This is a genomic window from Taishania pollutisoli (assembly GCF_014518315.1).
Classification (GTDB): domain Bacteria; phylum Bacteroidota; class Bacteroidia; order Flavobacteriales_D; family Crocinitomicaceae; genus Taishania; species Taishania pollutisoli.
In genome coordinates, this window is the sequence record NZ_JACVEL010000002.1 from 288,358 (window position 1) to 344,742 (window position 56,385).

At 41.6% G+C, this 56,385-nt stretch carries 57 protein-coding genes (2 of these 57 cut by a window edge); 27 read left to right on the top strand and 30 right to left on the bottom strand.

What is annotated here, in order from left to right:
• Nucleotides 1–1,430, bottom strand: the 5' portion of a protein-coding gene (locus H9Y05_RS04445; RefSeq protein WP_216713606.1) for a DNA topoisomerase IV subunit B. Its footprint begins 439 nt before the window's first position; 1,430 of the gene's 1,869 nt are visible here — the first part of the coding sequence; the start codon lies at nucleotides 1,428–1,430; its stop codon lies beyond the left edge, outside the window.
• 162 nt (nucleotides 1,431–1,592) lie between these two features.
• Here H9Y05_RS04445 and H9Y05_RS04450 point away from each other — a divergent pair, with 162 nt between their 5' ends.
• The 5 genes from H9Y05_RS04450 to H9Y05_RS04470 all read left to right on the top strand — a co-directional run bounded on the left by H9Y05_RS04450 (nucleotide 1,593) and on the right by H9Y05_RS04470 (nucleotide 8,066).
• On the top strand, nucleotides 1,593–1,829 hold the full coding sequence (locus H9Y05_RS04450) for a hypothetical protein (RefSeq protein WP_216713607.1): 237 nt from the start codon (nucleotides 1,593–1,595) through the stop codon (nucleotides 1,827–1,829).
• Nucleotides 1,830–2,247: 418 nt separating this feature from the next.
• Nucleotides 2,248–5,064 (top strand): carbamoyl-phosphate synthase large subunit, encoded by a 2,817-nt coding sequence (carB, locus tag H9Y05_RS04455; RefSeq protein ID WP_163490840.1) that lies wholly within the window; start codon nucleotides 2,248–2,250, stop codon nucleotides 5,062–5,064.
• Nucleotides 5,065–5,216: 152 nt separating this feature from the next.
• Nucleotides 5,217–5,903, top strand: coding sequence for a TIGR02117 family protein (locus tag H9Y05_RS04460; protein ID WP_163490839.1), 687 nt, complete (start codon nucleotides 5,217–5,219; stop codon nucleotides 5,901–5,903).
• Between the two features lie 133 nt (nucleotides 5,904–6,036).
• On the top strand, nucleotides 6,037–7,143 hold the full coding sequence (locus tag H9Y05_RS04465; RefSeq protein WP_163490838.1) for a hypothetical protein: 1,107 nt from the start codon (nucleotides 6,037–6,039) through the stop codon (nucleotides 7,141–7,143).
• Entirely contained in the window at nucleotides 7,143–8,066 is a 924-nt protein-coding gene (locus H9Y05_RS04470) for a M28 family peptidase (protein ID WP_205729550.1), read from the top strand. Before H9Y05_RS04465 ends, H9Y05_RS04470 begins: the two co-directional genes overlap by 1 nt.
• A gap of 4 nt (nucleotides 8,067–8,070) precedes the next feature.
• Here H9Y05_RS04470 and H9Y05_RS04475 read toward each other — a convergent pair whose 3' ends face one another.
• The 4 genes from H9Y05_RS04475 to H9Y05_RS04490 all read right to left on the bottom strand — a co-directional run bounded on the left by H9Y05_RS04475 (nucleotide 8,071) and on the right by H9Y05_RS04490 (nucleotide 12,181).
• Nucleotides 8,071–9,147 carry a T9SS type A sorting domain-containing protein gene (locus tag H9Y05_RS04475; protein ID WP_163490837.1) on the bottom strand — a complete coding sequence of 359 codons (1,077 nt, stop codon included), beginning with the start codon at nucleotides 9,145–9,147 and terminating at the stop codon, nucleotides 8,071–8,073.
• A gap of 75 nt (nucleotides 9,148–9,222) precedes the next feature.
• Nucleotides 9,223–10,284 carry a PA0069 family radical SAM protein gene (locus tag H9Y05_RS04480; RefSeq protein WP_216713608.1) on the bottom strand — a complete coding sequence of 354 codons (1,062 nt, stop codon included), beginning with the start codon at nucleotides 10,282–10,284 and terminating at the stop codon, nucleotides 9,223–9,225.
• Between the two features lie 62 nt (nucleotides 10,285–10,346).
• Entirely contained in the window at nucleotides 10,347–11,090 is a 744-nt protein-coding gene (locus H9Y05_RS04485) for a GIN domain-containing protein (protein ID WP_216713609.1), read from the bottom strand.
• A complete protein-coding gene (locus H9Y05_RS04490; RefSeq protein ID WP_216713610.1) occupies nucleotides 11,087–12,181 on the bottom strand; it encodes an acyloxyacyl hydrolase in 1,095 nt (364 codons plus the stop codon). Before H9Y05_RS04490 ends, H9Y05_RS04485 begins: the two co-directional genes overlap by 4 nt.
• Nucleotides 12,182–12,324: 143 nt before the next feature.
• Here H9Y05_RS04490 and mazG point away from each other — a divergent pair, with 143 nt between their 5' ends.
• Nucleotides 12,325–13,098, top strand: coding sequence for a nucleoside triphosphate pyrophosphohydrolase (gene mazG, locus H9Y05_RS04495; protein WP_163490833.1), 774 nt, complete (start codon nucleotides 12,325–12,327; stop codon nucleotides 13,096–13,098).
• An 18-nt stretch (nucleotides 13,099–13,116) separates the two neighbouring features.
• Here the strand turns inward: mazG and H9Y05_RS04500 are convergent, their stop codons facing one another.
• The 4 genes from H9Y05_RS04500 to H9Y05_RS04515 all read right to left on the bottom strand — a co-directional run bounded on the left by H9Y05_RS04500 (nucleotide 13,117) and on the right by H9Y05_RS04515 (nucleotide 15,867).
• A complete protein-coding gene (locus H9Y05_RS04500) occupies nucleotides 13,117–14,352 on the bottom strand; it encodes a DUF1015 domain-containing protein (protein WP_216713611.1) in 1,236 nt (411 codons plus the stop codon).
• Nucleotides 14,353–14,488: 136 nt separating this feature from the next.
• The gene (locus H9Y05_RS04505) at nucleotides 14,489–14,770 is read right to left on the bottom strand and encodes a hypothetical protein (RefSeq protein ID WP_163490831.1); all 282 of its coding nucleotides are present in this window, start codon (nucleotides 14,768–14,770) and stop codon (nucleotides 14,489–14,491) included.
• Nucleotides 14,771–14,814: 44 nt separating this feature from the next.
• Nucleotides 14,815–15,612: a DUF3667 domain-containing protein gene (locus H9Y05_RS04510; RefSeq protein WP_163490829.1), complete on the bottom strand. Its 798-nt coding sequence runs from the start codon at nucleotides 15,610–15,612 to the stop codon at nucleotides 14,815–14,817.
• A 3-nt stretch (nucleotides 15,613–15,615) separates the two neighbouring features.
• Nucleotides 15,616–15,867, bottom strand: a complete 252-nt coding sequence (locus H9Y05_RS04515) for an FUSC family protein (RefSeq protein WP_216713612.1) — start codon at nucleotides 15,865–15,867, stop codon at nucleotides 15,616–15,618.
• A 73-nt stretch (nucleotides 15,868–15,940) separates the two neighbouring features.
• Here H9Y05_RS04515 and H9Y05_RS04520 point away from each other — a divergent pair, with 73 nt between their 5' ends.
• From H9Y05_RS04520 to H9Y05_RS04530, 3 genes are read left to right on the top strand one after another with little or no spacing between them, the layout of a single operon-like run.
• The gene (locus tag H9Y05_RS04520) at nucleotides 15,941–16,123 is read left to right on the top strand and encodes a hypothetical protein (RefSeq protein ID WP_216713613.1); all 183 of its coding nucleotides are present in this window, start codon (nucleotides 15,941–15,943) and stop codon (nucleotides 16,121–16,123) included.
• Between the two features lie 9 nt (nucleotides 16,124–16,132).
• A complete protein-coding gene (locus H9Y05_RS04525; protein ID WP_216713614.1) occupies nucleotides 16,133–17,038 on the top strand; it encodes a polymorphic toxin type 23 domain-containing protein in 906 nt (301 codons plus the stop codon).
• A 13-nt stretch (nucleotides 17,039–17,051) separates the two neighbouring features.
• Nucleotides 17,052–18,344, top strand: a complete 1,293-nt coding sequence (locus tag H9Y05_RS04530; protein ID WP_216713615.1) for a cryptochrome/photolyase family protein — start codon at nucleotides 17,052–17,054, stop codon at nucleotides 18,342–18,344.
• Between the two features lie 175 nt (nucleotides 18,345–18,519).
• Here the strand turns inward: H9Y05_RS04530 and lpdA are convergent, their stop codons facing one another.
• The gene (gene lpdA, locus H9Y05_RS04535; RefSeq protein ID WP_216713616.1) at nucleotides 18,520–19,911 is read right to left on the bottom strand and encodes a dihydrolipoyl dehydrogenase; all 1,392 of its coding nucleotides are present in this window, start codon (nucleotides 19,909–19,911) and stop codon (nucleotides 18,520–18,522) included.
• A 95-nt stretch (nucleotides 19,912–20,006) separates the two neighbouring features.
• Nucleotides 20,007–20,396: an START-like domain-containing protein gene (locus tag H9Y05_RS04540; protein ID WP_163490824.1), complete on the bottom strand. Its 390-nt coding sequence runs from the start codon at nucleotides 20,394–20,396 to the stop codon at nucleotides 20,007–20,009.
• Between the two features lie 61 nt (nucleotides 20,397–20,457).
• Between H9Y05_RS04540 and H9Y05_RS04545 the strand changes: the two genes are divergently transcribed.
• The gene (locus H9Y05_RS04545; protein WP_163490823.1) at nucleotides 20,458–21,210 is read left to right on the top strand and encodes a methyltransferase family protein; all 753 of its coding nucleotides are present in this window, start codon (nucleotides 20,458–20,460) and stop codon (nucleotides 21,208–21,210) included.
• Between the two features lie 6 nt (nucleotides 21,211–21,216).
• On the opposite strand, the gene H9Y05_RS04550 is transcribed toward H9Y05_RS04545, so the two are convergent.
• The 5 genes from H9Y05_RS04550 to H9Y05_RS04570 all read right to left on the bottom strand — a co-directional run bounded on the left by H9Y05_RS04550 (nucleotide 21,217) and on the right by H9Y05_RS04570 (nucleotide 24,473).
• Nucleotides 21,217–21,600 carry a mobile mystery protein B gene (locus tag H9Y05_RS04550; protein WP_235992111.1) on the bottom strand — a complete coding sequence of 128 codons (384 nt, stop codon included), beginning with the start codon at nucleotides 21,598–21,600 and terminating at the stop codon, nucleotides 21,217–21,219.
• A 144-nt stretch (nucleotides 21,601–21,744) separates the two neighbouring features.
• Complete coding sequence (locus tag H9Y05_RS04555; protein WP_163490822.1) at nucleotides 21,745–22,140, bottom strand: mobile mystery protein A; 396 nt, start codon at nucleotides 22,138–22,140, stop codon at nucleotides 21,745–21,747.
• A gap of 169 nt (nucleotides 22,141–22,309) precedes the next feature.
• Nucleotides 22,310–22,852 carry a DUF7935 family protein gene (locus H9Y05_RS04560; protein ID WP_163490821.1) on the bottom strand — a complete coding sequence of 181 codons (543 nt, stop codon included), beginning with the start codon at nucleotides 22,850–22,852 and terminating at the stop codon, nucleotides 22,310–22,312.
• 124 nt (nucleotides 22,853–22,976) lie between these two features.
• Complete coding sequence (locus tag H9Y05_RS04565; RefSeq protein WP_163490820.1) at nucleotides 22,977–23,741, bottom strand: LuxR C-terminal-related transcriptional regulator; 765 nt, start codon at nucleotides 23,739–23,741, stop codon at nucleotides 22,977–22,979.
• Between the two features lie 54 nt (nucleotides 23,742–23,795).
• Nucleotides 23,796–24,473, bottom strand: a complete 678-nt coding sequence (locus tag H9Y05_RS04570; protein WP_163490819.1) for a metal-dependent hydrolase — start codon at nucleotides 24,471–24,473, stop codon at nucleotides 23,796–23,798.
• Nucleotides 24,474–24,637: 164 nt separating this feature from the next.
• On the opposite strand from H9Y05_RS04570, the gene H9Y05_RS04575 reads away from it, so the two are divergent.
• The 3 genes from H9Y05_RS04575 to H9Y05_RS04585 all read left to right on the top strand — a co-directional run bounded on the left by H9Y05_RS04575 (nucleotide 24,638) and on the right by H9Y05_RS04585 (nucleotide 28,605).
• The gene (locus tag H9Y05_RS04575; protein ID WP_216713617.1) at nucleotides 24,638–25,843 is read left to right on the top strand and encodes a thioredoxin family protein; all 1,206 of its coding nucleotides are present in this window, start codon (nucleotides 24,638–24,640) and stop codon (nucleotides 25,841–25,843) included.
• A 108-nt stretch (nucleotides 25,844–25,951) separates the two neighbouring features.
• Complete coding sequence (locus H9Y05_RS04580) at nucleotides 25,952–27,463, top strand: sodium:solute symporter (protein WP_216713618.1); 1,512 nt, start codon at nucleotides 25,952–25,954, stop codon at nucleotides 27,461–27,463.
• Nucleotides 27,460–28,605: a putative sugar nucleotidyl transferase gene (locus H9Y05_RS04585; protein ID WP_216713619.1), complete on the top strand. Its 1,146-nt coding sequence runs from the start codon at nucleotides 27,460–27,462 to the stop codon at nucleotides 28,603–28,605. The genes H9Y05_RS04580 and H9Y05_RS04585 overlap by 4 nt, the downstream gene beginning before the upstream one ends.
• On the opposite strand, the gene H9Y05_RS04590 is transcribed toward H9Y05_RS04585, so the two are convergent.
• Nucleotides 28,575–29,351, bottom strand: coding sequence for a hypothetical protein (locus H9Y05_RS04590; protein ID WP_216713620.1), 777 nt, complete (start codon nucleotides 29,349–29,351; stop codon nucleotides 28,575–28,577). The two genes, H9Y05_RS04585 and H9Y05_RS04590, sit on opposite strands and share 31 nt — an antisense overlap.
• Nucleotides 29,352–29,402: 51 nt before the next feature.
• Nucleotides 29,403–30,278 carry a serine/threonine protein kinase gene (locus tag H9Y05_RS04595; protein WP_216713621.1) on the bottom strand — a complete coding sequence of 292 codons (876 nt, stop codon included), beginning with the start codon at nucleotides 30,276–30,278 and terminating at the stop codon, nucleotides 29,403–29,405.
• 94 nt (nucleotides 30,279–30,372) lie between these two features.
• Between H9Y05_RS04595 and H9Y05_RS04600 the strand changes: the two genes are divergently transcribed.
• The 4 genes from H9Y05_RS04600 to H9Y05_RS04615 all read left to right on the top strand — a co-directional run bounded on the left by H9Y05_RS04600 (nucleotide 30,373) and on the right by H9Y05_RS04615 (nucleotide 32,901).
• Nucleotides 30,373–30,822, top strand: a complete 450-nt coding sequence (locus H9Y05_RS04600; RefSeq protein ID WP_163490813.1) for a hypothetical protein — start codon at nucleotides 30,373–30,375, stop codon at nucleotides 30,820–30,822.
• 14 nt (nucleotides 30,823–30,836) lie between these two features.
• Complete coding sequence (locus H9Y05_RS04605; protein WP_216713622.1) at nucleotides 30,837–31,658, top strand: hypothetical protein; 822 nt, start codon at nucleotides 30,837–30,839, stop codon at nucleotides 31,656–31,658.
• A 103-nt stretch (nucleotides 31,659–31,761) separates the two neighbouring features.
• Complete coding sequence (locus H9Y05_RS04610) at nucleotides 31,762–32,154, top strand: DUF1987 domain-containing protein (protein ID WP_163490811.1); 393 nt, start codon at nucleotides 31,762–31,764, stop codon at nucleotides 32,152–32,154.
• Nucleotides 32,155–32,166: 12 nt separating this feature from the next.
• On the top strand, nucleotides 32,167–32,901 hold the full coding sequence (locus H9Y05_RS04615) for a lysophospholipid acyltransferase family protein (protein WP_163490810.1): 735 nt from the start codon (nucleotides 32,167–32,169) through the stop codon (nucleotides 32,899–32,901).
• 13 nt (nucleotides 32,902–32,914) lie between these two features.
• On the opposite strand, the gene H9Y05_RS04620 is transcribed toward H9Y05_RS04615, so the two are convergent.
• Complete coding sequence (locus tag H9Y05_RS04620; protein WP_163490809.1) at nucleotides 32,915–33,460, bottom strand: YcxB family protein; 546 nt, start codon at nucleotides 33,458–33,460, stop codon at nucleotides 32,915–32,917.
• A 195-nt stretch (nucleotides 33,461–33,655) separates the two neighbouring features.
• Here H9Y05_RS04620 and H9Y05_RS04625 point away from each other — a divergent pair, with 195 nt between their 5' ends.
• The 6 genes from H9Y05_RS04625 to H9Y05_RS04650 all read left to right on the top strand — a co-directional run bounded on the left by H9Y05_RS04625 (nucleotide 33,656) and on the right by H9Y05_RS04650 (nucleotide 38,254).
• Nucleotides 33,656–35,251 (top strand): acyl-CoA carboxylase subunit beta, encoded by a 1,596-nt coding sequence (locus H9Y05_RS04625; RefSeq protein WP_394366340.1) that lies wholly within the window; start codon nucleotides 33,656–33,658, stop codon nucleotides 35,249–35,251.
• A 298-nt stretch (nucleotides 35,252–35,549) separates the two neighbouring features.
• On the top strand, nucleotides 35,550–35,801 hold the full coding sequence (locus H9Y05_RS04630) for a hypothetical protein (protein WP_163490807.1): 252 nt from the start codon (nucleotides 35,550–35,552) through the stop codon (nucleotides 35,799–35,801).
• Entirely contained in the window at nucleotides 35,798–36,388 is a 591-nt protein-coding gene (locus H9Y05_RS04635) for an OmpH family outer membrane protein (protein WP_216713624.1), read from the top strand. Before H9Y05_RS04630 ends, H9Y05_RS04635 begins: the two co-directional genes overlap by 4 nt.
• Before the next feature lie 9 nt (nucleotides 36,389–36,397).
• On the top strand, nucleotides 36,398–36,949 hold the full coding sequence (locus tag H9Y05_RS04640; protein ID WP_163490805.1) for a DUF4924 family protein: 552 nt from the start codon (nucleotides 36,398–36,400) through the stop codon (nucleotides 36,947–36,949).
• A 42-nt stretch (nucleotides 36,950–36,991) separates the two neighbouring features.
• Complete coding sequence (gene cdd / locus H9Y05_RS04645) at nucleotides 36,992–37,468, top strand: cytidine deaminase (RefSeq protein ID WP_216713625.1); 477 nt, start codon at nucleotides 36,992–36,994, stop codon at nucleotides 37,466–37,468.
• A 9-nt stretch (nucleotides 37,469–37,477) separates the two neighbouring features.
• Nucleotides 37,478–38,254 carry an RsiV family protein gene (locus tag H9Y05_RS04650; protein ID WP_216713626.1) on the top strand — a complete coding sequence of 259 codons (777 nt, stop codon included), beginning with the start codon at nucleotides 37,478–37,480 and terminating at the stop codon, nucleotides 38,252–38,254.
• A gap of 9 nt (nucleotides 38,255–38,263) precedes the next feature.
• Here H9Y05_RS04650 and H9Y05_RS04655 read toward each other — a convergent pair whose 3' ends face one another.
• Nucleotides 38,264–38,575 (bottom strand): hypothetical protein, encoded by a 312-nt coding sequence (locus H9Y05_RS04655; protein WP_163490802.1) that lies wholly within the window; start codon nucleotides 38,573–38,575, stop codon nucleotides 38,264–38,266.
• 176 nt (nucleotides 38,576–38,751) lie between these two features.
• On the opposite strand from H9Y05_RS04655, the gene H9Y05_RS04660 reads away from it, so the two are divergent.
• Complete coding sequence (locus H9Y05_RS04660) at nucleotides 38,752–39,459, top strand: DUF4294 domain-containing protein (RefSeq protein ID WP_163490801.1); 708 nt, start codon at nucleotides 38,752–38,754, stop codon at nucleotides 39,457–39,459.
• A 1-nt stretch (nucleotide 39,460) separates the two neighbouring features.
• On the opposite strand, the gene H9Y05_RS04665 is transcribed toward H9Y05_RS04660, so the two are convergent.
• The 3 genes from H9Y05_RS04665 to H9Y05_RS04675 are packed head-to-tail and all read right to left on the bottom strand — an operon-like array spanning nucleotide 39,461 to nucleotide 42,960.
• Nucleotides 39,461–40,069 (bottom strand): Crp/Fnr family transcriptional regulator, encoded by a 609-nt coding sequence (locus H9Y05_RS04665; RefSeq protein WP_216713627.1) that lies wholly within the window; start codon nucleotides 40,067–40,069, stop codon nucleotides 39,461–39,463.
• A 19-nt stretch (nucleotides 40,070–40,088) separates the two neighbouring features.
• Nucleotides 40,089–40,865, bottom strand: a complete 777-nt coding sequence (locus tag H9Y05_RS04670; RefSeq protein ID WP_216713628.1) for an energy transducer TonB — start codon at nucleotides 40,863–40,865, stop codon at nucleotides 40,089–40,091.
• On the bottom strand, nucleotides 40,858–42,960 hold the full coding sequence (locus H9Y05_RS04675) for a WG repeat-containing protein (protein WP_216713629.1): 2,103 nt from the start codon (nucleotides 42,958–42,960) through the stop codon (nucleotides 40,858–40,860). Before H9Y05_RS04675 ends, H9Y05_RS04670 begins: the two co-directional genes overlap by 8 nt.
• A 99-nt stretch (nucleotides 42,961–43,059) precedes the next feature.
• Here H9Y05_RS04675 and H9Y05_RS04680 point away from each other — a divergent pair, with 99 nt between their 5' ends.
• The gene (locus H9Y05_RS04680; RefSeq protein WP_163490797.1) at nucleotides 43,060–44,352 is read left to right on the top strand and encodes a sensor histidine kinase; all 1,293 of its coding nucleotides are present in this window, start codon (nucleotides 43,060–43,062) and stop codon (nucleotides 44,350–44,352) included.
• Nucleotides 44,353–44,362: 10 nt separating this feature from the next.
• On the opposite strand, the gene H9Y05_RS04685 is transcribed toward H9Y05_RS04680, so the two are convergent.
• A complete protein-coding gene (locus H9Y05_RS04685) occupies nucleotides 44,363–45,289 on the bottom strand; it encodes a PorP/SprF family type IX secretion system membrane protein (protein WP_216713630.1) in 927 nt (308 codons plus the stop codon).
• 3 nt (nucleotides 45,290–45,292) lie between these two features.
• On the bottom strand, nucleotides 45,293–46,582 hold the full coding sequence (locus H9Y05_RS04690) for a gliding motility-associated C-terminal domain-containing protein (RefSeq protein WP_216713631.1): 1,290 nt from the start codon (nucleotides 46,580–46,582) through the stop codon (nucleotides 45,293–45,295).
• A 133-nt stretch (nucleotides 46,583–46,715) separates the two neighbouring features.
• Between H9Y05_RS04690 and murI the strand changes: the two genes are divergently transcribed.
• A complete protein-coding gene (murI, locus tag H9Y05_RS04695) occupies nucleotides 46,716–47,543 on the top strand; it encodes a glutamate racemase (protein ID WP_163490794.1) in 828 nt (275 codons plus the stop codon).
• Nucleotides 47,544–47,581: 38 nt separating this feature from the next.
• Here the strand turns inward: murI and H9Y05_RS04700 are convergent, their stop codons facing one another.
• Together H9Y05_RS04700 and H9Y05_RS04705 are read right to left on the bottom strand one after the other, a co-directional pair.
• A complete protein-coding gene (locus tag H9Y05_RS04700) occupies nucleotides 47,582–48,934 on the bottom strand; it encodes a saccharopine dehydrogenase C-terminal domain-containing protein (protein WP_216713632.1) in 1,353 nt (450 codons plus the stop codon).
• Nucleotides 48,935–49,005: 71 nt separating this feature from the next.
• The gene (locus tag H9Y05_RS04705; RefSeq protein WP_216713633.1) at nucleotides 49,006–50,124 is read right to left on the bottom strand and encodes a DNA polymerase III subunit; all 1,119 of its coding nucleotides are present in this window, start codon (nucleotides 50,122–50,124) and stop codon (nucleotides 49,006–49,008) included.
• A gap of 96 nt (nucleotides 50,125–50,220) precedes the next feature.
• Here H9Y05_RS04705 and H9Y05_RS04710 point away from each other — a divergent pair, with 96 nt between their 5' ends.
• Complete coding sequence (locus tag H9Y05_RS04710) at nucleotides 50,221–51,405, top strand: hypothetical protein (protein ID WP_216713634.1); 1,185 nt, start codon at nucleotides 50,221–50,223, stop codon at nucleotides 51,403–51,405.
• A 69-nt stretch (nucleotides 51,406–51,474) separates the two neighbouring features.
• Here the strand turns inward: H9Y05_RS04710 and H9Y05_RS04715 are convergent, their stop codons facing one another.
• The 3 genes from H9Y05_RS04715 to H9Y05_RS04725 form a co-directional block, all read right to left on the bottom strand.
• Entirely contained in the window at nucleotides 51,475–51,879 is a 405-nt protein-coding gene (locus tag H9Y05_RS04715) for a 6-pyruvoyl trahydropterin synthase family protein (protein ID WP_163490790.1), read from the bottom strand.
• A gap of 167 nt (nucleotides 51,880–52,046) precedes the next feature.
• Nucleotides 52,047–56,321 carry a SpoIIE family protein phosphatase gene (locus H9Y05_RS04720; RefSeq protein WP_216713635.1) on the bottom strand — a complete coding sequence of 1,425 codons (4,275 nt, stop codon included), beginning with the start codon at nucleotides 56,319–56,321 and terminating at the stop codon, nucleotides 52,047–52,049.
• Between the two features lie 47 nt (nucleotides 56,322–56,368).
• Nucleotides 56,369–56,385: the end of a 5-(carboxyamino)imidazole ribonucleotide synthase gene (locus H9Y05_RS04725; protein ID WP_216713636.1), read on the bottom strand. It continues 1,150 nt past the right edge of the window; the window shows 17 of its 1,167 coding nt (coding positions 1,151–1,167); its start codon lies beyond the right edge, outside the window; it ends in the stop codon at nucleotides 56,369–56,371.

Consider the following 56,385-nt stretch of genomic DNA (forward strand, 5'->3'; position numbering starts at 1 on the left):
ATGACAATTTTATTGAAACGCAGGTTTTCCATTTCTTCTTCAATATCCAACGCAGCCTGAAGCAGGTTGAATTCTTCGTTTTCGTACACAATCTTTTTGGTTAGTCCGTAGCTGTTCAATGGTTTTCCGCGAAGAGAAAAGACTGCTTGTGTGTTGACATCGCGTGATTTTGTGATGGATCCGCTCGCCGAATCTCCCTCGGTGATGAATAGGGTTGTTTCTTCGTGACGGTCATTTTTCGTATCGGTAAAATGCACCCGGCAATCGCGGAGTTTTTTGTTGTGTAATGACGCTTTTTTAGCTCTGTCTCGGGCTATTTTTCGAATGCCGGACAATTCTTTTCGCTCACGTTCCGATTGCTTGATTTTTCGTTCCAGTGATTCTGCAATTTCCGGATTTCTGTGCAGGAAATTATCCAGTTTTTCTTTCAGGAAATCGTTGACAAATGCCCGCATGGACTTTCCCTCCGGTTCAATTTCCTGAGAGCCCAGTTTTGTTTTTGTTTGTGATTCGAATACCGGTTCGATGACTTTGACAGCGATGGATGCTACAATAGATTGACGGATGTCAGATGCTTCGTAGTTTTTTCCGTAGAAGTCGCGAATAACCTTTGCTACTGATTCCCGGAAAGCTCCCTGGTGTGTTCCTCCTTGTGTGGTGTGTTGCCCGTTAACGAATGAATAATAGTCTTCTCCGTATGTGCGACCATGTGTAAATGCGACTTCAATGTCTTCTCCTTCCAGGTGAATAATCGGGTAGAGTGGATCACCGTCCATGTTGTCTTCCAGGAGGTCTTTCAAGCCGTACTTGGATTGCAGGCGCTCACCATTGAAGTGAATTACTAAATCCCGGTTGAGGTAACAGTAGTTCCACATCATTTTGGTTAGATAGGCCGTTTTGAAATTGAACTTTTTGAAGATGGTTTCATCCGGAATAAATTCAACATACGTTCCGTTTTGTTCGGTTGTTGCCTCCAGTTCGTGTTCTGCAGTCAGATTTCCGCGTTCAAATTCCGCTTTTTTCTTTTGACCGTCACGAACAGAATAGACCATAAAATAGCTGGACAAAGCATTGACAGCTTTGGTACCGACTCCGTTCAGCCCGACTGATTTTTTAAATGCCTTTGAGTCGTATTTACCTCCGGTATTCATTTTGGAGACAACATCCACGACTTTCCCGAGCGGAATTCCACGTCCGTAATCGCGGACAGAAACTTTTCCGTCCTTGATTTTTATCTCAATCCGTTTCCCGTTCCCCATTACAAATTCATCTATACAGTTGTCCATTACCTCTTTTACAAGGATGTAAATACCGTCGTCAGCCGAACTTCCGTCGCCTAATTTACCGATATACATCCCCGGACGAAGGCGAATGTGTTCTTTCCAGTCGAGCGACCGGATGTTGTCTTCTGTATATTGATTTTCTGCCATTTTTGAAGTGAAATTATCTGCGATTAACAAAGTTAGCAAACAAATATTGGATTCGCACACGGAGGAAAGATCATTTATTCACCAATTAATGTGAATTAAAAGTTTGGTGGTTTAGAAATTTTTAGTATCTTTCGTTTGGATTCTACTTAATAAAAAAAACAAATGAGACAAGTACTACTGCTGTTAATTGCCTTTGGTGGCATGGCGTTTGCCAATTCCCGGAACATATTTTTTGTTACATGTGAAAATCAGTCAGATGTAAATGTGCTTGTGGCTGGTTGTGAAAATCAGGTTAAACAACACCGGGTTGGTGGATTGACTGCGTATTTTGAAAGTCAGACTGATTCAGGACTCTCTTATTTTGTGAGAAACAGGGGGTGCGGGTTTGGAACTGCTTGATTTTTTTAATGTTAACAGGGGGGGGTATAAAAAGCGAAAGGGACAAAACTTACGTCTTCTCCCTTTCAAACCTAACCTAACCTACCTTTTACAACTAAACCTATTGCAAATATAATGTCATTTTTTTGATCCCTCCAAATAAAAAGTACATTTAGTTGAAAAATTAACAAATATTTACCTGGGTGTTTAAAAAATAGATTAAATTACTGTTAAGAAATTGTTTCCAATTTTTTAATACTTGTTTTTTGGTAATCCGTCAAAATAAATAAATCACAGAAGTTATCCGGTTTATAAACAATCTCGTGAAATTGTTAAAAACAACCTGAAAAATGCTTTTCTGCTTCCCGATTTTTAATTACATTTGCGCTCAATTTGATGAAATAGTTGTATTCAAAATTGAAACCCAAAAGAGCAGCAAATGCCCAAAAATAATTCCATTAAGTCCATTTTAATTATAGGTAGTGGACCCATCGTTATCGGTCAGGCTTGTGAGTTTGACTATTCAGGTTCCCAGGCATCACGATCATTAAGAGAAGAAGGTATAGAAGTTACCTTAATCAATTCCAATCCGGCAACAATCATGACGGATAAAGTGGTGGCTGACAATGTTTATCTGAAACCATTAGAACCGGAAAGCATCGTCGAAATTCTTCAAAACCATAAAATTGATGCGGTTCTTCCGACTATGGGAGGGCAAACAGCATTGAATCTGGCCATCAAATGTGATGAGATGGGGATTTGGGAAGAACATGGTGTGGAAATCATCGGTGTGGATATCAAAGCGATTGAAATTACTGAAAACCGGGAAGAGTTCCGGTTACTGATGAACAAAATTGGCATTCCGATGGCTCCTCAGGCAACGGCGACTTCTTTTCTGGAAGGAAAAAAGATCGCACAGGAATTTGGTTTCCCGTTGTGTATCCGCGCATCGTATACACTTGGTGGGGCAGGAGCTTCGATTGTACACGATCCGCAGGATTTTGATAACTTGCTGGAACGAGGATTACAATTGTCTCCGATCCATGAGGTAATGATCGATAAAGCATTGCTTGGATGGAAAGAGTTTGAGTTGGAATTACTACGCGATTCAAATGACAACGTAGTCATCATTTGCTCCATTGAGAATTTTGACCCGATGGGAATCCATACAGGGGATTCGATCACGGTTGCACCGGCAATGACTTTGTCGGATACGACATTCCAGAAGATGCGTGATATGGCCATTAAAATGATGCGTTCCATCGGTAACTTTGCCGGGGGATGTAATGTGCAGTTTGCCGTTTCACCGGACGATCAGGAAGAAATCATTGCCATTGAAATTAACCCGCGTGTATCGCGCTCTTCAGCACTGGCTTCAAAAGCGACAGGATACCCGATTGCAAAGATCGCTTCCAAACTGGCGATCGGTTACCACCTGGATGAATTGCAAAACCAGATTACGAAAACAACTTCAGCGTTGTTTGAACCGACGTTGGATTATGTAATCGTAAAAATTCCGCGCTGGAACTTTAATAAATTTCCGGGAGCAAACCGTGAATTGGGACTGCAGATGAAATCTGTCGGAGAAGTGATGGGAATCGGACGTTCGTTCCAGGAAGCATTGCAAAAAGCATGTCAGTCGTTGGAAATCAATCGCAACGGATTGGGTGCTGACGGAAAAGAACTGACCAATCAATCGGAGATTCTTCATAGTTTGGAGCGTCCGTCATGGAATCGGTTGTTCCATATTTATGATGCGATTAAACTGGGAATTCCGTTCAAAACGATTATTGAAAAAACAAAAATTGACTTCTGGTTCCTTAAGCAGATTGAAGACCTGATCAAATTGGAACAGAAAATTGAAAAATACCACCTGGAAAATTTGCCGAAAGAATTGATGTTTGAGGCGAAACAAAAAGGATATGCAGATCGTCAAATTGCACATTTGCTACGTTGTCTGGAATCGGAAGTAAGTGTAAAACGTCATGAAATGGGAATCAAACGGGTGTATAAACTCGTAGATACCTGCGCGGCAGAATTTGAAGCACAAACACCTTATTATTATTCGACATTCGAAGAGGAAAACGAAAGTACGGTTTCGGACAAGAAAAAAGTGGTGGTACTTGGTTCGGGGCCAAACCGGATCGGTCAGGGGATCGAATTTGACTACAGTTGTGTACATGGAGTGCTTGCCGCAAAAGAATGTGGGTATGAAACCATCATGATCAACTGTAATCCTGAAACCGTTTCAACAGACTTTGACACGGCTGATAAATTATACTTTGAACCTGTTTTCTGGGAACATATTTACGACATCATCCAGCACGAAAAACCGGAAGGTGTGATTGTACAATTGGGAGGTCAGACGGCATTGAAGCTGGCGGAAAAACTGGAACGTTACGGGATCAAAATTATAGGGACAAGCTTCAAAGCCCTGGATCTGGCAGAAGACAGAGGACGTTTTTCCCAGGCATTACAGAAATTAAACATTCCATTCCCGAAATACGGTGTTGTTGAAAGTGCGGAACAGGCGTTGGAATTGTCCGATGAATTAGGGTTTCCGTTGCTGGTACGCCCTTCGTATGTATTGGGAGGACAAAAGATGAAGATTGTCATCAATAAAGAAGAGCTGGAAACACACGTAGTGGATATCATCGGTGAGATGGGAAGCAACCAGATTTTGCTGGACCATTTCCTGGGAGGAGCTATCGAAGCGGAAGCAGATGCGATTTGTGACGGCAAAGATGTCTATATCATCGGGATTATGCAGCACATTGAACCTGCGGGAATTCACTCGGGAGATTCATACGCGGTGCTTCCTCCGTACAACCTGGGAGATTTTGTAATGCAACAGATTGAAGACATCACAAAGAAAATTGCGGTTGAACTGCAAACAGTCGGGTTGATCAACATTCAGTTTGCTATTAAAGACGATCAGGTGTATGTAATTGAAGCCAACCCGCGTGCATCCAGAACCGTACCGTTTATTGCGAAAGCATACGATGAGCCGTATGTCAACTACGCAACGAAGGTAATGTTGGGAGAGAAGAAAGTGAAAGATTTCAATTTCAATCCGAAAAAAGAAGGATATGCAATCAAAATACCGGTATTTTCCTATGAGAAATTTCCGGAAGTGAAAAAAGAATTAGGTCCGGAGATGAAATCAACAGGAGAGGCCATCCGATTCATCAAAAACCTGAAAGATCCTTACTTTACAAAAATCTACGCGGAGCGTAACATGCATTTGTCGAAGTAAGACACGACATAATTGGAAAACGCCTTTTCGAAAGAGAAGGCGTTTTTTTGTGAAATATGGGATGAATAATACATCCTAAAAAATGTTATTCCTCTTTCATTTTTGGTTGTACTCCACAGAATTTTGTATTATTGATTCATTCAATCTATCACATGAACACTAAGAAATTCGTAAAAACAACAGGAAAAGCAGCATTCGGGATCGTCGAATTTTTGCTGTTATATGCTATTGCAGGAACATTTATGTCTTTTGTTCCGGTGAATCAGCATGCATCCCAAAAAGATGATGTTTCTATTTATATTTTGTCCAATGGTGTTCATACCGATATAGTCGTTCCAATTAAAAATGAACAAATCGACTGGAATCAGTTTGTCCGCTTTGATTATACAGCAGGAAAGGATTCACTGGCTCATTTTGTTGCATTTGGTTGGGGAGATAAAGGATTTTACCTGGATACACCGACGTGGAGCGAATTAAAAGTAAGTACAGCATTCAAAGCAGCTTTTGCACTGAGTGAAGCAGCCATTCATACTACTTTTTACAGAGAAATGACAGAAGGTGAGAAATGTGTGAAAATCAATGTCAGCAGAGAGCAGTACCGTTTGCTGATCGATTACATAAAAGATAGTTTTGATACAGATGAACAGAACCGGTTCATTCACATCCAAACAACAGCTAATTATGGCGAAAACGATACGTTTTACGAAGCAAAGGGAACCTATAATTTGTTTTATACCTGCAATACATGGGCGAATAACGGACTGAAATCCTGTCAGCAAAAAGCAAGTTTGTGGACCTTGCTGGACAAAGGAATTTTTTATCAGTACGAAGAGATTTAATAAGGGGAATAAAGGGAGAGGATAGACGTGATGATCAAAAATCATACATTCACGTAAATGAAAAAACAGATGCTGTTACTTTTTCAGAATGCTGCTTTTCCTTAGAAAGTGGTATCATCAAAACCGTATGATTATGAAAAAGAACACCTTCCTTCCGTTTATTATTGTGTTCGTTGCCGGGTGCAGCGGTGAACCGACAACTCCAATTGCTGAAAAAACTGTAAATGATCAATTTGCAGAACAGTTGCCGGATTCGACTAATGTTATTCCATATTCCGTACATACAGATATAGCAGCTGTTAAAAAGATTACTCCTTCTCATTTATCCATCGGTCAGCTCAAAAAGCGGTTGAAACCCGGTACGCAGGTATTTACCTGGTCGGCAGAGACAGATACGCTGATTACATGTAAAAAAGGAACAGTTGTGTATTTACCCAAAGGATGTTTACAACTGAATGGAAATCTTTCATCCGTTCAGATCGAGGTGCAGGAATATTACAGTTTTTCCGATTTTCTTTCAGAAGAATTGTCAACCATATCGGGGAACCGACTGCTGGAGACTGGAGGAATGGTGTACGTGAGTGTACAGCAGGACGGGCAGAGTGTAGGGCTGAAGAAAGGAGGGCAGTATGCACTTTATTTTCCGAAGAAAGCAGAAAATGTGTCCGACTCGATGCAGACATTTTATGGTTCCCGGAATGAAGCGGGAATCGTTACCTGGCGATTGAAAACAAAAGCGTGGGGAGCGAAAGAACCAGGGATTGCAGTGCAGGGAACCTACACCCAACAAAAAGGTGCTACGGTTAATTTCAATCAAAACAAACTAGAGGAAATGCGTATTGCTTTTAACGAAAAAGCAATGGATCAGATCGAAGAAGCGGAATTGAATTATTATGTGCTGAACGTATCAAGTTTCGGATGGGTCAACTGTGACCGGTTTTGGAATGTAAAAGAACAACTGATTGATTATGTTGTATCAGTGGACGGGACCTCTGATATGAACATCAACATTATTTTTAAAGACATCCGATCCATTCTGCCGGCAGTAAAACAAAACGGAAAATACGTTTTTAAGAATGTACCTGTCAACAGCAGGGTAAAACTCGTGGGTATTTCGTACGACGGAAAACAACCAGCGTTGTCAGTTGCTCACACGACGATAACACAACAAGGATATCAATTGGATGGTTTCAGAAGTTTTACATTGCAGGAATTGAAAAAAGCGTTAAATTCACTCTGATGATGAAATACCTCTTTCTTTTTATTGTTCTTTCGTTGTTTCAGCACGGACGCACACAACAAGCATCTGATACGTCACTTATCAGGAATCACTTGGTGAAATTGACGAAAAGCGGTGCGTTCAGACACCACAAAAATGTACAGCAATTGAACAAAACAGCCGGTTATATCCGTGCTGAATTTCTGAAGTATGCAGACAGTGTTTTTTACCAGGAATATGAAGTAAAAGGAACGATTTACAGGAATGTTATTGCCGCTTTTGGTACGGAAAACAGGCAGCGAATTATTGTCGGAGCACATTATGATGTCTGCGGAGATCAGGAAGGAGCGGACGACAATGCCAGTGGGGTAGTGGGATTGCTTGAACTGGCAAGATTACTGCATCTGCAACCGTTGAGTTACCGGGTCGACCTTGTCGCATATACATTGGAAGAGCCACCGTATTTCAGAACCGAATACATGGGAAGTTATATGCATGCACAGTCATTGTATGAAGACAAAGCAGACGTGTATGGAATGGTGTGCCTGGAAATGATCGGGTATTTCAGTGATGCGAAAAAATCACAGGACTACCCCCTGAAAATTTTGTCACTTTTTTATGGAAATAAAGGGGATTATATTACGCTGGTGAAGAAAAACGGAGCCGGAAAGTTTGCCAAACAATTCAGCAAACAATATAAAACAACAAAAGCAATCAAAACAAAGAAGTTTACCGGTTCTGAGACCTTGTCAGGAATTGATTATTCCGATCATCTGAACTACTGGAAATTCGGTTACAGTGCACTCATGGTAACCAATACGGCGTTTTACCGAAACAAAAATTATCATCAACCTACGGATACAATGGAAACATTGGATGTTTACCGAATGAGCAAAGTAATCAATGGGGTGTATCAATCCCTGGTCGGATTGGCCGGGAAATAGACCGTTATTGCTTTACAATTTTATAGATTGTTCCTTTTGTATCGCGAATAAAATAGATTCCGGGGAACAAGTGTGCTGTTGACAATTCATTTTTTCCTTCCGAAACAGCTATTTTTTCTTGTGTTCCAAGTAAATTAATTAGCATAATTTCCCCTTTATCGGTGTGTTCAAGAATGAGTTGATCAGAAAACGGATTCGGTGTGATGATGAGGCCAGGGACATTACCCGGAGTATCGATTGAAAGCCCGATACATCCTGCCTCAATTTCCGGTTGCGTATTGCACCCGGTTGTATTACCACTGATCGTAATTACAGCATCTGCGGGAGGATTTCCAAGGTATTTACAGATGGATGGCACTGAGCAGACGGACAAACCACCGTTCAGCAACAAGTCCAGGTTGCCCCCGATTTCCGTGTACTCATTCCCCAGCCCGGATAAAGAAGTTAGTAAATCATTGGCTTCAATGAACACTCCTCCTTCTACTCCTCCGATAATGGTATCAACATTACTCAACGCGCTGATGTCCGTTAGCGTTGCATTTTCTACAATTTCCAACGTTTCCCCGATGAATTTCAGGGAATTGATACCTTGAAGAGTGGTAAGTAAAGCATTGTCCCTGATAATGACAGAACCATTGCTGCGAATCAATGCACCTAACCCGTTGAGATTGACCAATTGATTGCACGTCCGGATGGTAAATTCTCCGGTGATGGAGTCCAGGTTACTCAAAGCTGTTATGTCTGTAAGCGAAGCCAGGTCTCTTAAAATAAATCCGTCCAGCGGATCATTTCCAACCGTTACCAGGTTCTCAAGCCCTTCCAGGTTCACTAAATCCGGGCATTCCCTGATTTCAAAAGCACCGAGTACCATTGTGATTTGTTGCAGGGGGCCCAGGTCATTGATATCATCCCCCATAATCTTGATGTCAATTCCATCCGGAATAACGGCACATCCGGGATAGTTGTCCGGAAAATTGTTTACATCCGATTGAGTAGCCAGGGTAAGTGGAGTAGTGGGGCATTGTGCATTAGATCTGCTGATCAGAAAAAGTATGAAAAAAGTAAAGAGAATCAGTTTCATATTTTAAATTTTGAACAAAAGTAACTAAAAAAAATCATTCATTTTCGGTGTGTTAAAGTTTTCAGCACGATTGTGTCAAAACAGTCTGAGCTGATTGTTTGGAACCTCAAACAGGTCTGTTCTCAACTTCGGAAATGATTCATTGAGTGAAAAACGTTTTCTGGCCAGCTCAAACTGTCGCCGGATGTTTGTTCCCAATACACCTCCACCGGTCATCCTCTCCTTAAACCGGGAACTGGAAACACTTCCTCCGTACATTTCTTTCAATTGGTTCAGTACTTTATCCGCCCGGTCCGGGAAATTTTGCTGAACCCAGTCGGTGAAAATCGCTTCATTGGGTCCGTTGAGACGTACAATCTGATAGTGCATTGTTCGGGCGCCGTGTTCGGATACCTGTTTGGCAACGGAAAAGATTTCATCGTCGTTTAAGGCGGGAATGACTGGTGCAAGCATAACGTTGATAGGAATCCCGGCTTGTGAAAGTTGCTCAATAATCTGCAGTTTGCGTTTGGAAGTAGCTGTACGGGGTTCCAATACGCGCCGGAGTTCTTCTTTTAAGGTTGTCAGGCTGATGCTTACGGCAGTTAAGTTCAGACTGGCTAACTCCTGCAACAGATCAATGTCTCGCGCAATTAATGCATTTTTTGTGATAATGGAAACCGGTTGGCGGAATTCCAGGCATACTTCCAGTAATTTGCGGGTGATTCCGTATTTGCGTTCAATGGGTTGGTAGCAGTCCGTATTCCCGGATAAACCGATTGTATGGACGTCCCATTTTTTCTTTGAAAGTGTTGCACGCAGCAGTTCCGGTGCGTTCTTTTTGACCAGGACAACGCGCTCAAAGTCAATTCCGGCACTATATCCCCAATATTCGTGCGTGGGACGTGCATAGCAATAGATGCAGCCATGTTCGCAACCCTGATAGGGATTCATTGAATAGTACATCGGTATATCCGGACTTCCGACTTTGTTGACAATTGATTTGGGAAAGACTTCGATAAATTTTGTTTCTCCCACCTCTTCTTCAGCAGGATCCAGGTCATCAAAATCAGCACCTTTGGATGTTTTGGAAAAATGATTGTCCGGGTTGATCTGGGCCCCGCGGCCTTTGATGTACTTATTCTGATGGGCTGACATAATTTTTGATTTATGCCAAAGATAATTAATTAATCAATTTATTGATTAAAATATAATCAAAATTAATTTCCGTTGATCAATTCTCCCGATCCGTATTGAATGTAATTCAATATCAGTGGATTACCAACGTATATGACATTGCCGGAACCATTGATTTCAACTGTTGTATTTGCTCCTTCCGCATTGATTGAGGACACAACAGGTGTACTGGAAACAACAACCAGGTTATCGGTAACCGTCAGACCTTTGGTGTCTCCAAACCCGTTGCTGGTAATTTTTATATTGGCATTTTCACAGGTACCGCTCAGTACAAAATCACCGTAGCCATGTCCCTGCGTTGCGTCGATGTTCTGGCAGTCGAGGTTGAGGTAAACAGTCGCACCGCCATCTTGTATGGTTAGTTTAAAATCCGATGAGGTAATTGTCCCTGTTGTTGTCAGGTTTTTTGTTCCTTCAAAAAATAATTCATCCAGGTGGGTGAAATGCACTTCTACACTGATTTTATTTTTGTCATACGAACGCAGAAAATCACATTTGTTGGTATTTTTCAGATTCAGAAAACCTTTGTCGTCTATGGCATAGGTGACGAGGTTGATCAGGTTGTCTCTTCCGTGTATGACAAGTTTATTTTCGGAATCCTGTACCAGCACAACTTCCAGTTTAGCGCCCACATTTAATTTATGAAACGCTTCAAGCGGAATTTCCAGTGATGTTTGTTTCCCGGCAACCTTAAAGCAATTGCGGTCTTCTGCTTTTTTACAGGCAGCCAGTACAATCAACGGAATGAAGAGTAGCCACTGTTTCATTTTTTACCGTTAAATAAATTGAAAAAACTATAACCGACACCCCATTCAATGTAGTCGGCTTTCCCCCAATGCGATTTCAGTACAAAATTGAAATGTACCCCGTTTTTCAGGTAATAACGCATTCCTACACGGTGATATAATCGTCCGTCCGGGTTGTATTTGTCCTTTGCATATGCTCCCATTCCAAGCACAAAATGAAATTGATTCAGCGGAAGCAGGTAACCGGCATAGATTCCGAATTGAGTAATGTCCCACTGTGACTTTTTTATTTCCGGACGGTATCCCAGAATGGCCTGTTTGGAAATGGCGTCAAAGGCAACTTCCCATCCGACTTTCGGCTTCATAAACATGCGTGCGTGGATGTTCAGTGCGAAAACCGGGTACGCACGTCCGTTGGTCGGGAATACTTCTTTTACGGATCCGATTGCTGTTGTCCCTAAAATGAGTACGCGTTGTGGAATAGCAGTCGGGCGTTCGAGTGTGGAATGTTCCGGATTTCGTGAAATAAATCGTCCGTATCCCAGGGAAACCTGTGGAATATTCAGCCCCAGATTGGGAACTTTAAATCCTCCGTTGGAAAAATGTGTCAGGTCAACGCCAACGGTAATCCAGTTGTTCCGGAAATATGTTTTGGCATCCAGTCCGATGTTGATCAACGCGTTCAGGTGTGTGGAAACAGCCACATTTTTTTTATTCAATGCCTCGTCGTATACTTTTCCCGTGTAACCGATGCCGCATCCCAGTTTTCCATTCAGACGGAATTTTTCTTGTGCAACAAACGGAATAGCAATGGAACCATAGGCACCAAAGAAATTTCCGAGAATTTCTGTATTTCCGACGCTTCCATAGTACAGGTTGACCGATAATTCCGGGTATTTATAGTGTTTGTGCCAGGATTTTTCTCCGTTGGTGCGAAAGACATAACTTAATTCTGCTGCATATGTATGATCATTGGCCAGGTGTCCCATCACAACGCGGTGCCCGATCAGGAAACCGGATCGCATGCGCGCTTCAAATCCCCAATTGGTGCGGTTTTGAGTTATCCCCTCAAATCCGGTCAACAGCAGACATAGCAACAGAATCGAACGCATTGTTTTTCTAAGTAATTTTTAAAGCCCGAAAATTACGAAAATTTTCATCAGAAGAACTGTTTTTAGAAGACTTGATGGATTAGATTTAACAAATTGGGAATTATACTACTCATAATCGCTAATTTTGTCCAAAAGATGCAATTATGGACGAACGATTAGTGGCGTTTAAGCGCCTGTTGGATATCATGGATGATCTGCGCGAAAAATGCCCGTGGGATAAAAAACAAACGTTTGAAAGCCTGCGTCATTTGACGATTGAAGAAACCTATGAACTGGCAGATGCGATTCTCGATCAGGATTTGGACGAGCTGGAAGGTGAAATCGGTGATTTATTCCTGCACATGGTATTTTACAGTAAGCTGGGGAGTGAAGCCGGGGCGTTTGATGTTGCATCGGTACTGAACCGGATTTGTGATAAACTGGTGCACCGACATCCGCATATTTATGGAGATACACAGGCTGAAACGGAAGAAGAAGTAAAAGCCAACTGGGAAAAACTCAAGTTGAAAGAAGGGAAAAAATCCGTGTTGGAAGGTGTTCCCCGGTCACTTCCTGCCATGGTAAAAGCGTCCCGGATCCAGGAAAAAGTCCGGGGAGTCGGATTTGATTGGGAGAATGCGGAACAGGTGCGTGAAAAAGTGGAGGAAGAATTGCAGGAATTGCAGGTAGAGGTTGATGCGGCAAGCGATCAGGTGGAAGAAGAATTCGGAGATGTATTGTTCTCAATGATTAATTATGCCCGTTTTTTGGATGTCAACCCGGAGAATGCGCTCGAGAAAACCAATAAAAAGTTCATTGCCCGTTTCCAGAAAATGGAGGAAATGGCCATTCAAAACAAGCAGTCGATCAGTGATCTGAGTTTTGAAGAATTAGACCATTACTGGAATCAGGCAAAACAGGAGCTACGCGGTAAATAAATGCAACGGGAATACCGTTTACTCGTTAATCGCGTAAATGGTCATCCCGCTTCTCAATTTCGGTTCCACCCATGTAGATTTCGGCGGCATGATCAGTTGATTGTCGGCTACTTTTTTGACTTCTTCAATGGTCACAGGATAAAGAAATACGGCCAGTTCGTATTTTCCTTCCGCCATCCATTCCACAATTTTTTCTACAGGAGTTGTCCCACCGATAAATTCAATGTTTTTATCCGTTTTCAGATCGTGAATATGAAGAATCGGGCGCAGGATGTATTGTGTTAGAATTTCGGCATCCAGTGAATTGACCGGATGATCCTCGTCAATGATGTGTGGTTTACACGTGAGTTTGTACCAGTTTCCTTTGATACAGATGGTTAGATCGTGTTCCTGCTCCGGACGTTGTAACGCGGCACATTTTTCTACGTCGAACGATGCTGAAACAGCTTGTATAAATGCGTCTTCTGAAAGCCCGTTCAGTGAATGAATTACCCGGTTAAATTCTAAGATTTGCAATGCACATTCATCAATCATATAGGCCAGAAAGGAAGATTCATTGGGATATTGACTGCGATTTTCCCGGATTCGTCTGTCTTCCAGTCCGACCGAGGAAGCAGACCGGTGATGTCCGTCTGCAATGTAAAGTGCGTCCACCGATTCGAACAGTTGTTGCATTTCCGTTGTTTCGGCTTCACTGAGAACCCACAGATCGTGTTTGATGCGGTCGGTGGTGGTGAACTCGTATTCGGCACGATGAGAAGTTATTTCGTTGATTTTTTGTTCCAATGCGGGATTGTGTGGGTAGGAGAGGAGCACGGGTTCGGCATTAAATCCAACAATGTCCAGGTAGTCGATAAACATTTCCTCCCGGCTTGTGAGTGTTGCTTCGTGCTTTTTGATCTTATCCTGACGGTATTCTTCGTTACTTGCTCCGGCAACAACTCCCGTAAATGCATGCCCGTTTTTGGTTTGCCGGTAAATGTAAATTCTCGGGCTTTCCTCCTGGAATAAAATCCCCTCTTTTAAAAACGACTGGTATTCGCGTTTTACCAATTCAAAACGTTCCGGGGTATTGGGTTGCGTGGTACGTTCCCCTCCGAATTCAGGATTGATGATGTGTAAAAACGTAAACGGATTGTCTTCCAGCTTGGATTCCAATACGTTCTTTTTGTACGAATAAATCGGACGTGTAGCTACCAGGTGCACTTTGTCGCGCACAGGACGTACAGCTCTAAACGGGGTAATTTTAGCCATTGTTTAAATTCGAATTTTCGATGTACCGCAATTGGGCTTCAAAACTACTATTTTTCTTGAATTGATCAAGCAAAAAGTGAAAATGCCGCCAATCTCTTTTTATTCGGTAGTTGGAACAGATTGTTTTCTGATTTCTCTAACCGTGCTGTTTGATTTGATATTTCTCAATTTTCAGATCAAGCGGGTCAACGGGTGCGATTTCTTCAACAAGCACAATCATTTTCAAATCAACCAATCGTTTTAAATCACTTTCTGAAATGTCGTTTGCAGTAAATTGTAACGATGCATCATTGGCGTATATGAACCAGGGTGTCCATAAGATGCCCCAGGATTCAATTTTGAACAAAAATTCAAACGTGTTGCGTTGCTCGCATTGTGTGATTAATTCGTCCCAAAACAGTTGTAACCGTTTATCCATTTCAGAATCAGTGTAATTACTAAATATTTCATTTCCTCAAATGTTTATGTCGGTTGTATGACTTTCAATGCTTCAGGTCCGTTTATCATCACATAAACCATGACAGTAATACCTACTAATAGGATGAAGATCAGGTATCCTAACAAGGTTAATCCCACAATGATCAATACCCTCAAAATAATGGTCATCCAGGATTTTTCGGCGTAGAATCCTTTGAAAAACCAGACCAACAGAAGTGGTATAATCCATACACTTGCCTGCATCAGGTAGTAAGTAATGTCAGATGAGCTATGCCGGAAAATGAACATCAACGGATAGACCAGAATCATACTGATCAACGTATAATAGGAAAGAATGTAAGCATTCATCACCACATGTTCATAATAATTGTGTCCCGATTTCCGGAACGCAATTTTCGTTGCAATGGCAAACAGCGGAATGAGTACCATCATGAACAGTGACATGTAACTGGAGATCGTCGTCATTACTTTCTGCATGAAAACGGAATTCATGTGCATCACGGAATAATAATCACGCATCATGGCTTCCATTCCGATGACTTTGTAGGATATAAAAGCTGAAATACCGCTCAAAACAAACGTCAGCAAAATCGGTTTGTAATGCCGTACCCGGTTGCCGTCGATAAACTCACGTGCTGTTTTCCCCGGGTTCTTAAGAATCGTTTTCGCGGAATACAAAAATCCCTTATTCGTGTGCAGAAATGTGTACTGTACCTCTTCCATCACATATTTGCGGTCAATTCGCTTGTACTTTTTCTGCCCGCAGTTAATGCAGAAGTTTCCGGTGATCAGTTCGTTGCAATTTTTACACTGTTCGGCCATGGTTTATTTTAGGTTGCGTTCGTTTAACAGGTTGTTCAATTCCTTCTGTTTGTCCTTGGGTTTATTTACCAGTTTATAGATCAAAAACAACGGGATCAGTGTCAGAAATCCCCAACTGTTCGCAAAAACGCTGAAACATACAATTCCAGCCAGAAAACCAATGAATACAGCATCAATGATGGTGTTTGTTTTCATTTTTTTTGCTTCCTGCAACAATTCCTGGTCGGTTAATTCTGATAGTTCTTTTTGTTTCATGTATCTGTTTCTGTATACCTTATCCGGGTAAGAAGAAAGGTGTTTGTGCAAATCTACTATAAATCATGAAAAAATGAGTACATGGTTTGTATTCTGTCAGTGTAGAAATACATTTGAAATTACAATTCAGGAGAATGTGTCAACAGGATTGTTGCATGCAGAGAGGGAGTTGAACGGATTTGTTTTGTTACGTTGCAGACAATCTGGTCAGAAAGAATTTGACGTACGACGATTATTTGGAACATTTTTTGACTAATTTGTCCATGTGAAAAATCTGGCGGTATTCTTTTTTCTGACACTTTTTGCTCGTTGTTACGGGCAAGGAGTTCGCTATGAAAAGCCGAATGCCGGGATTCAAACAGGATTGGTACTCAATATCGGAACACATGAACTAGCTGTCGGCTGGCAGTTGAAAGGATACATCGGGTTTGATTATGCGCAACTCAACCTGGGAAATACCTTTTCCTGGAAAGTATACAGTTTGGGAAACAGGAAACGGTTCTTTGAAAACAGAGCTTATGCCGGTGCTGCGTTGATGGTTGGTAAAAATAATTCCATTGTTGACTTTGAACTGGACGGATTGAGCCATCAAACCCGAAAAGATGTTGGTGTCGCTTTCAATTACCTGGTGTATACGGATAACGCGGGGACCTCTCAACTTTCCGGGGGATTTGCCCTGCACATTAAAAATGTATCGGTTCGCTTTGAAAATGATGTGTTCGGCGGACAGGCGCGGGATCGTTTCCGAACAGGTATTTTGGCCGTTTCCTATCGGCAGGAATGGTACAAAATCAATGCGGGGTTGTATATCTGGACAGGGGAGACGCGGGGTTCGTTTTGGGATAAATCGATTCGAACCAACGAAATGCCGGGCGGTTTCCGTTCCCTGGAAGATCTTCCCTATGGAAAAACATCCCATGGCATCTATTACGGAGGAGTCCAGTTTTTATTACCGTACGGGAACATTGTGCATCTGAAAATCGGGGCGGATAGTGAACATTTTCGTCATTTTTTCCAAAACCGGTTGATTCACGATTTGTATTTTTTACCCCGGACATTTGAACGAAACACGCCTCATTATCCACGATTGGATGAAAACGGTTGCCCTGTTTTTGAGAAAGAATTGGTCCGAAAAACAAGGTACTATCTTCAATTCGGCATAAATGAATAATTTTACTCCCGGTATGGAAAATAAGGTAGTGATTTTTTGGTTCCGGAGAGACCTGCGGCTGGATGATAATGTCGGGCTGACACATGCGCTGAAGAGCGGCTTCCGGGTACTTCCTGTGTTTATTTTTGACACAACAATTCTGAATTTACTGGAAAATAAGTACGATCGACGTGTGGATTACATTCACCAGGTACTGACCCTGATGAATGAACAGCTGCATCAGCACGGATCGGGAATCAAAACATTTCACGGTACTCCTTCCGAAGTATTTGATACAATTGCGACGACGTATGCGGTTGAAGCAGTCTATTGCAATCATGATTATGAACCGGATGCGATCAGACGCGACTTGTCGGTAAAAAAGCAACTGTCTGAAAAAGGAATCGCGTTTCATTCATTTAAAGACCAGGTTGTTTTTGAAAAAGGGGAGGTTGCCAAAAGCGATGGAAGCCCGTATACAGTTTTTACACCGTATGCGAAAAAATGGAAAGAAACACTGCAGATCAATGAGTACAGCGTTTCAATTGCCGATAACGGGAAGTTTGTACCAATGCCTCCTGAACAAATTCACTCATTGAGTGCGATCGGGTTTCAAAAAACGGACATGAAATTCAGTAAGCCTTCCCCGGATGAATCAATCGTTAAAAACTATCACCTGTACCGGGACTTTCCCGCCATGAACCTGACGACATACCTGGGAATTGCCCTGCGCTTCGGAACGATTTCCGTTCGTCAATGTGTCGATTTCGCCCGGAAACACAATGAAACATGGTTGAATGAACTCATCTGGCGTGAATTTTTTATGCAGATTCTGTACCATTATCCCCAGGTGGTAAATACCAGCTTTAAACCGCAGTACGATTTTATACAATGGCGTAATAACGAAGAGGAATTTGCCCGTTGGTGTGAAGGAACGACGGGGTACCCGATTGTAGATGCGGGAATGCGTCAACTCAATGAAACCGGGTTTATGCACAACCGTGTGCGGATGATTGTTGCCAGCTTTTTGTGTAAACATTTATTAATTGACTGGCGGTGGGGAGAAGCGTATTTTGCGGAAAAATTGAACGATTATGATCTTTCTGCCAACAACGGGAACTGGCAATGGGCTGCGGGTTGTGGCTGCGATGCGGCACCGTATTTTCGCATTTTCAACCCGACGGCACAAACACAAAAATTTGATAAAAACTTAGAATACACACGAACCTGGAATCCGGACTTCGAATTAGCTGTTCCGATCGTTGACCACCAGGCAGCGCGTGAGCGGGCACTCAAAACCTATGGTGCAGCGTTGAAAAAAGAATGAGATAAAAAAACACAGATGGGTATTCAATAGATAATCTGTGAATGGTGGTTATGAAACAATAGTGATGTCATACGAAACATCTTTCTACTATTGAATTGAATCGGATACAGGTAAACATTTAGAACTAAAAAAGCGGCCCTAAAGCCGCTTTCTGTATTTTTATCGTAGTCACTTCTTACAAGTGAATCACTTCTCCGTATGCTGCTGCTGCTGCTTCCATGATTGCTTCTGACATCGTCGGGTGCGGGTGAACTGTTTTGATTAGTTCTTCACCTGTTGTTTCCAGTTTGCGGATTGCGACCAATTCGGCAACCATTTCCGTTACATTCGCTCCAATCATGTGACCTCCCAGCAATTCACCGTATTTCGCATCAAAAATCAATTTCACAAAACCGTCTTTTGCTCCTGCTGCACTTGCTTTTCCTGAAGCGGAGAACGGGAATTTCCCTACCTTGATTTCATATCCTGCTTCTTTTGCCGCTTTTTCTGTCATTCCAACAGAAGCAACTTCAGGCGAGCAGTAGGTACATCCCGGGATATTTCCGTAGTTCAACGGTTCCGGGTGATGTCCTGCAATTTTCTCCACACAGATGATTCCTTCTGCAGAAGCTACGTGTGCCAACGCCGCAGTCGGGATTACATCTCCGATCGCAAAGTATCCCGGAATATTTGTTTCGTAGAAGTCGTTTACAAGGATACGCCCTCTGTCGGTAACGATACCCACTTCTTCCAATCCGATGTTTTCAATGTTTGCTTCAATTCCTACTGCTGAAAGCACAACATCCGCTTCTAATTTTTCTTCTCCTTTTTCTGTTTTTACAAACACGGTACATCCTTTTGCAGATGTTTCCACTTTCTCAACAGCTGAACCTGTCATTACTTTGATTCCTGCTTTTTTGAAAGACTTCTCCAGTTGTTTTGATACCTCTTCGTCTTCAATCGGAACGATGTTCGGTAAGTATTCAACAACAGTAACTTCCGTACCGATTGCATTGTAGAAATACGCAAATTCAACACCGATTGCTCCGGATCCTACAACAACCATCTTTTTAGGTTGTGTTTTCAAGGTCATCGCCTCACGGTATCCGATGATCTTTTCTCCGTCCTGCGGAAGATTCGGTAACTGACGTGAGCGTGCTCCTGTTGCAATGATGATTCCTTTTCCTGCTGTATATTCCGTTTCTTTTCCGTCTTCTCCGGTTACAACCATTTTTTTCCCTGGCTTCACAACACCTGTTCCTTTGATGACATCAATTTTGTTTTTCTTCATCAAAAACTGAATTCCCGCGCTCATTCCGTTTGCAACGCCACGGCTTCTTTCAACCATTGCACCGAAATCCGCTTTTGCATCCTTCACCTGGATTCCGTAATCGGAAGCATGTGTCAGGTATTCAAAAACGTTGGCACTTTTCAACAATGCTTTTGTCGGAATACATCCCCAGTTCAAGCAAATTCCTCCCAGGCTGTCGCGTTCAACAATTGCTGTTTTCAATCCCAATTGGGAAGCTCTGATTGCTGTGACATATCCACCGGGACCTGAACCTATAACAATAATATCGTAGCTCATAACTATTCTTGATTTTTGTAAAAATAAAAATTATCGCAGGGCGAATTTAGTGATTTATTTGCCGATAGCAACGGTGGATAGGAATAAAATTTGGGTCATGCTCCGATCAGCCTTCTTAAATCGCTGACGTGTTGCTCCCATAAGGCTTTCGCCTCTTTTATATCTTCTTCCGCTGCGGAACCGGAAATGGTCAGAATCACTGCATTGGTTAAAGGATCAATGTGATACCTGAATCCGAAATAGGTGTCGATTCCTTCTTCTTCGTCTTCGATCCATTGCCATTTAATCGCTTGTCCTTTTTTTAAACTGAGCAGCCGCGCCTGTTCGATATACCCGTCCCATTCAAATGAATAAATATCGTCCTTTATATTGACATCATCACAAAACCAGTCAGCGAGTCCGCTTTGGGTAAAAAGAACGTTGTCGAGTACTTTTGGAGAGGTTTTTAAAACGTATTCTAACTCAAAAATTTTCTTATCTTTCACAGTTGTTGTTATTTGTTTTAACTTCGCAGCTAATTTTTTGCAATATACATAATTCTTTTCAATGGCATTAGTACATTCATTCGAAACAAGTGGAAATAAGCTGTTTAAATACAGAGGGCAAATTCCCGTAGTGTTATTTTTAATGGCAATCCCGGTTGTTTATTTCACTGATTATAAATGTGTTGATGAAAACCCGATGTTGGATTGGGGGCTGTTGATAACTTGTGCATTAATTTCATTTAGTGGTCAGGTTATCAGGTCGATAGCGATCGGAACGGCCAATAAGCACACGTCGGGAAGAAATACAAAAGAAGGACAGGTGGCAGAGGCGCTGAATACAAAAGGAATTTACTCAACGGTGCGACACCCGCTCTACCTGGGAAATTACCTGATGTGGATCGGAATTGTGGCGTATACATATAACATTTACTTTGTGATCATCGTATCTTTGTTGTTTTGGATTTATTACGAGCGTATCATGTTTGCGGAAGAGCGTTTTCTGGAACGCAAATTCGGTGATGATTATGTGAACTGGTCACTAAAAGTTCCGGCATTTATCCCAAGTTTTAAGAATAAGGTGAAATCAGAAATTCCGTTTTCGTTCAAAACAACATTGAGAAGGGAGTACTCCGGAATCACTGCAACAATTCTGGGATTCGTTTTTGTTGATTTTCTACGTGTCTGGTTTACAAGCGGAGAGCCTCAGTGGCGAAAAGAACACCTGATCGTATTGATTGTCGCATTTGGAATAACGCTTTTGCTACGCTCATTAAAGCATTACACAAAAGTATTGCACGAAGCTGACAGATCATAAGCAGGATCAGGCGAATTTCATCAGCGGGTAATAATCTCCCTTATCTGCTGTTTTTGAGTGACTGGATATACCTGTCCCGGATGGAATTCTTCTCGGATAAATTACATCCGGCTCCCATGAGAAAAAAGTATTTCCAAATATCTTTTCTGAAATAATATCTGCCATTAAACGGCTGTGCCGCCCGTTTCCGTTGGGAAAACAATGGATGGCAACCAATCGGTGCTTGAAACGTATCGAAAGTTCATCGGGTGAATACGTTTCGTGCTCCACCCAAAAACGGGCATCATCCAGCAGGTATTTTAAGTCTGTGGCTACCAGGTAGCTTTTAACACCGATATTTTTTTCACTTTTTCGAAATGTACCGGCCCATTTCCAAATTTCTCCATACATTTTTTATCCAATGTCCAAAGCAGTGCCTCTTCGATGTTTTTTTGCTCGAATTCGTTTAATTCCGACCGGGTAGAAAAGCTCTTGATTTTCAAACCGTCTTTTTCCTCCTCGTCTAAAGGTGTTTGCCCTCTGGTATATGACAGGTTAATCCCACAATGATTTCGGCATTTTTTCAATGATCTCCTGTTTGCGTTCTTCTAATGCCTGTTGCAGTCGTCCATATGAAATTTCCTGATCTTCCAGTAACATACTTTGCGATGTCCGGTGTACAATTTCGTAGGCCAATCGTGAAGCTTTCCGATCGATCAAAGCGTCAATGGAACCATCTTTCGGTACAAACCCATAGACCAGTTGCATGTCTAATGCTTCCGCCAGCTCATGTAATGATTTTAGCGCAATGCTTTTTTCCTGTTCGCTTTTTTCAAGTCGTTGTATGTTTTGTTTCGAAACCCCCAGTTTCTTGGCTAATTGTTCCAATGTCATGCCCAAAGCAGTGCGTATGGCGTTAACCCACCCGTTTTTTTGGCGATCTGTGCGCATTGTAGTGCTTTTTTATTCATGACGATTTATTTTTGTAAATCTATATGTTTACAAATGCATAAAATAATCAACTTATATGTTGACTTTTTTGGAACCGATATGAACAAGTAGACATAAAAAAACGCTCACATTATTTGTGAGCGTTCTTCTTTAATTGTAGAATGTTATTTTAAAACAACCGTTGCAGATCTTCTTTTAATGCTTTTACAGTAATGTCACTCGGCAATTCTCCTATTTCGGCTGTCAGCTCAAAGATTTTGGCTGCCAGATCTGTACTCATGGAAGTTGGTTGCATTTGTTTTCCTGCAATGTTGATGATTTTCACGGTTTCTTCTTTGGAATTTTTTACCATTTCCCAAAGACCCGGCGTAATAAACAGTTGTTGTGCTACATTGTGATCGTATTCATCACGAATGGCTTTGAGCAATTCGGTTTGGTAAGCAGCAGAAGGTAATCCCGGGTTGATAGTACGCATAATCAGACTGTTCGGGTGGATACGCTCCATTAACAGAACTGCACGCTGATAGGCATCTACACGGTTCGGAAGAAAGAACTCCTGACGTTGTTTTTTTAATTCGGATTGTAATTGACGCATGCTGTTTTTGTCTTCCTTTTCGGCATTCTTTCTTAAAAATAAAACCGTTGTCATTAATACTGCTCCGGCAGGAATGACAATCAGTGCAATTTGGAATACAATTTCTTCCCAGTTCATATTTGTTTTTATTTTGGTTAACGAAAATAGATTTTTTTGTTGAACAAGCAGCTATTTCCTGTATTTTTTTAGAGAATGCAGGAAGTGGAAAAAGTAACAATTGAATGACAAAATACGATTGTTATTATACCCATCCTTCCCGAATCGATTTGACCAGTAGCTCACTAACGGAACTACATCCTGATTTTCGCAGAATGTTTTTCCGGTGCACATGAATGGTATGAATACTTAAGTTGAGCTCATGGGCGATTTTTTCGCTATTGAATCCCTCTAATACATAACGTAAAACTTCTTTTTCCCGTTTGGTAAATACCTCTTGTGATTTTGAGAAAACAGATTTGGGCTTCACATTGATGAAAGAAGGCTCTCCTTCAAGTCCGATGAATGAAAGTGTCATTTGTGAAGATGGCGCAAGATCGGTAATATCGGTGTGAAATACCAGATTGTACAAAACAGATCCTTCTTCATCTATTTGAACGGTGACGGATTGTTGAAGAATATTGATGTAGGAGCCGTCTTTTTTCCGGATCCGGTAATTATACCTGCTTTTGTACTTCATCAGTTTATCGATGGGAAGCTGTTTTTTGAAATCCACTACAGTCGATTCAAAATCTACAAAATAGGGCAAGTCATCCGGATGGATGTTGTCCAGCAACAATTCTGTTGAAAACTCTTCAGGCTTGTATCCCAATACATGTTCAACTGCGGAAGAAACAAAATCAATACTTCGGAAAGAGGGAGTGAAAATAAAGAAATAATAATCTCCTGGTTGAAAGACGTTTAATAATTTCTTGTACAACTCAATCTCAAGCGTCAACTCTTTCGGGTTGGCGTTTTTTCCGATTTCAGCCCATTTTTTTTTAACCTCTCTAATGATAATTTTCTTCATCCGTATGCAATGAAATGTGGTATTCTGAACTGTTTATAACAGCAATGATATGTGCTAAACAGATAATTGTTCTCCTATATTGAGGAGAATCAGTTCTTTTCCTTTCCCGGAGAACGTCGATTTGGCCTGTTCATGATCAATTGTAATGAGTTCTGCTGTATCATAGTGAATCCCCATAATCTTCGTACATTCAATAAAATCAGCTGCTACGACTGCTTCTTCAATGTCCATTGTGAAATTTCCGCCGACAGGTAAAATGGCCAGATCCAGTTTGTAAAAAAGAGGAATAAGCTTCATGTCCATTGTCAAGGCTGTGTCCCCTGCAACATAAATGGATTTTCCGCCTTGTTGGATCACAAACCCCAACGGGTTCCCGCCATATGTTCCATCCGGAAATGACGAGGAGTGAATGGCAGTGACCACTTTTACTTTTCCGAAATCAAAATTCCAACTGCCTCCCTGATTCATTCCATGACCTTTAATGCCTGCTTTATCGTAATACGTTACAATTTCATGATTGGAGATAATCAATGCATTGGTTCGCTTGGCAATTGCTTCCACATCCCATACGTGATCGTAGTGTGCATGTGTCAGTAAGATATAATCAACCTTCAACGAATTGATGTCAACCCCTGCTGCTTTAGGATTCCCCGAAATAAAGGGGTCAACCAGGATGTTTTTGCCGTTGAGTTCAATGTGGATGCATGAGTGTCCGTAATATGTAATGTTCATAGTTTTTCGTTTTACTTTTTAATGAATGCCGAAGATAATGAATGGGAAATAGAAATACAAGAGTGCAGGTAAAAAGTTTATGCCGGAAAACAGGCTGCAGGTAGTTGCTCTAAAATAAATGGTTAACTTGGTACGTTAAATACCCAAAACAAATCATGGAACGAATGAAAAATTACAGAAATAGTATCAAAAATGCGGCGATCGGTGTGTTGACGCTGTTAACTTTTTTACCGGGACAACTTTCCGCTCAGAGTAGAATAATTGAATTTGAATCAGGGTCGTGGGAGGAAGTCGTTCAAAAAGCAAAAAAAGAAAACAAACCGATTTTTGTGGATGCATATGCCGTGTGGTGCGGTCCGTGTAAATGGATGGCTAAAAACGTCTTTACCAATGATACAGTTGCTGATTTTTACAATACTAATTTTGTCAACGTGAAGATGGATATGGAAAAAGGCGAGGGGATTGAGTTGGCAAAAAAATGGAAAATTCAGGCGTATCCTACATTGCTGTACTTTTCACCGGAAGGAGACATGATCCACCGGATTTGTGGGGCGTATCCTGCAAATGAATTTATCACAGGAGGAGAAAATGCATTGAATCCTGAAAAACAATTTGCGCAATTTGTCAAAAAATATGAAAACGGAAACCGTGAACCGGAGTTCCTGGCACAATACGTCCAGTTGTTGGCTGAATCCTGCATGGGGGGGAAAGAAGAGACAGAAGTGTATTTTGCGACACAAAAGGACGAAGAATTAGCCAGCGAAAGAAACTGGCATTTGACACTGATGTTGGTAGACGACATGAATTCCAGAGTGTTCAAACACTTAGAGAATAACAAAAAAATATTTGAAGAAAAGTACTCAAAAGAAGCAGTGGCAGAAAAGATGGAACAAGTTTACACCACAGCGCTGATGAGGCCGCTTTACAAAAAAGATGCAGCCGCTTATGAGCAGACAAAACAGGAACTTATCTCCCGTAACAATGAACTGGCAACAAAAGCAGTAGCAGCATCAGAAATGAAAAATTTTGAAATTCGTAAAGAGTGGGACAAGTATGCAGAAGTTGCAGGTAAATTTGTTTCTACTTACGCAATGGATGACTCTCAAACATTGAACAGCATTGCATGGACATTCTACGAACAGGTAAAAGATCCCAAGCAGTTGAAAAAAGCAACTGCATGGGCGAAAAAATCTGTTTCCTTGTCTGAAAACCCATACAATCTGGATACGTACTCACATTTGCTACATGCAACAGGAAACAAAAAAGAAGCAATTGTACAGCAAAAACGTGCCATTGAACTTGCAAAGAAAATGGGAGATCCGATGGTGTCTGACCTGGAAAACAGCCTGAAAGTATTTGAAGGAAACTAAGAGCAATCGATCAACAATCGGATACAAAATGTAAATTTGCAACTGTGGGTTCTGACCTATTTTGGTCAGTTCCCGCAGATGCATGAATTGTAACGAACGAAACGATAGATGACACCGGCACTTATTATTACCATTTTAGCGATCTATTTTGCAGTACTGATTATCATATCAATCATTACTTCCCGTGGAGCGAATTCAGATACCTTTTTTACGGGAAACAGGCAGAATAAATGGTACCTTGTTGCATTCGGAATGATCGGCACATCGCTTTCTGGAGTAACATTTATTTCGGTTCCGGGCACGGTTATCAACGACGGAATGGGCTATTACCAGGTTGTTCTGGGATACATTCTGGGCTATATTGTGATTGCTCAGGTACTGATGCCCTTGTATTATCGGTTGCAGGTTACGTCCATCTATCAGTACCTCGAAGAACGGTTTGGTGTTGTCAGCTATAAAACCGGAGCGAGTTTCTTCATGCTTTCCCGCACGTTGGGTTCTGCAATTCGTTTATTTCTGGCAACGGAAGTCCTGCACCTGTTTTTATTCGGTCCGATGGATATTCCGTATTGGGTCACCGCAGTTGTAACCTTACTTCTAATCTGGATTTATACGTTCAAGGGAGGAATCAAAACCATTGTCATCACCGATGCGTTTCAGACGATTTTCCTGATTAGTTCGGTGATCATTTGTACCGTGATCATTTCAAAGGTGTTGCAGGTCGATTTCTTTGGGTTGTATGATAAAATCACTGCTGCAACAACCAATAACGGACATTCCATGTCAAAGATTTTATTTTTTGACGACCCGAATTCCAAATTGTTTTTTCCGAAACACTTTTTCGGAGGAATGTTCATCGCTATTGCCATGACGGGACTGGACCAGGACATGATGCAAAAAAACCTGTCGTGCAGAAACCTGCGCGATGCCCAAAAAAACATGTATTCCTTTACAACGATTCTGGTGATTACCAATTTCCTGTTTTTATTACTGGGAGGAGCTTTGTACGTCTATGCAATGGAAACCGGAGCTGATCTGCCGATGAAAGACGGGAAAATTATTACCGATCACGTTTTTCCTTCTTTGGCGTTAAGTGATTTCGGACTGGTGGCAGGGATTTTCTTCCTGTTGGGGATTACAGCCTCATCTTATGCTTCAGCAGATAGTGCCTTGACCGCGTTAACGACCGGATTCTGCATTGATTTCCTGAATTTCCCCAAACGGGATGAAAAACAGCGGCAGCGATTAAAATTGATTGTACACATTGGTTTTTCTGTACTGTTTTTGCTGATCATACTTGGTACAAGATGGTATGTTCAGAATCATCCGGGGACAGATTTAATCGGATTGATCCTCACGTTGGCAGGTTATACCTACGGTCCGTTGTTGGGATTATTCTTTTTCGGGATTTTGACAAAGCGAAAATTAAACGAATGGTTGGTGCCGTTTGTATGTATTCTCATTCCTGTTCTGTGCTATATCCTGGATAAACATTCAGTTGACTGGTTCAACGGATACCGGTTCGGGTATGAAATGCTGATCTTAAACGGAATACTTACATTTACAGGATTGTACCTGATTTCTCATCAACCGACAAACGAAAAAATTACAGCAGGATGAAACTGGTTTTAGCAGATAATGGTTTGCATAAGCGATTTGCGCCACTCACATTAACACGTCCGGTGGCTGATTTGCGCATTGGTATTCTTACAAATACAGAACGCTGGAAATTCCTTGCCAATGCGGAGGTGTACTATGAGACGGAAACATACCTGCAAGGTAAGTTTGTTACATCGGAAGATCGCGATATCACGATAAACGCAACAGTAATTCCTTCCCGTGAATTGGCAGAAGTGATTCTGTCATTACCCGATAATTCCGTATTGAATTACGGAACAACCGAACTGGCAAGGAAGGGAAATGGTGTAAACCAGGTACGTTGGACAGGAGAACAACCGTTAATTATTTCTCAACGCTGGCACCTCTATCAATTCAATGGAACAGCACTGGAACAGGATTTTCAGCTCCTGACAAAAGACCGCGTGAGCCAACCATTGTCTGTAACAAATACCGTGATTGGTGATCCATCTCAAATTTTTCTCGAAGAAGGGGCGGTCGTGGAAGCATCCATGCTGAATACCAAATCAGGGCCGATTTACATTGGAAAAGATGCCGAAATCATGGAAGGATGCAGTGTGCGGGGAGGATTGGCTTTAGGTGAACATGCAGCCTTGAAAATGGGGGCCAAAGTATACGGAGCAGTCACACTTGGTCCGCATTGTAAAGTCGGGGGAGAGGTGAATAATGTTGTATTTCAGGCATATTCCAATAAAGGACATGATGGATTTCTGGGAAATGCATTGATTGGTGAATGGTGTAATCTCGGAGCGGATACCAATACTTCGAATCTAAAGAATAATTACGGCAATGTTTCTACGTATTCGTACGAAGCCGAAGCAGAGATAAAAACAGATGTTCAGTTTATGGGAGTGTGTATGGGGGATCACTCCAAATGTGGTATCAATACAATGTTTAATACGGCAACAGTTGTCGGCGTATCCTGTAATGTATTCGGGGCTGAATTTCCGAATAAATTTGTTCCTTCGTTTTCCTGGGGGGGACAAAGTCCGGTTCCTTTTCAATTTGATAAGGCAGTGGAATATGCCAATAACATGATGCGAAGAAGAGGGATGGAGTTAACAAATGAAGAAATTGATATCCTGCGTGAAATTCATTCCCAAAAGACAAAATCAAACCCTTGACTGTGATAAATAACAGGTTCTGAAAAAGTGCTGTTTGCTACATCTGAAAACTGGCGTTTCTTTTCTTTTTTCTCATCGTGTACAGGGAGCTTCTGACCGACTGCAATGTGAGCGACAAAAATTCGTTGTTCGTTTATATTGTATTCCCGGTAGGAACTGATTAAAAGTAATCCGGTAATTGATTGTATACCAGCATCGCGATCCAGGTACATGTTCCGGATATCATTGGCAATGGTATACTCTTCGTTAGTGATGGGAAGGAGGTGTTTGTGTCCGTTGTGACTTTTAAGATGGACCGTATTGTTAATGGTATCATAGATCAACTCTGCAAAATCACACTGGGTTTCATACCTGCAAAAGTTAATTTTACCGGATGTGATTCTTTTGAAATCGTTAAATCGTGTTGTTAGCGACAATCCTTTATCTACTATTGATTGCAGAATACTGTCATACATTAAATAGTGAATGCTCAGACCGGAATCAATGACCTCAGTATATAATTCACGTTGGTTGTTATCGTATACTTTAAGATAATTCTGTCCCGACCAGGTCAGTTCGTCGTTTGTTATATTCTGTTTCTCATCTGTTAAAGGTGCGGCAGATCCACGGTCAAGCCTGACTTCAACGACAACAACCCCTGCTGAAGTCATTCCCAACGGAAAAATTCTGTTTTGAACGGCAAAACTGCAAGACAGGAGGTGGGTGAAAAAAAACAAAGAGAATGAGATAGATATCAATAATTTCATGGCAGTGAGTTTGTGCTAAAATAGAACTTTTTACCTTGATTCCTGTATGGTTTACCAAAAAAATCGTTTCTCTTTGACTTGGTTAATAGCGTCAATCAATGCAGATGAGGACGTATAGCGTCGATCGAATGATTTCAGAAGTGTGTGTGTAACTTCTTCCCGGGACATTAAATTAGGTGCAGTCCGCCACTGTGGCTTGAAGCAAACATGCTGAATCCATTCGTTGAGTTGCCGGGGCATGGAAGAGTCAGCAGGAACCGGATGAGCCAGCTGCAAGTTGGTAAATACGCTCGGGTTGGTATGCGCAAGGGGTAACTTTCCGGTCCATAACCGATAGATTGTAATTCCCAATGCAAAATAATCAGTTGTCGGATTGATGAGGTCAATCCGGTTGAGAATTAACTCCGGAGCTGCAAATCCCAACGGAAAAATCAGTGAACGGGACTTGTCTGTTTGTTGGTGAACAGCCATTCCGAAATCAATTAAATGCACCCGGAAGTTTTCCAACGTTCCTTCGATGAGAAAATTAGAAGGCTTCAGGTCACAATGAAAAATCTCCTGCGAATGAATAACATCCAGCAATTGTGCTGTTTTTGTAACAAATTGGCGGGTAAATTCCAGTCGTTTCTTTTTGGGGATTGTTTCCCAGAATTCTGCTACACCTATACCGGGTTGATACTGAAGCAGCAACGAAATCTGTTTACCTGTTTCATCAAAATTTACTACCCGGGGAAGTTCAGTGTGAAGAAAAGTAAACCGATGCTCATTTTTCAGTTGTTCCAATGCCTGTTCGGAGACCATTCCTTTTTTTGCCGTTTTCAATACATACAACTGGCCGGTATCTGTGTCTTCCACACGAAATACCTGCCCGAATTTTCTCCGTTTTGAACTCCCTAAAGGGGTGATAGTGTGTGAATTTAAGCGCATAAACTTCTCCCGATAATTTTTTGAATAGACTATTTTTTCTTAAGTTAGCTAAAATAATCATTATCCACATTGGAAGACCTATTCAATAAATACCATGAAAGAAATAACCATCAAACAAACCCTGCTGGTTGTACTGATATTTGCTTGTTTGTCAATTGGCTTTGACGTGTTTCGCAAATTGGTACACCATTCATTTGACCTGAGCCACGTAATGAATTACGAGACCTTACTGTTCGAAGTGGCGCTCGAGTTTAAAACGATTTTTTTCACAGGCTTTATAACGACTTTAATTGTGAGAAAATTAGACTTTAACCAAATCAGAACAGTGTTGCTGTTGTTCTTTATTTTTGCATTTCTCTATTGCTTTATCAGTTACCTTTTTTCACTGTTTATATTTTTCTTTTTATCCGGTAAGCAGGAAAACCTTTACTTAAACTTTTATGACTCATTTGTCCGGTTTCTGCCCAATGGATTCAGTCAGGCAATTTTATTTTCATTGGTTTTGATCTTATTTATTCGCCGAACGATTGAAAAACAGTACTAACTTTAGCCGCTGAAATGAAGTTCAGACAACTGATAGCGGAAAGTGGCGGTACCAAAACCGATTGGTGCGGGGTTGATTTTGATCAGCAATTGCATCGGTTTACAACCGAATCCTACCATCCGCAACGGGTGGTAGATACAACTTTTTTACAGCGACAGAGGGAATTCTGGAAGCACTATGATCTCAGTGAGTGTTTCCTGCATTTTTATGGTGCGGGATGCCTGCGGGAAGAAAATCAACAGAAAATGAAAACAGCGCTCAAATCGTTCGGATTTTCAGAAATACTGGTCGAATCGGATTTATTTGCAGCAGCTCGCGCAGTGGGAGAGCAGGATGCAATGATTGCCATTTGCGGCACCGGAAGCGTTCTGTTTAAAATTGAATACGATCAATTGACAGAGCTCAGGGGAGGAACAGGCTGGGAAAAAGGAGACGAAGGAAGTGGCTTCTATTTTGGGAAACTACTGGTGTCACGTTTGATGGAAAACAATGGGCAATATCCTGAAATCCGGCAAATTGTTGAACAGTGGAAAAGTTTAAAAGAACTGGAAGATAGCTACAATACGCCAGCCTCCAAAGAACTCTATTCACAGCTGCCCCGGCTGTTTACGGCACATCAATCTCACCCGTTGATTGCAGGGATTCACCTGGAAAATGTACACCTGTTTCTCGAATTGTATGCACACGAATGCGATGCGATCGGGTTTGTCGGCAGTTATGCGTTTTACATGCAGGATTTTTTTCGTCTGGCATGCACACAACGGAATATCCGGCCTGTAACATTTATTGAGCGGCCGATTGATGTGATTATTAAAAAGACATATCTCATTAATTAGCTTGCAATTAGCAAGACGACGGGGAACTATTTCAATTTTTAATGCGTATTTATACCTGTTTATTTATTTTTTTTTTGCAATTTGCGCTTTCGAAACAGAAAAAATGGAACATCTATTAGTAGAATCAACCTCTCATACGCCTTATATATCATTCAACTCTGAGTTGGGGGTAATGGAAATAAAAGGAAGATCAATCCCCGAACAGGCGGATGATTTTTGGTTACCTGTTTTAAACTGGTTTGAATCCTATGTCCAAATGCCTGCAAAACAAACCATATTCAGAATTGATTTGGAATACTTTAATATTTCTTCTTCGAAGCGGATTTTATTTTTGTTGTACAAATTAAATAACCTTGCAAAGATCACGGAATCTGTTAAAGTAGAATGGTATTACCGTGAGGACGATGAAGATATGTATGAGGTCGGGAATGACTACGCATATATGGTAAAAGTTCCTTTTGATTTCATCATGTACAAAGAGCCTGAATTTGCTTAATCAACTATATTGATGCGATTAGTTTTTGGATTTCTCCTTTCTCCGGTATTTTACGTTGTATTCGGATTATTTCTTATTGTATTTCACCCGATACAATGGGTGTGTTACAAGTTGTTTGGATACAACGCACACAAAAAAAGTGTGGATGTTCTGAATTTCTTTCTGACGTATTCAGCTCTCTTGCTATTCAACGTCCCGCGATTAAAAAACAGGTTTGAATTGCCCAAAGGAAGACCGATCATCTTTGTTTCCAATCACCAAAGCACGTTTGATATTCCCGGACTAATTTTCTTTTTCAGAAAATACCAGGGAAAATTCATCTCAAAGATCGAATTAGCGAAATCGAAGATTCCAAGCATTGCTTTTAATCTGAAAGTAGGGGGTGGGGCAAACATCGATCGGAAAGATTCCGAGCAATCCATCGGAGAGATCAAAAAACTGGCGAAACGAATGAAAAAATATAAATGGTCAGCATTTATATTCCCGGAAGGAACACGTGCAAAAGACGGTAAAATGAAAGCATTTCAGGTCGGAGGTATTTCTACAATTGCGACGATTTGCCCGGAAGCATTGATTGTGCCTGTTGCCATCAAAGGGTCACTGGAAATGGCCAAAAAAGGATTTTTTCCCTTATTGCCGTTTCATAAAATGACGTGGGAAGTACTTTCTCCGATTGAAATCAAAGGAAGAGACATTCAGGATGTGGTGAAAGAAGCGGAAGATTCAATCCGTAAAGTAGTCGAGTAAAACGATCAGGAATTTATTTCCATTTCCATTCATTATCAATTGTATAATCAACCTTCAGGTGCTGTGCCAGTTTTTGTAGGCGAGCTCTCAATTGCTGCTGCTCGGCAATCTGTTCCTTCGGAATAAAAAACGTGCTGCCCCCTTTTAATCTGATCAGAAACAATTCACCGATTTCCTGCATCCTTTCAATTTCAGAAACAGGAGTTTTATTTTCATTTTGGTGTTCTCTTGCAAACAGGAAATCGTTGGTTATTTCCATGGAGAGTGTATTTTCGAAACGGTTTTTCATGTGTTCCCGGATAAATGTCGCAAAGTGCTTGCGGTAACTTTTTCGCTCCCACAACGGATAAAACAAAATCCAGAGAACAGCTCCTGATAAGAAGGAAATAGCGGCTACTTTCTGACCGGTTACAACTCCCACAATCGCAATCAGAACGTAAAAAACAGGAATCACGTACTTGGTTTTCTGCCGCTTTTTCCGGATGTTGTCAGAAATTGAAGCTAAAAACAATTGAAGTGTTACCAGGTCTTTTTCTTGAATGTTAAATGTTACCGTCATGAGATTACTTGATCGTTTATGGAAGTGTTGATGATTCTTTTGCTGCGCTAATTTATAAATTCCATGGATTCTTTTAATCTTTTCAATCCTCAAATTTTCTCAGTCTTTTCTTTTCATTAAATTTGTTGCAGTTAATCGAAATAAACTATGGCAATATCTCAAAAAGAGTTAGAAATCAATATCAATGATGATGATATGCGCTTGAAAATTAGCGCACTCGAGCGAACATTAGCAAAAATATATGAAGGTGGAGGTAAAAAGCGCATTGAAAAACTTCACGAACAAGGAAAACTGACGGCCAGAGAACGGATCGACCTCCTGTTAGACCCCAACACGGAACGGATCGAGATTGGAGCACTGGCAGGTTACGAAATGTACCCGGAACATGGCGGATGTCCTTCTGGTGGCGTTGTCATCGTAATTGGTTATGTGAGGGGAAAACAGTGCATTGTCGTGGCAAATGATGCGACAGTAAAAGCCGGTGCATGGTTCCCGATTACCGGGAAGAAAAACCTGCGTGCGCAGGAGATTGCAATGGAAAACCGCCTGCCGATCATTTACCTGGTGGATAGTGCCGGAGTATACCTTCCGATGCAGGATGAAATTTTCCCGGATAAAGAACACTTCGGACGCATTTTCAGAAACAATGCCGTGATGAGCTCCATGGGAATCGTTCAGATTGCTGCTGTAATGGGAAGTTGTGTTGCCGGAGGTGCGTATTTGCCCATCATGTCAGATGAGTCGTTGATTGTCAACGGAACCGGAACGATTTTCCTTGCGGGAAGCTACCTCGTGAAAGCTGCGATCGGTGAATCAATTGACAACGAAACCTTAGGAGGTGCCACAACGCATACCTCCATTTCAGGTGTGTGTGATTACAAAACGGAAAACGACCAGGAATGCCTGGCGACCATCCGGGATTTGATGGACAAGATCGGTCAGCCGGAAAATGCCGGATTTGACCGGAAAGAAAGCATTGCACCGAAGTTTGAGCCGAAATCTATTTATGGAATTATCCCTTCAGAACGCTCTAAACCATACAATGTAAAACATGTGATTGAGCGGTTGGTAGATAACTCCGAGTTCACCGAGTATAAATCCGATTACGGGAAATCAATCGTGTGTGCGTATGCCCGCATTGACGGATGGAGCGTGGGAATTGTAGCCAATCAACGGGAAATCATTAAAACCGCTAAAGGTGAAATGCAATTCGGAGGAGTGATTTATTCCGATTCGGCAGATAAGGCGGCACGTTTTATCATGAATTGCAACCAGAAAAATATTCCGTTGGTCTTCCTGCAGGATGTTACCGGTTTTATGGTCGGTTCCAAAAGTGAGCACGGAGGAATCATCAAGGATGGAGCAAAAATGGTAAACGCCATGGCCAATTCGGTTGTTCCTAAATTCACCGTTGTTGTTGGAAATTCATACGGAGCAGGAAACTACGCAATGTGCGGGAAAGCATACGATCCACGCTTGATTGTTGCCTGGCCGACAGCAGAAATTGCCGTGATGGGAGGTGCAGCGGCAGCAAAAGTGTTGTTGCAGATCGAAGTAGCGACGTTGAAAGGCAAAGGAGAAGAGATCACACCGGAGCGGGAGAAAGAACTTTTCGATACCATTAAGAGCCGTTACGACAAGCAAATTTCACCTTACTATGCCGCAAGCCGCTTATGGGTAGATGCGATTATTGATCCGATTGAAACGCGGAAAGTAATTTCCATGGGAATTGAGATGGCCAATCACAAAAAAGCAGAGAAGCCGTATAATGTTGGTGTGATCCAAACGTGATCATTGATTTTTGAATATTAGGGGCGATGGATGGATTGCCCCAGGGCAAACGCATTTAACTTTTGGGCTCATTTAAACGTTTAGCAAGATAAGAAGGCATAAATAATGCATTTAACCTGTTCTCGCAAAGACGCAAAGGTGCCAAGACGCAATCTGAATAAACCAATACCTTTGCGACTTCGCGGCTTGGCGAGCTATTTCTATACAAATCATTAAAGAAATTAGCGTGAAAAATTTTAAATGCGTTTGCCTTGTTGATTGTCCCTTTTCGTTTTTATTATTTTGTTATTTTTGTACCATGCGATTAGTAAAGGATATTCCACATCAGCAATACAAAATCCAGATTTTTCACTACAATGGAAAATACATTGTAAAAATTGAACTGGGACAGTTTGAACAGACCTTTAAGGTTGGTGAAACAGATGTTTTTGGTCTTGAAGATGTTGAACGCATGATCTCGCAGGAATTATTAATCAACACACTACATCGCTTTGTGCAAATGCGCAACGATTGGGAAGAAGCATTTAAACATAAAAATACAATCAAATGAAGAAACTACTTTTTGTAGGAGCGGTAGCAGCATCACTGGTGGCATGTAAATCCGGTAAAAAAGAAGACAAAGCAGAACAAGCAGATATCAAAACAGAAGCTGCCAATATTGAAGGTGGCGTGAAAATCGCTTATTACATTCTTGATTCCGTTGCGGAAAATTTTGACGTGTACAAAACCGAATTGGAAGTGTTTGAAAAAGAAGGTGCTAAGTTGCAAGCGCAGCTGGAAGGAATGCAGGCTGAATACCAAAGCGTATATGTATCCTATGAAGATGGTGCCCGTAAACAAATCCTGACTCCGAACCAAATGGCGAGCTACGAGCAAAAACTAGGAGCACTACAACAAAAAATGGGTGATTTTCAAAATACGAAAATGGTTGCTTTCCAGCAAAAACAAATGGACGCAACAACAGCTATTCAGAATAAGATCACAAAGTACAGCGAAGAATTCTCCAAACAAAATGGAATTGATTTGTTCTTTGTCAGCGGTACAGGAACGCAAATCGCTTACGCGAATCCGGGCATGGACTTGACAGTGAAATTTGTTGCCTATATGAATGAGCAGGAAAAAACGGTTGGAAAATAATTGAATTTTATGCTGATTGCACAACAAAAACTGGAGGAAAACATTGCTGAGTACATTTTGTACATGTACCAGGTAGAAGATGTCATTCGTGCGTATAATTTTGATTTGGATGCAATTATTGACCAGTATGTAAGACCTCAGTTGCCGGATGAATCATTCATTCCTCAGTACACGAATTGGTACAAGGGATTGATCCGGGACATGAAAGATCAGTTGAAACAAAAGTCAGGACATTTACTGGAATTGAATGAAATCCTGGTGGAATTGAGCTTCTTGCACAATACGTTACTGGGACAAGTCAATGACACAAAATATAGCGGTTTGGTAGAGGCAGCTCAGCCTTTTATTGAAGAGTTTAAACAAAAATCGAACCTGAAAGATAAAAACGATGTCGAGTTGCTGTTCGGGGCAATGTACATGAAATTATTGCTGCGTTTGCAGAAAAAGGAAATTTCTCCCGAGACAGAAGAAGCATTTGATGCCATGCGGATCATGCTTGCTTACCTGGCACAGACCTATCACAAAATGAAACGCGGAGAATTGGATTTTCTAAGTAACTGATGTCCTTTCTCTTTTCATAGGATCTTTCAAAACACCTAATGTATGGAAGAATTACGTATTCAATACCAGTCGCTGGATTCGTGGAAACAGCTTCCCGATGAAGAAAAGAAACTTGTGGAAAAAGCGTATGGAGCGTCCGAAAAAGCATATGCACCTTATTCCAATTTTAATGTTGGAGCCTGCCTGTTACTGGAAGACGGCACAACCGTTTTAGGAAATAACCAGGAGAATGCTGCTTTTCCTTCCGGAACGTGTGCCGAACGTACGGCTCTATTCTATGCAGGAGCAAACTTCCCGGACAAAAAAATTAAAACGCTGGTGGTCGTTGCAAAAGGAGATTTTGTGGACATCGATCGTATTTTGTCTCCCTGCGGAGGATGTCGACAGGTCATGCTGGAGTCGGAAAAACGACAGGAAACACCGATTAAAGTAATCCTGGTGAGTCAGAATGAACGAACAATTGCCTTGAACTCAGTGAGTGATTTATTGCCGTTTGCATTCAGCAATTCAAAAAAATAATAAGGACGCATGAAGTACTTCGGTTTGTTCATTGTTTCACTGTTGTTCAGTTGTGGTCATTCCCGGAAAGTGAATGAAAATACCGCTGAACAAACAAGCTGGGATGCAGGTAGAATCAGTCGATTTGAAGCTGCGGGAAAATCTTTTTCCGATACCTCAAGAGCGACGATTGATTACATGCTTGCCCGGCCGGATGCCCCCCTGAAGCGTATTACAGATTCTCTCGTTGCCTCTTACCTGGGATTGGAATGCTGTAAAGACGGTAGTCAACAGGTTACACCCCGTCAACTGGAAGCGTATGCGGATGTATTTCTCAGTGAATACATTGATTTGACAGAGCAGGATTCATCAGCGACATTTCCCTGGTACATGCATGCCGGTATCGACTTTTGTTTGATAGACAATGCGTATGTCAAAGCAGACTTTTCAATGGAAACATATACCGGAGGAGCACATGGAAATGCGAATTTCACTACATATATGATCGACGTTGAAACCGCAACTATTGTTCGTCTGGAAGATATTTGTACGAACATTCCTGAGTTGGAAAAGCGGGCGGAGGCAGTATTCAGAAAAACGTATGGGATGAATCCGAAAGCGAGTTGGTCAGAAGAAGGATTTTGGTTTACAGATAATGTCTTTCATCTGAACCGGAATTTCTCATTTGAAAATAAAACTTTGACGTTTGTCTTCAATCAATATGAAATTGCTCCGTACTCAATGGGGGTGTTTTATATTGAACTTCCATTTTCGGAGATCAATGATTTACTGAAGATAAAGAAATAAGAGGTGTTTTTAGCCCCGTAGACAGCGTTTCACTTTCTTTTCATGCTTCTGACGCTCTTCTGGCGTTCTGTTTGCATCCATCCCGAGAAAAGCCTGACATTTTTTAGAAACATAATCAAAGCGATTGAGCAACTTTTCTGCTTCAGGAGTTTCAAAATCAGTGATTTTTTTGACTGCCCTGTCAATGGAGTCATTCGCAACAACACACTCACAGAACCCCCACTGTTCCCCGTACTTTTTTTCAATTTTTGCAAGATTCTCCTTCTGTTCCTTGACTTCGTGCTTTTTAGGGGTTGTATCTGAACTAAACGCATTTTCCATACCCTCTGATTCCGTATTCAGTGCTGGTTCATCGGACATATCTTCCTGAACTGCTGTCGTTGAATTGCAAGAACTGATGATGAAAAATGTTAAAAATACAGTCGTACTAATGAAGGGTTTCATTTTTGGCAATAACTTTGATGTATTGAGATTACTGCGTAAATATATAAAGTAAAATGAAAAATGTAATTATTTCTTTAATATTCCTCGTGTTTTCTTTATCAAATGCATATTCTCAGAATATAGATACTGCAGTTGTCTACCGGGACCTGGACGAATTTATTGTCAACCGGCATTTTAAAGGACAATATGACCGGGAGCTCAAACGCGTTCAAAAAATATATCCGATGGCATTGAAAGCCAAGGCCATTATGGATGAATATGAAACGGAACTTGCAAAATTGGATAAAAAAAGAGACGCGAAAAAGTATTCGAAGAAAATGAATAAATTCCTGAAAGAAGAGTTTACATATTCTGTGCGGGATTTGTATACAAGCGAAGGACATTTGTTAATGCAGTTAATTCACCGGGAAACAGGGAAAACAGTAGATGATATCATTACGGAATATTCAGGTGGCGGACAAGCGTTTATTTACCGAAATCTGGCAAAAATGTTCGACCAGGATCTGAAAGCAAAATATGATCCGGACAAGGATAATTACTTTACAGAGATGGTTATTTCAGACATCTTGTGTGGAAATGTTGCTTTTGATCCGGAAATGGATAAAATGACCAAAGAGTCATTTAAAGAATCTCAGCGGCAATACAGGGCACAGAAGAAGGAATCCAGAACCCGCGTTAAAGAAATGAAGGCGGTGAATAAGGAAAAAGAAAAAGCACAGAAAAAGGTAGAGAAAGAGAAAAAGAAAGCAACAAAAAAATAGCTTACTTTTCTTTCCATTTATTGGCCAGATCTTTTCGTACCCGGCTCAGACTTTCAGGAGCGATTCCCAGATAGGAAGCCACCATCCATTGAGGTACCCGCAACATAATATCCGGATAGATTCTGACAAAATCCAGGTAGCGTTCTTCAGCTGTGGCACTTAATAATTGGGTGATCCGCTTTTGAAGGTGACGAATGTGATTGTGAAGTAAACGTTCGTTCAACTGTGCAAAGAAATGAACATCCTCAGCAAAGGAAATAAAGAAATCTTTTTCAAGCATGATTACCGTACTGTCTTCCAATGCTTCGGTATAGTATTGCGTGGGAATGTTGAAGTAAATACTGTCCCGGTCAGACAGAAACCATCCCTCGGGGGCGAAATGTAAAATATGTTCCTTGCCTTTGTCGTCAATCGAATAATACCGGAGCAATCCTTTTTCTACAAAAAATGAATGAATACAGGTGTCTCCCTGTTTCATCAGGAAATCACCTTTTTTGACGTCAATTTGCCTGATTTTATCTGCCTGGAGAATCAACTGGCGATCAATGGTCGCCTCATCCATTTGGCTGTTTTTTACCAGGAATGATTTTAGGGTAAGGTGTTCTTTCATCAACAACAGCGTTTGCAGGTTAATTCACAAATGTATAGGTGATTGTTCCCTCTTGCATTCCAGGAGCTGTTCCCGAGTAATTGAAACGTGATTTTTTTGCGAATTCCAATGCATACGACGACATACAGTCGTTGCTTGCCGATCCCGAATGAACGCGGGCCTCAACTACTTTTCCACTCTGGTCCACTTTGATAGTAATGATGATTTTACCGGTTGTTCCCTGCGGGCACATATAGCCCGGAGCAGGAACGGATTGCCCGCTGCGTCCTTTCAGACTGTAGCTTACAAGGACTTCTCCTTTTGGTGAGTCGCCTACACTATTCGTAGAGCCTCCACCTGCCTTTGTTGCCGGTTTGGTTTTGTTTTTTTCTTCCTGTTCCTTTTTTCGCTTGTCCATTTCACCCTGAATTTCCGCCCGTTGCTGAAATCCTCCTGCTTCTTCAAACATACTGCGCTCCAGATCGTACACGCTTTGTTCCACATCGCTCAGTGATTTGGCAGAGCCATAATAACTCTCCCTGCTTGAACTTCCTGCCCCTGCTGAATTTCCGCTGCTGTTTTCATCCCTGGCAGCATTTTTAACTTCTCCGGTAGCATTCATCCGCTGTTCTACGATTTCCATCGGCTCAAGCTTCAGTTCAATGATATCATCCGCTTTTTTATTCAGTAAATGACTGATGTCCGGACGATCAATAAAGCCATATTGAACCCGGATACTTGAGAACAGAACGTAAAACACAATCATGGCAAACAAGCCATATTTGTATTTATCCAATTTTGAGATTAGATTATTCATCCTCCACAGGTTTTAAAAGTTGCTTTTTGCTACAGTCAAAATAACTGATGCCGTCCTTGTCGGTTAAAATTAATAAATTTTGATCAAAAATCCGAATACTTCTGTAAATCATCGGTACCACGACTTCTCCTTTCGGAGAAACGACTCCGTAGAGCGCGCCATTATTGACAATCATGTATCCTTTCATAGCGATTTCGATATTGTTGTATCCGGTTTCAATGATTTTTGTGCCGGATTTGTCGATCGCACCGTATAGTGACATTTCCTGAACAAGCGCAACGGATCCGTTAAAGCTTTCCGCGTAGTCATAAGTCGCGGGAATCACTAACTGATTGGCACGATTGATAAATCCCCATTTTCCCTTTCGTTTGACAGCGGTCAATTCAGCCCATTCACCGATTCCTTCATTTTTAAACGGGATGATTTCTTTTCCTTTGGTGTTAATGACACCATAGCTGTTGTTTTTGGCAACTACCGCACTACCTGCTTTGAAATGGCTTCTGTTGAGGTAATTGGGAATCACATCAAATTGAGGAGGAATCACTTCTTCTCCGCGCTCATTGATGTAGCCGATGTAATCGTCATAAACCACAATCGCCATCCCTTCGGATAGTTGACCTATTTTTTCGTATTTGTTGGGAACAACAATCTGACAGGACGGTTTCATCAGTCCGTAAGTATCTCCGTCTCCGTATATGAGCAGTGAATCGGTAAAGTATTCGATTTCTTCAAATGCGGGATACACAATGTATTTTCCTTTTTTATCAATGTAGGCCTGCAATCCTTTCTCTTCTACTTTTGCTCTTCCGTTGGAAAAGGAGAATGCTTCTGTAAAGCGTTCCGGAATTACCTGGTCTCCCAGGGTGTTGTAATAACCATATAAACTGTCTTTTACACCATAAAGCATTCCTTCGGAGATGTTTCCGAGTTCCTTGAACTCCGGTTCAAAGATGACAACTCCGGTGCGGTCAATCATCCCGATTCGTTCATACCGCTCGATGATGGCCCTTCCTTGTTCAAAATCGTTTCCTCCGCTGTAGATCAGATCAATGACAACATCTCCTTTTTTATTGATGTATCCGAATTTATCATTTTGGGAAACCAATGACAACCCTTCTTTGAACGGGGCGACAGATTCATAGATGGCAGGAATCACAACTGCACCGGTAGAATCCATGAAGCCGAACAAGCCGTTTTTTTCGTACGGGTAAATGGCATAATCGATAAATGATAAATCCAGTTGTAACTTTTCCAGGTATGGGTATTCCGGGTACTTTTGAGCAAACGCAGTGATGTTTTCAGCAGAGTATTCATAGACGCTTAAATGGTAGAGCCGTTCCCATGCCGTATTGCGCATATGGTTGTCCGGGTATTTCTCCAAGAAAGCTTCCAGTGCCGCAATCGTATTGGGCTTGGTAACGATTTCATAAACCGCTGTTTCTGCCTCTGGCCGGAAGGTATTGTCCGGGAACGCGAGCAAAAACAGGTCATAACTCTGAAGTGTCTTGGGTGCAGTCGTTTCGTCATACTGAGTTCGCATCAACAGGGCAGTCGCTTCCTCAACGAAGGAAGAAGTCGGGTAATTCCCGATAAAGGTGGAATAAGCCATTGAATTATTTTGCTTTTTGGCATCCAGAAAAGCAAGGCTATCCCGCAGGTATGCTGCACGGGGAACTTCCGATGCCCAGGAATGCTGTTCGATGAATTGCTGGAAACCGTCAATGGTATTTTTGTTCTGTGCGATTTCAAAAAACCGGGTGCTGATCAACTGGCGTAAACTATCGATACGCGACTCATTGATAAACGAGAGATAACGTTGTTTGGCATTTGCTTTGACAAGGGGATACGCCTCCCGCGAACGGTTGATGTATACATAGGCTGAATCGAGTGAATGAAACGGATTATCTTTCCTGTAAAAGATGGTCGCCAACCCGTAAGTTCCGATCGCTTCTTGTGATTTCAAACTCTTTGTAAACAGTTTTTTGGCTTTGAAATAATCATGAATACTCAATGCCTCAAACGCATTTTCAATTTTCCCCGCTTGTGTACTGAATGTTGTAAAAAGTATCACAAGGAACAGCAATATAGGTTTCATTCTTCGTATACACATACCGCAAATGTAATGAAATAGATTCCACAAATGAAGAAAATTATACAATCAGCACGATGTATAAACGCAAAAAAAAATTAAAAATTGAAAAAAAAGTTTCATTTTTACAAATACGAAGCTAAACAGTTGAACACGAACCTTGAACATATAGAGACCCCCGAAGAAGTACAACTGTATTTTGATGACCTGCGTATAAAGCTGGCATTTCGCATGTCCTGCATGTTTTTACTGGTGTTTTCAGCTTTAACGTATGCCTATTCCTTTGATTCGGCGGAAAGCACAACTACAATGGCATTTGGTGCAGCCCTGAGTTTGTTTTCAGTTATTTTTATTCATTATACGAAACAGTACAGACCTGTCTTTTTTCTCTACAGCACACTTGGTGTCGCAGTTACTTCCTTTGCCTTGATTACGTTTCATGAAACCGTTCACTTAGTGGATGTATTGTGGATGCTCGGAGGTGTGTCGTTGGGTTTTTTCAGTATTGGTAAACGATTTGGATTGCTGCTGTTGCTGATTTCCCTGGTTGCGATTACCATTTTTATTTTTTACTCACTCAATATCAATATCGAAGTTGTTCGTCCGCGTACGTTTTACCAGAAACTGACCTTGGTTGCTGAAATGATTTCCGGGTTTGTGCTGAACTTTTATTTGTTTTACCTGTTTACAAACGTCAACAAATATTCGGAAATGAAATTGCGGGAAGTCAACGAACAACTGGTCGAACAGAACATTAAAATTACTCTTCAGAATGATGAAAAAACAACATTGGTGAAAGAAGTACACCACCGGGTGAAAAACAATCTCCAGATTGTTGTCAGTTTGCTTAGATTACAGAGTATGGAAATAGGCAGTAGCAGAATGAAAGAGCATTTCCAGGAATCAATTAACCGCATCATGGCAATGGCATTGATTCACCAAAAACTATATCAGAATGAAAGCCTTTCTCAGGTGAAATTTACAGAATACGCATCCGATCTGGTGAATACCATTCTGCGAACAGATGCACACGAACGGGACATTTCTTTCAGCATTCATTCCGAAATTGAGAAAGTCGGCTTGAAGTCACTGGTTCCGATTGGTTTGATTTTGAATGAACTGGTATCCAACTCGCTGAAACATGCGTTTAACGGCAATAACAACGGATGGATTAAGCTGGAAATTCTTCCGGGCGAAGATAAAAACTGGATCCGGATTAATTATACGGACAGTGGAACCTGGAAAAAACCGGCCCGTGAAAAACAAAGTTTCGGGTTGGTACTGGTTGAAACACTGGTAGAGCAATTGGACGGAACCTTGAAAATTGAAAAGAATGAAGGGAGAACAACCTTTCATTTTACACTTATGAATATCGAGGAGCCGGATATTGTTAATTAACCAGGTGATTTTATTCAAATAACGGACAGCTGGAAGTCGATTTCCGGTCCGGTTTACATGTCAGAAAACTGATACCGATTTCGTGTGTGTTATTACTCACCCGGCTTAACCCTGAAGTCGTGAAATCAAACGAATATTGCAGGGAGAATTGTTGGTTGATTTTAAATCCGGCCATAAAAATGATGGCATCCTGTGTTCTGAAACCAACACCGATGTTGAAGATGTTCTGAATATCCACATTCAGGTTAATGTCTGCATTCACAGGCCCTACAAACGGAAAGCGGATCATTGCGGAAGGAACAATTCCGATTTTATCATTGAGAATAAAACGGTACCCTCCATTTACAGCCATGTGAAAACGAAAGTGAGAATCATACCCGATTTCCCAATAAGAAACAATCAGTTGATTGGCCATCAGTCCGATGTAGTAGTTTTCACCGTTCCACCAGGCTCCGAAATGTGCGTCCGGGCGTACAATACTGACTTCCTGCATCACAGCGGGATCGGGAGTGATCGTAGTAGAAGTGGCGTGATTGTACCCGAATTGAACGACACCGGCGTAAACACCCAATGAAAGACGGTTGTGTTCGCTGAAATTAAAATGTGCGGCATAGGCAAGATTAAACCGGTTGGTACCAAACTGCCCGATTCTGTCCGCTTCAAATTTTGCACCCATTCCATGACGTGCGCTCAGGTATTTCTTTCGCTTGCTGTCCAGGGGAATACTCGCTGTAACAAAGCCGCTTTGTGGTGCGCCGTCCAATCCGATCCATTGCGCGCGATAGACACTGTGAAGATCAATGCATTTCTTGATTCCCGCATGCGCAGGGTTCATGGCAAACTGATGGAATGCCCATTGCGAGTACTGTGGTATTTGCTGTGCGTAACCAAACAGAATGATTCCGGAAACAAAGAATGCGGTAATGATTACTTTCATTGCTTAATGGATTAATGTAATACTACCTTTTAAAATTTGTTTCTCGGGATCGCGGAGCTGCAACTCATAAAAATACACTCCTTCGTTTAGCTGACCTGCTTTTCCGCGTCCGTCCCACGCTTTTTCTTTGTTGTATCCCGTTGATTGAAAAACCTGTTGCCCCCACCGATTGTAAATATTCAGTAAACAATCCGGATAAGCTTCAATTCCCAGGATGACCCATGTTTCATTTTCTCCGTCTCCGTTCGGTGAAAACGTCGTCGGGAAAAATAATCCTTTATCAACAGTCACTGTGACATAATCCATCGCAGTACATCCCGAAATCGTGTCCGTTACAAGTAAGGAATAAGTGGTTGTCAGGTTCGGATTGGCAATCGGAAAGCGACTGCTCTGGTCGGATAAGGCATAGCTTGGTGTCCAGAAGACGGTAGAATTTATGCCTGCGGTTCCGTTCAACTGGATGGTTTCTCCCGGTCGTATCGTTACATCGGTTCCCGCATCGGCGATGATGTCAACAACCGTAGCCGGAGGAAGAGACACACTGGCGATTTCGGTACAGGTAGCAAAGCAATCCGATTCTACCCGGATAATATCCCCGTTTTGCAACGCGGAAGTATAAAACGTGGAATCATTGGTTGTAACAGCGACCAATTCGTTATTGATGTACCAGCGAAACGGGCCGGGGGAATCACAATTGACCCTTTCGGCATATACCGGGGTCAGAGAACCTTTGCAGACAATGGTTGACATACCCGCATTCATCACAGGAATCGGTCTGTCGACAGCAGTGCCGGAAACAGCTACATCGATGTTGAATTCCGCAGGAGCAGTGACTCCTGGTGCTGTTTGATCTCCGCTTAAAACGAGGTAATAGGTTGTATTAGGAGCCAAACCAATCGTATTGATTGCCTGAGAGCCAGTTGCTGCGCTGATACAATTTCCGATAGAAGTATAGCTGGTTGAATTGCAGGGAATGGTGGCCTGAATCAGGTTGGCATTATAACGAGTTCCTTGTCCCGGCTGAATCTGAAATACCGGATTGGTCAGTGAAATTTGAACGTCTCCTCCGCCTGCATTGGTGGTAAATTTGATCCAGATACTGTTGGCCGGAGCAAAACAAAAATTAAAGTCATCCTCACATCCTCCGCAAAGTGTTCTATTGGCTCCGATATTGGTTACATTCACCGTTGTGTTAGGACACAATTCCAACGCATTGTTACAATTGTTATACGCCATTTGGGCATAACAATCCGCCACAAAAAACAGTATGATCAGGAGTTTGAGTACTTTCATGTGCTACAAATTTAATGCTTTGAACGTTAAAATCACATTCTTTCTCAAAAAGCATTTGTATCGAACATGAATAAGAACGTAAAAAACACAAAGAGATTGCCGGACTTTCTTTTTCTTTTGTATTTTTGAGTTCATGGGAGCAATCGGAGTGTTTGATTCAGGCTACGGAGGATTGACAGTGTTGAAGTCGCTGTTGGAATATATGCCTGACTATGATTTTATGTATTACGGTGATAACAAACGCGCTCCGTATGGAACACGTTCCTTCGAAGAAGTATATGAGTTTACCCTGGAGGCGGTAAAACAACTGTTTGACAGAGGATGTCCGTTGGTAATTCTTGCCTGTAATACGGCATCAGCTAAAGCATTGCGGTCTGTTCAGCGAAAATATTTACCCGAAGCAGCTCCGGAAAAACGGGTATTGGGAGTGATTCGTCCGAGTGCGGAAGTTGTCGGTGCACTTTCCAAAACACATCACATTGGTTTACTGGCTACAGAGGGTACGGTCCGCTCTGAATCGTATCGGTTGGAGCTCGAAAAGTTTTCACCACACATTGAATTGTTTCAACATGCCTGCCCTGCATGGGTGCCGCTCATTGAGGAAGGCAATGCCCATTCGGAGGAGGGACGAAGACAAATAAAAGAAGACGTACAGCGTTTACTGGCGATGTCACCGGACATTGATACGGTACTCCTGGCATGTACTCATTACCCGATTCTTGCTTCTTACCTGCGAACCATTATACCGGGGAATATCCAGATCGTTTCACAGGGAGATATTGTGGCGGAGAGCCTGAAAGATTACTTGTCCCGTCATCCGGAAATTGACCGGCAATTGACCAAAACTGCAACCGTCAGCTATTTTACTTCGGGAAGTCCTGAATTATTTAACCAACAAGCGGAAAAAATCATCCGCATGAAAACAAATGCCCGTTCCATAGAAGACGAGCAGTACCGATGAGCATCTCTGCTTAAAAAAGAGCCGGATGAAATTTAGCGTTATATGGCCAATTCATTGATTTGTTCCTGCTCTTCTATAAACCGGATATCATACGTTTCCAGTTCGTTCAGAATCGGTTCGTAAATACTTTTTTTGACAGGAAGCAGTACTCCTTTATCTGTAATCTGTCCGTTCAGAATCAGCTTTGAACAAATTCCGACAGGAAGTCCTACGGTATTTGCCATGGATGTATAGACTTGATCTTCTCCGATATTGACCATACTGGAAGTAAGTTTGTATAACTGATCTTCCAGCTTGTATTCAAATTCATGGATCATAACCAACATGTCTTTGTCGCCTTTTTCCAGTACCCATTTTCGTTCCAGAATAATTTGAAGTAATTGTGCAGGTGTTGGTGTCTCCGATTTTAAGGACAGTTCCTCATCAAACAATCCCAACCATTCAAATTTTGAATACAAGTATAAACGATCTTCCCGCAAGAACTCTTTAAATTTCTGTTCAACCGATTTAACCGGGTGATAGGGGAGGAAGGCATTCAAAAACATCCGCGGCGAGCAAACTTCCATGTCAACCATTGAATACGTGTCATCGGTCATTCCCAATTCTACAAAAACACTCCAGGCTTCACAAAACTCAGGTCTGCGAAGTGTTCCTCTATATATTGTCGGAATGTTATCCAGCCCGTAAATGCTTCTGTAGGACAATGAATCTCTGTTCGGATAACCGGTAAAATCACCATATCCTTCTACGGATAAATGATCCAGCCGGGCAAATAGTCGTGAATACGGAATGTACTTATAACGGTTATTTCGAATGAAACATGCTGCTCCTCCGGCGCCTGCCAGTACAACGTTTCGCGGATTCCATGTGAATTTGTAGTTCCACGGGTTGTTGTCCGATTCAGGAGCGATCAACCCGCCGCAAAAGGATTTAAAACTTTCCAGATGTCCTCCTTTTTCCTTGATCTCATCAATGATTTTCATTGCACTCATGTGATCAATTCCGGGGTCTACTCCAATTTCATTCATGATGGTGATTCCTGCGTTTTTTGCAGCATCGTCCAACGCTTTCATCTCTTTCGAAATGTAAGAAGGAGTGATCAGATTTGTTTTCAGATCGATACAGTCTTTAGCCACATCTATGTGAAAACGTGCCGGCAGCATGGAGATAACCAAATCAGCCTGTTCTATTTCAGGTCTTCTCTGAGCAGCATCCAATGCATTAAAATTTAAGGGAACTCCGTTCGGATGTCCATTGATTTTTGCCTGTACGGTTTCGATATTCTGGTCGGTGATGCGTACCGACCAATTAAACTGTTCTGCTTGTTTTAAAACATAGCGAATTAAGGAAGAAGAAGATAGACCTGCTCCGAGGATCAATAATGTTTTCATTTTCTGTTCTTATAATAGCAAATGTAATGAAATGAGTAAAAAATAACAAAACGATTCATGTGTGTTAAAAATTATGCGACGTGTATGTACCGCATGACATTAAAACAAACGTTGGTAAAAATCAGTTTCGGATTTCCGTTTCTTTCCAGGTAATAATGTGCGTTATTGAATGTATCATTGAAAGAGATAATATTGTTACCGGTGATAAACCGGGCAAAATTCTTCAGAAAATCCGCTTCCTCTTTTGAAACACGCAAGAGGACTTCTTCCGTGTAATTTTTCAGCAAACTTTGCCGGAACATATGCAGGCAGTACTGCAGAAAATTTTTCTGACGCTCCCGTGTCTCTCCACCGATTTTTTCCGACCAGTCCAGCATTTGAATCACATCTTTCTTATAGCAAACCCGCATTAGTTCGATAAACATTTCCCGGTCGTCTGCCATCTGGGCGCTTTCGTGGGAAAATTCCCGCGCCTCAATTAAATTTCCTTCTGCCCGCAACGCGATCGAATCGGCATTGGACATGCTCAGCTGATAATTTTCGCGCAGGAATCGGCTCAATTCATCGGTTTCTATCCGGGGAATCCGCAAAATTTGTGTTCTTGAGAGAATGGTTTGCAGCAACCGTTCCTGGGAAGTTCCGATCAGCAGGAAAATCGTTTTTGCAGGTGGTTCCTCCAATATTTTCAGTAATTTATTAGCTGAAACAGTATTCATTTCTTCAACGGCCCAGATGATCATGATTTTATAACCGCCTTCATAAGCTTTCAGAGAAAGGGATTTGATGATTTCCAGACTTTCTTCCGATCCGATGACCGGTTTTCTCCCCTTGGGATCAATGGTATTGGTCCACTCATTGAGATCGAAATATGGGTTTTCCAGGATTTGTTTTCGCCAAAATGAAAAAACTTCCTTCGAAGTTTTCGCTTCTGAAAGTACCGTTGGATAGGAGAAATGTACATCAGGGTGTTGCAGGTCTGAAATTTTCAGGCAGGAATCACAGGTTCCACAACTATCGTGTTCCTGTTTGTTTTTGCAAAACAGGTACTGTACAAATGCGAGAGCCAAGGGCAGTGTACCGTATCCCTCTTTTCCCAGAAACAATTTCGCGTGACTGATCTTCCCTCCATTCACTTCCTGAATTAAATGTTGTTTTAATTCATTTTGCCCAACGATTTTTGAAAATTGCATGAAGTAAAATTATATATTTTTTGGAATAGTTTTTGTAAAATTGTATTGGCAACTAAAAAAGTTTTGCTAACTTTCAACTAAATAAAAAACACAAAGATGAAAAAACAAGTATTCATTGCATCGTTATTTTTTGCAAGTATCGGAGCGGTTACTTTTGCGGGAAGTACTACTGAAAAAATCACTATTGAAGGAAACATCAAAGAAGCAATCTCGGTTACGATTTCTGTTAAAAGCGACAGGGGTCCGGTTGCGGGAGCACTGGTAAAAATCACGCACAACGGAATGACAATTGGGGCGGGAACTTCTGATGCAAATGGAAATGCGGCAATTTCAATCCCATCTTATAATAAGCAATTGGTGCGAATTGATGTCACCCATTCCATGTTTAAGGATGATAAAAAAGTAGATGTTGTGTTAGAAAACGGAGGAACAGTTTCGTTTATCCTGAAGCCGAAAACAGAATCTGTAGATGCAGTAGCTGCAAAAGAAGCTGAGCAGGCAGCACGCCAGGAAGAGGCGCGTAAAGCAACAGAAGAAGCAAACAAACAAAAAGAAGAAATAGCGAAATCTGCTGAACAAACGGCAAAAGATGCTGAAGAAGCGAAACGTCAGGCAGAATTGAGAAGCGCGGAGGCGAAATTAGCTCAGGAAGAAGCAGCAGCGAAGAAAAAAGAGCACGAAGCAAAAATGGCAGCAGATAAGGCAGCCCGGGATGCCGCTACAAAACAGCAACAGGAAGAAGCTGCAGCACGTCGCCAGGAAGCAGAAAACAGCCGTTTAGAAGATGCTAAAAAAGATGCGAAGGTGACAGAGAAAGATGCCAAAGCACAACAAAAAGAGCAGGAAGCACGCCTGAAAGAAGCAGAGCAAAAAGCAGCGGCTCAAAAGGCAGCGGCAAAAGATGAAGAGAAGCGTCAAAAAGAAGCCGAAGCTGCTAAAAAAGCCGCAGAGAAACAGCAGAAGGAAGCTGAAAAAGCGAGAAAAGAAGCTGAAAAATTAGCAAAAGAGGCAGAAAAAGAAGCAAAAGCTGCTGAAAAGGCGAAAAAAGAAGCGGAGAAGTTAGAAAAGAATATTGCGAAGCTGGATAGCGAGCAGGCTAAAATCGACAAATCCCGTGAGAAGCTGAAAAAAGAATCAGATAAGTTGCAAAAAGACCTGAATAAAGGAAAAGGTGACGCAACAAAGATTCAGACCAAAATGACACAGCTGGATGTTGAGCATTCCAAACTGGATGAAAAACAAGGCAAGCTGGATAAGAAAAGAAGCAAGTTGATGAAGTAATTCATTGCTGACAGTATACAAAAAATCCCTTCCAAGAACTTTGGAAGGGATTTTTTTATGTCCAATGGATTAGTGTCCGTCGTATTCCACCCAGTTGTTTTCCGTCTCCGACAAACGGACACTTAATTTTAGGTGTTCGGGAAGTGACTTCCGTAGCAGGTTCCAGATCACCACCGCGATGTTTTCTGCTGTAGGATTCTTTCCTTCAAATTCCGGACAATCCAGATTCAGATTTCGGTGATCAAAGCGATGACTCACTTCTCTCCGGATGATTTCTTTGAGTTCTCCCAGGTCAAAAACATACCCCGTCAGCGGATCAATAGCTCCCTCCACCCATGTTTCCAGGATGTAATTATGCCCGTGATAATTGGGATTGCTGCATTTACCAAATACCGAACGGTTCTTTTCGTCGGTCCATCCCTCAACAAACAACCTGTGAGCGGCATTAAACGTTTCTCTTCTGCAAACTTTCATCAATGTATTGTTCTGATTGACTACAAAATTGAGAAATAATCTCCTTAAACCCAAATGAAAAATGATCCGGGGACTACGCGCGTTATTTTCTGTGTAAAAGAATTACGCGTAATGCGTAGTGAAATTGTACACGTTGTTGTGTTGGAAACAAGAGCTCCGGCCCGGGATTAATTTTTTTCATTGATCCGCAACCCGATAATTGTGACGTCGTCCGTCTGGTCAGTGGTTGATTTCCAACTTTCAAATTCCTCGATGAGGATCTCTTGTTGTGTTTTGAGTGGTAAACTGATGTTCTGCATCAATAGTTCCAGCAATCTCCGGATGGAATATTTCTTTTGTTGTAATCCTCCGAACTGATCATAAAAACCGTCTGTAAACAAATAAATCGTTGTTTCATTGTTAATGGGTTGGTGATGACTCACATATCCTTGAAAATGCGGATGTTCGTCCCCGATGTGCTTGCTGTCTCCCTTTCGGATGCTGAATGATTTTCCGTCGTGAAGCATTAATTTCGATCCGGCACAAGCGTATTCGAGTGTTTTATTGCGCTCATTGTAAACACAAATTGTCATTTCAATACCATCGTTGATACGCTGTTGATTGCCTTCTGACAGCATGTGTTTCAATTTGATGTCCAGTTCATCGAGAATTCTTCCCGGATCAAATGTATGCTTTTCCATGATGATGGAATTCAACAGGTTAATCCCGAGTATTGACATGAATGCTCCGGGAACGCCGTGACCTGTCCCGTCTCCGACAGCAACAATCGTATAATCCCCCAACTGATTACACCAGTAAAAGTCTCCCGAAACAATATCTTTCGGTTTATAAATGATGAAACTCTCAGAGAAGAAATGTTCAATTTTATCCGAAGAGGGAAGAAGATTCAACTGAATCCGCCGCGCATAATTAATGCTCGCGGTAATATCTGCGCTTTGTGCAGCGATGAGGCTGTCTTTTTTGATCTTTTCCGTGATATTCCTTCCCACGACCAGAAACCCGACGACGGTCGAAGAATCCCCGATCGCGTATAGTAGTGTGGCATATTGACCAAACCATTGTAATTGATTTTTTGAATCAATAATCGGGAACTCAAAGTAAGAAACTTTTTTGTGGGATTTTAACTGATTCTGGTAAAAGTCGATCACTACATTCCTGTATTCTTCGGGAATTAATTCCGATACGTTTGTTCCCAAAAGTGAATTTTTGTCCTGGAAGAAATAGTCATTGAACCGGTTATTCAGAAACTGAAAATGACCGTCAATGTCGACCTGGTAAATGAGGTCTTCCGCGTTTTCAACCAAGATTTCATAGGTGTTCTGCAGGTTGATTTTTTCGGTGATATCCTGACCGATCAATACCTTCACGTCTTTCGAAAATTCTTTGCACGACCATTCAAACCAGGAAACTTCATGGCAGGTATTCAGAATAGGAGAGAGAAAGCGTTTTCCGTCTTTAAATTCGGATTTGAGGTCTATTTTTCTGCTTGCTTCCGTCGGCAGGTAGTTATTCATGACTGAAATCGGCTTGTCGAGCAAATCCTTTGACTGGATATCAATGTATTTAGCAATGTTTTTACTAACGTATTTCAGACGTCCTTCCTGATCCATCGCCAATGCTAATACGTTACTTTTATTGATGATTGAGGAGATAAATGCAAGCTGGTGAACAGAGTCGTGACGAATCAGGTTCATAAAAACAGCCAGCAAACCGGAAATAACAATCGGGATGATCAGCAGGTATTTGTCATAATTCAACCCGGAAGAGGAAAGAATGACAGCAATGTTAATCCCGATAAACAGGGCGACGTACAACAAGATGGCCTTTGTCTTTTCAAAAATTAGCGGAGCGACAGAACCGATCAACAGAACAGAGAAACCATAAAACGGATGCAGCGAAGTCATATACATGCTATATATATTAAACAGCATAATGATGGAAAAACAGATGGTAATGATGGCTTTACTGTTTTTGTCGTTTCCGTTTCTTCCGAAATAACGCACTCCGATAAAACCAAAGAACAATAAAACAGCCGTTACCCCGATCAGCAGGTGGTTTACATGAAAAGTGCCGGAAATAAAAGGAGCGATTTCATTGGCGGCAATATGGGAAATGAGTCCGAACAGGATGAGTGTTTGCGCGTATTTCTGAGTGGAATAAACTTCTTCGGAATAGAATAGTTCGAATGTTTCATTTTTCTTTGATCGCAGGTAGAAAATAATGTTCAGCACAATAACGATCAGAATCAATGAGATGATCAGTAGGTTTCCGCGAAGCAAAGGAAGTTTTATATTGACAGGGAAGCGTGCTGTTTCGCTGTATGTAATGCCATCGTATGTTGCCCGCACCTCGATGATGTAAAACCCACTTCTCAGGTTTGAAATAGAAGCCTCATTGATTCCGGACAACGGTTCCCATTTAGTGGTGTGATTAAGAATTCTGTACGTGTATAAGACCGTTTTCATCTTCGGGTTTTTTGATAAGAACCGGAAGGATATGATGGAAGATTCGTAATTGTCAACATCACTTTTCAGGGTGATAACCGGTTTTTGCGGCCGCGGAAGATCTTGCATCAGGTTGAAATCGAGTTGATACATCCCCTCCAGTGTCCCTACCAACGCGACATTACCTTCCTGGAACGAGGAACGCATATGCGTTTCATATCCTTCAAAATCGGTACCTGCGTTGAAACTTCGCTGCCGTAAAATCTTCCCCTGGTCATTTATCTGGATCAGGTTGAGTCCTTTATTTGTTCCGATAATCAGATTCCCGTAGTTATCGGTATTCAAGGTGTAAAAGAGGTAACTGGGAAATAGGGAAGGAGAGCTAAGGGTAAAAATCTCTCCCTGTTTGCTGATCCCGATCAGGCCGGATTCAAGGGTGAACCAATTGGTGCCGAAGATATCTTTAACTGATAGTCCGCAGTAATAACCGAATTCGTGGTTGTCAACTTTTGAAAATAACTCCTTGGTTATCTCCAGCTTGACAATTCCATTGGAAGTTCCCAGGAACAATTCATTTCCATCGGTTGAAAACTGACCGGTATAGATGATCAGTGGTGCATGTCGTTCATATTGGTAATGCCTGATCAACCGGAAATGGTCATCCAGCTTGTAAAGCCCTTCACCATACACCCCGATCCAGATGAACGGTGCCTGGTATCCCATGAACTGTATCTGTTTGTCTGCAGGGATAAAAGGAAGATTTACCCGGGAAAAATCATTGGTGTTGTCGTTGTATACATACATGCCGGTTTTTCCTCCGAAATAGGACTTCCCCCTGATGGTCGCGCTACATAAAAATTCCAGGTCGTGTTTTTTCACATCTTCGATGTAAGGGTTGCCGGAGTACGTCGTATGATGAAAATTGGAAAAAATGACAGAACCTTTCGCGGTTTGGTGTACAAAACTGATTTGCCGGTCTTCAAATTCCCGCTGTAATTCTACTTTGGTGAAGGGTTGAAGACCGATTTTGAATATGCCTGCCAGGTCAGAAGTAAACCAGTAATCACCATTGTAATCGCAGAGCGTTTTTTTGAGGGAGATATTTCGCTGTTGCGTATTCAGAGGAATTTGTTTCAGTGAACAATCCGTTTCTTCAAAAATTTCCCCGTTTTTTCCAAAGAAAGCAAAACAGTCCTTTTTAGGGTTATATACCGCTTCAATAATCGCTGGAATTTTTCCTTTCAGAGAGGTTGAAATTGTTTTTACTTTTCCGTTGAATGCATGGTGATCGAGTACTGCAATCAGTCCCGTTTCAATCGTTTTGTTAAATAAATGCAGGGAATCATTCTTGTAATATCCGAAGGTCATCGTGCTGATTTCTTTATTTCCCGTTTTGAAAAAATCAGACAGCGGCATGAAATTACCAGTGGGTGTATACATGAAATTCCCCTGATTGGTAAGAAAAATGAATCCACGCGGAGTCGCAATTTTCTGAGACACGTATAAGTTGGTTTCAAACTGTTTCGGATTGATTTTTTTTGCCGTTTTGGTGTGCGGATCAAAACTGTAAATCGCTCTTTGAGCAATAATCAGAAGGTGGTCATTATACGCGACAACATCCATATAATCTCCGCTTTGCTCTTGTTGAAATACATTCCGGACTTTTCCGTTGTTGCTGATTCGAAATAACCCTTTGAATTTTGATGTAAAGAAGATGTCGTTATTGAGGATTTCGATTCCGGTGACATGGTGTAACTTATCCTGGTCGGCAGCAATGACTTCATGAAATGCATAGCCGTCGTATTCAACTAATCCTGCTCCCTGGGTTCCGATCAGAATTCCACCGTCAGGTTTTTCTTTAATGGCCCATGTGGTGGTTAAGGGAAGCCCGTTTCTATGCGTCAGATTTTTATAAGAATAGAGCTGCCCGTACACATGTTGAATGCCGGAAAAGAGAGAAAGAAGTAGAATAATAGCCGATAACCGTACTCGCTTCATGAGTACCAAATTAACAAAAAAACGATACGGTTACCGTTATTTGAGAATTATGAGATGACTTTTA

What these genes read in the sequence shown, in the direction of transcription:
- H9Y05_RS04700 (WP_216713632.1), bottom strand. Translation starts at nt 48,934, where the DNA reads ATGAAAACATTATTGATCCTCGGAGCAGGTCTATCTTCTTCTTCCTTA.
- H9Y05_RS04595 (WP_216713621.1), bottom strand. Translation starts at nt 30,278, where the DNA reads ATGCGCTTAAATTCACACACTATCACCCCTTTAGGGAGTTCAAAACGG.
- H9Y05_RS04490 (WP_216713610.1), bottom strand. Translation starts at nt 12,181, where the DNA reads ATGCGTTCGATTCTGTTGCTATGTCTGCTGTTGACCGGATTTGAGGGG.
- H9Y05_RS04660 (WP_163490801.1), top strand. Translation starts at nt 38,752, where the DNA reads ATGAAAAATGTAATTATTTCTTTAATATTCCTCGTGTTTTCTTTATCA.
- H9Y05_RS04615 (WP_163490810.1), top strand. Translation starts at nt 32,167, where the DNA reads ATGCGATTAGTTTTTGGATTTCTCCTTTCTCCGGTATTTTACGTTGTA.
- H9Y05_RS04625 (WP_394366340.1), top strand. Translation starts at nt 33,656, where the DNA reads ATGCGCTTGAAAATTAGCGCACTCGAGCGAACATTAGCAAAAATATAT.
- H9Y05_RS04550 (WP_235992111.1), bottom strand. Translation starts at nt 21,600, where the DNA reads ATGTATGGAGAAATTTGGAAATGGGCCGGTACATTTCGAAAAAGTGAA.
- H9Y05_RS04575 (WP_216713617.1), top strand. Translation starts at nt 24,638, where the DNA reads ATGAAAAATTACAGAAATAGTATCAAAAATGCGGCGATCGGTGTGTTG.
- H9Y05_RS04605 (WP_216713622.1), top strand. Translation starts at nt 30,837, where the DNA reads ATGAAGTTCAGACAACTGATAGCGGAAAGTGGCGGTACCAAAACCGAT.
- H9Y05_RS04545 (WP_163490823.1), top strand. Translation starts at nt 20,458, where the DNA reads ATGGCATTAGTACATTCATTCGAAACAAGTGGAAATAAGCTGTTTAAA.
- H9Y05_RS04620 (WP_163490809.1), bottom strand. Translation starts at nt 33,460, where the DNA reads ATGACGGTAACATTTAACATTCAAGAAAAAGACCTGGTAACACTTCAA.
- H9Y05_RS04485 (WP_216713609.1), bottom strand. Translation starts at nt 11,090, where the DNA reads ATGAAACAGTGGCTACTCTTCATTCCGTTGATTGTACTGGCTGCCTGT.
- H9Y05_RS04470 (WP_205729550.1), top strand. Translation starts at nt 7,143, where the DNA reads ATGATGAAATACCTCTTTCTTTTTATTGTTCTTTCGTTGTTTCAGCAC.
- H9Y05_RS04565 (WP_163490820.1), bottom strand. Translation starts at nt 23,741, where the DNA reads ATGAAGAAAATTATCATTAGAGAGGTTAAAAAAAAATGGGCTGAAATC.
- murI (WP_163490794.1), top strand. Translation starts at nt 46,716, where the DNA reads ATGGGAGCAATCGGAGTGTTTGATTCAGGCTACGGAGGATTGACAGTG.
- H9Y05_RS04720 (WP_216713635.1), bottom strand. Translation starts at nt 56,321, where the DNA reads ATGAAGCGAGTACGGTTATCGGCTATTATTCTACTTCTTTCTCTCTTT.
- H9Y05_RS04580 (WP_216713618.1), top strand. Translation starts at nt 25,952, where the DNA reads ATGACACCGGCACTTATTATTACCATTTTAGCGATCTATTTTGCAGTA.
- H9Y05_RS04515 (WP_216713612.1), bottom strand. Translation starts at nt 15,867, where the DNA reads ATGAAACAAAAAGAACTATCAGAATTAACCGACCAGGAATTGTTGCAG.
- H9Y05_RS04585 (WP_216713619.1), top strand. Translation starts at nt 27,460, where the DNA reads ATGAAACTGGTTTTAGCAGATAATGGTTTGCATAAGCGATTTGCGCCA.
- H9Y05_RS04665 (WP_216713627.1), bottom strand. Translation starts at nt 40,069, where the DNA reads ATGAAAGAACACCTTACCCTAAAATCATTCCTGGTAAAAAACAGCCAA.
- H9Y05_RS04500 (WP_216713611.1), bottom strand. Translation starts at nt 14,352, where the DNA reads ATGGCTAAAATTACCCCGTTTAGAGCTGTACGTCCTGTGCGCGACAAA.
- carB (WP_163490840.1), top strand. Translation starts at nt 2,248, where the DNA reads ATGCCCAAAAATAATTCCATTAAGTCCATTTTAATTATAGGTAGTGGA.
- H9Y05_RS04460 (WP_163490839.1), top strand. Translation starts at nt 5,217, where the DNA reads ATGAACACTAAGAAATTCGTAAAAACAACAGGAAAAGCAGCATTCGGG.
- H9Y05_RS04670 (WP_216713628.1), bottom strand. Translation starts at nt 40,865, where the DNA reads ATGAATAATCTAATCTCAAAATTGGATAAATACAAATATGGCTTGTTT.
- H9Y05_RS04570 (WP_163490819.1), bottom strand. Translation starts at nt 24,473, where the DNA reads ATGAACATTACATATTACGGACACTCATGCATCCACATTGAACTCAAC.
- H9Y05_RS04675 (WP_216713629.1), bottom strand. Translation starts at nt 42,960, where the DNA reads ATGAAACCTATATTGCTGTTCCTTGTGATACTTTTTACAACATTCAGT.
- H9Y05_RS04640 (WP_163490805.1), top strand. Translation starts at nt 36,398, where the DNA reads ATGCTGATTGCACAACAAAAACTGGAGGAAAACATTGCTGAGTACATT.
- H9Y05_RS04650 (WP_216713626.1), top strand. Translation starts at nt 37,478, where the DNA reads ATGAAGTACTTCGGTTTGTTCATTGTTTCACTGTTGTTCAGTTGTGGT.
- H9Y05_RS04690 (WP_216713631.1), bottom strand. Translation starts at nt 46,582, where the DNA reads ATGAAAGTACTCAAACTCCTGATCATACTGTTTTTTGTGGCGGATTGT.
- H9Y05_RS04465 (WP_163490838.1), top strand. Translation starts at nt 6,037, where the DNA reads ATGAAAAAGAACACCTTCCTTCCGTTTATTATTGTGTTCGTTGCCGGG.
- H9Y05_RS04685 (WP_216713630.1), bottom strand. Translation starts at nt 45,289, where the DNA reads ATGAAAGTAATCATTACCGCATTCTTTGTTTCCGGAATCATTCTGTTT.
- H9Y05_RS04530 (WP_216713615.1), top strand. Translation starts at nt 17,052, where the DNA reads ATGGAAAATAAGGTAGTGATTTTTTGGTTCCGGAGAGACCTGCGGCTG.
- H9Y05_RS04705 (WP_216713633.1), bottom strand. Translation starts at nt 50,124, where the DNA reads ATGCAATTTTCAAAAATCGTTGGGCAAAATGAATTAAAACAACATTTA.
- H9Y05_RS04715 (WP_163490790.1), bottom strand. Translation starts at nt 51,879, where the DNA reads ATGAAAGTTTGCAGAAGAGAAACGTTTAATGCCGCTCACAGGTTGTTT.
- H9Y05_RS04600 (WP_163490813.1), top strand. Translation starts at nt 30,373, where the DNA reads ATGAAAGAAATAACCATCAAACAAACCCTGCTGGTTGTACTGATATTT.
- H9Y05_RS04635 (WP_216713624.1), top strand. Translation starts at nt 35,798, where the DNA reads ATGAAGAAACTACTTTTTGTAGGAGCGGTAGCAGCATCACTGGTGGCA.
- H9Y05_RS04590 (WP_216713620.1), bottom strand. Translation starts at nt 29,351, where the DNA reads ATGAAATTATTGATATCTATCTCATTCTCTTTGTTTTTTTTCACCCAC.
- H9Y05_RS04520 (WP_216713613.1), top strand. Translation starts at nt 15,941, where the DNA reads ATGAGTACATGGTTTGTATTCTGTCAGTGTAGAAATACATTTGAAATT.
- H9Y05_RS04480 (WP_216713608.1), bottom strand. Translation starts at nt 10,284, where the DNA reads ATGTCAGCCCATCAGAATAAGTACATCAAAGGCCGCGGGGCCCAGATC.
- H9Y05_RS04710 (WP_216713634.1), top strand. Translation starts at nt 50,221, where the DNA reads ATGAAAAAACAAGTATTCATTGCATCGTTATTTTTTGCAAGTATCGGA.
- H9Y05_RS04450 (WP_216713607.1), top strand. Translation starts at nt 1,593, where the DNA reads ATGAGACAAGTACTACTGCTGTTAATTGCCTTTGGTGGCATGGCGTTT.
- H9Y05_RS04510 (WP_163490829.1), bottom strand. Translation starts at nt 15,612, where the DNA reads ATGGCCGAACAGTGTAAAAATTGCAACGAACTGATCACCGGAAACTTC.
- H9Y05_RS04655 (WP_163490802.1), bottom strand. Translation starts at nt 38,575, where the DNA reads ATGGAAAATGCGTTTAGTTCAGATACAACCCCTAAAAAGCACGAAGTC.
- H9Y05_RS04505 (WP_163490831.1), bottom strand. Translation starts at nt 14,770, where the DNA reads ATGGATAAACGGTTACAACTGTTTTGGGACGAATTAATCACACAATGC.
- H9Y05_RS04630 (WP_163490807.1), top strand. Translation starts at nt 35,550, where the DNA reads ATGCGATTAGTAAAGGATATTCCACATCAGCAATACAAAATCCAGATT.
- mazG (WP_163490833.1), top strand. Translation starts at nt 12,325, where the DNA reads ATGGACGAACGATTAGTGGCGTTTAAGCGCCTGTTGGATATCATGGAT.
- H9Y05_RS04555 (WP_163490822.1), bottom strand. Translation starts at nt 22,140, where the DNA reads ATGCGCACAGATCGCCAAAAAAACGGGTGGGTTAACGCCATACGCACT.
- lpdA (WP_216713616.1), bottom strand. Translation starts at nt 19,911, where the DNA reads ATGAGCTACGATATTATTGTTATAGGTTCAGGTCCCGGTGGATATGTC.
- H9Y05_RS04560 (WP_163490821.1), bottom strand. Translation starts at nt 22,852, where the DNA reads ATGAACTGGGAAGAAATTGTATTCCAAATTGCACTGATTGTCATTCCT.
- cdd (WP_216713625.1), top strand. Translation starts at nt 36,992, where the DNA reads ATGGAAGAATTACGTATTCAATACCAGTCGCTGGATTCGTGGAAACAG.
- H9Y05_RS04475 (WP_163490837.1), bottom strand. Translation starts at nt 9,147, where the DNA reads ATGAAACTGATTCTCTTTACTTTTTTCATACTTTTTCTGATCAGCAGA.
- H9Y05_RS04610 (WP_163490811.1), top strand. Translation starts at nt 31,762, where the DNA reads ATGGAACATCTATTAGTAGAATCAACCTCTCATACGCCTTATATATCA.